Below are 41853 nucleotides of genomic sequence, written 5' to 3'. Positions count from 1 at the left end.
GGCCCCCGGGCAATGCCGCCCCCGCACCGTCCCAGGTTCGCGCGCGTAGCGTCGGGCCGGTTTGTCGTTGGTTAGGCTCCGGCCATGAGCGATCATGTGCGGCTGCTCTGCATGCGGGTTCGAGCGCGAGGGGTTCTCGCCGAAGTTCCCGTTCATCGACGGGGCCTGGAGGGACCACGAGCGCTGGGCCATCACCGTGGAGATGACCGCAGCAGCTCGTACGCCACATAGGCGGTGAGCCCGTACGCGAGGTGCGGGACGACGTCCGAGATCCAGGACGACGCCGGCCATTCGCGCGGGTCGGTGACGCCCAGCACCGTCATCGGCACGTTGGAGCCGGCCATGGCGAGCGCCGTGAGCGCGCCCACTCCGGCGGGCCAGGAGGGCCGGCGCCGCGACCAGAGCAGCCCGTAGCAGAGGGCGGCCCCCGCGCCGGTCGCGTAGCCGGTGAGCGCTCCGAGCGCCTCCTTGCGGTGGCCGGCGCGCTCGTCGTGCCCGAGGTCGACGTCGGCGAGGCCGGCCAGCCGTTCGACGGTCTGCTGCGGCGTGGTGCTGGCGGCCCGCGCCCTGATCGCCATGTCCAGGTAGGTGGCGAGGTTGAGCGCGCTGGTCCCGGCGGCGCCCGCGATCAGGCTCTTCACGATGGTGTGCATGAAACCGGTGCTACCCCTGGTTCAGCCCTTGATGGCCCCCACGATGACGCCCTTGGTGAAGTGGCGCTGCACCAGCGGGTAGATGATCAGGGCGGGGACCACGGCGATCACCACGATGGCCATCTTGATCGCCAGCGTCGGCGGGGCGTCGCCCGTCACCCCGGCGGTGGCGCTGGGCAGCGGGTTGGAGTCGACGACGTACTGCCGCAAGATCAGCGCGAGCGGCCACTTGCGGGTGTCGTCGATGTACAGCATCGCGTTAAACCAGGCGTTCCAGTAGCCGACCGCGTAGAACATCGCGATGACGGCGGTGACCGCCTTGGACATGGGCAGGACGATCCGCCACAGGATGCGGAACTCCCCCGCCCCGTCGATGCGCGCGCTGTCGAGGATCTCGCCGGGGATGTTCATGAAGAACGAGCGGAGCACGACCACGTTGAACGCCGAGACGGCCGTCGGCAGGATGAGCGACCAGTAGCTGTCCTTCAGCCCGAGCCCGCTCACCATCAGGTAGACGGGGATGATGCCGGGGAAGAACACGAACATCAGCAGCACGCTGAACAGCAGCGGCCGGTGCAGGAACGAGCCGGGCCGCGACAGCGAGTAGGCCCCCAGCACGCTCACCCCGGTGCTGATCAGCGTGCCCACGACGGTGACGCCGCTGCTGACGAGCACGGCCTTGCTGACCACGGTGTCGGAGAAGATCTGCCGGTACGCCTCGAACGTGATGCCGTCGGGCACCAGCACGAGCCCGCCCACCCGGTTGACGGTCGCCGACGAGCTCAGGCTGGTCAGCACGATCGTGTACAGCGGGCCGAGCACGGCGAGGACGATCAGCGTCACGAGCGTGCCCTTGCCGAGCCGGGCGACCGGCGAGGGCCGTTCCTCCCAGGGCGCCAGCCTGGCGGGCGTGCTCCTGCGGCGTCTGGACGTCAGCACTGTCATGATCGTGAATACACCCCTCGCTCGCCGAGCGCGTGCGCCACCCGGTTGGCCGCCAGGATGAGCAGTAGGCCCACCAGGCCCTTGAACAGCCCGGCCGCGGCGCCGTACCCGAGGTCGCCGGTGCGCAGGCCCGACCAGTAGACGAACGTGTCGAACACCTCGGACGCCTCGCTGCCGACGGCGCTGCGTTGCAGCATGAACTGTTCGAACCCGACGTTGAGCGCGTCGCCCAGCCGCAGGATGAGCAGCAGCACGATGACCGGCCGCAGTCCGGGCAGGGTGATGTGCCACATGCGCCGCCACCGGCGGGCGCCGTCGACGGCCGCGGCCTCGTACAGGTTCGGGTCGATGGTGCTGAGCGCGGCCAGGAAGATGATCGCGCCCCAGCCGGCGTCCTTCCAGATGGTCTGTGACGTGATGAGCAGGATGAACGTGTCGGAGTTGGTCATCCAGTCGACGGCCTCGCGCCCGTTGTCCCGCAGGATCTGCGCCAGCAGCCCGGCGCCGCCGAACATCTGCTGGAAGATGGCGACGACCAGCACCCAGGAGAAGAAGTACGGCATGTAGACCACGCCCTGCACGAACGCCCTCAGCCGGACCGAGACGATGCTGTTGAGCAGCAGCGCCAGCATGATCGGCACCGGGAAGTAGAAGACGAGCTGGAAGGCGGTGATCGACAGGGTGTTCAGCATCGCGCGCAGGAACTGCGGGTCCTGGAAGAGCAGCGCGAAGTTGGTGAACCCGATGACCGGGCTGCCGGCGATGCCGCCGGTGTAGGGGTTGTAGTCCTGGAACGCGATGACGTTGCCCAGCGCGGGGATCCACCAGAAGGCCAGGACGACCAGCAACATCGGCAGGTTCATCACCAGCAGCGGCCAGTCCCTGCGCGCCTTGGCCCGCCAGGAGAGCCTGTTCGGTGGTGCGGCGTGCCCGGGTGTACGGGTGCCGCGCCGGACGGGCCGCTTGGCCGTCATCGCTCCCATGGGAGGTCCTTCGCGCCCATGGACTTCAAAGCCTGCCGTTCTCGCGGGCGACCTTCATGTAGAACTCGCGCGCCTCGTCGCCACCCTGGTCCTGCCACTCCTTGACGATCTTGGGCCATTCGGAGAGCGGCCGCTTGCCGCGGAACACCTCGTTCATCTTGTCCTCGGTGGGCGTCGCCAGGGCCGCCATCTTGGAGGGGGTCTCCACGCGGATGCCCACGAACGGGTCGTTCTCCAGGATCGCGGCGGCCTTGGTCTGCCAGTCGTGCTGGGCCTGGACGAGGCCGTCGTACTGGCTCATGGAGTTGGCCGGCGGCCGGCCGGACAGGAACATGTACGTGGGCGCGATCTCCTTGCGCCCTAGCGCGGTCTGCTTGACCTTGCCGTCCTCGACGTCGTAGTGCTTGCCCTCGACGCCGTTGTTGACCAGCTCGTACTCCTGCGTGCCGAAGGGCCCGGAACACCAGTTGGCCAGCGCGAGCAGCTCGCGGGTGCGGGCGTCGCCGAGGCCCTTCCTGATGAAGCAGAACATGCCGGCCGGCTCGTTGCGCCACATGATGTTCCTGCCGCCCGGCTTGGCCGGGTAGGGGGCGACGGCCTGCATGTCGAAGGCGGAGTTGTCGGGCAGGAACCGGCCGAGGTTCTCGTGCCAGGCGCCCAGCCCGTCGCGGTAGATGACGATCTGCCCGCTGCCGAAGATGCCCTTGTTGTCGGCGTCCTTGTTGGCGACGACGTCGGGGTGCACCTGGCCGGCCTCGAAGAGCTTGACCATGAACTCGACCGACGCGGCGAACTCGGCGGTCTCGTACTTGTACTCCAGCGTGCCGTCGCTCTTCTTGCGCCACTCGCGCGGCGCTCCGAAGGCCCGCTGCAGCTCCTGTTCCATGCCGCCGCCGAAGGCCCAGCGCTTCTTCCTGGCGTCGGTGATGGCCTTGCCGAGGGTGACCAGGTCGTCGCCGCTCTTGGGCTGCTCCAGGCCCAGCTTCTCCAGGATGTCCTGGCGTACGAAGGTGGCGAACGGGAACGGCTCGTTCTGCCAGGGGATGCCCTGCAGGACGCCGCCGAAGACGCCGTACTGCCAGGCCGCGGTGTCGTAGTTGGCCAGCAGGGGGAACTCCTTGGCCTTGTCGCCGGCCAGGTAGGGCGACAGGTCGGCGAACAGTTTGTTGGCCGCCTCGGTGAACCGCGCGATCGTGATGATCTCCCAGCCCGGGATCTGGATCATCTCGGGTACGTCGCCGCTGGCCAGCAGGGTGCTGACCTTCTGCCCGTAGGTGTTGCCGTCGGAGATGTTGAAACGCACGGTCCCGCCGAGGCGTTCGTTGACGGCGTCGTAATAGGAGTTGTCGCCCAGGCCGGGCGGCACCGTGCCCCACAGCGGCGTCATGGCGGTCACCTCTTTGCCGCTGGTCAGCGGCTTCGTGGTGACGGCCTGGACCATGGTGGCGGGGCGGGTCAGGAAGCCGGGCGCGACGAACTCGCTGCCGGGCAGGTCGGGTTTGAGCCCCGGGATCTCGAACGGCACGCGGGTCGGCACCAGGCCCTTGAGCTTGTCGGCCGCCACGGCCGTGCCCTTGGAGGTCGCTTTCTTCTCGGCGCAGCCCGCTACCAGAACACTCGCTCCGACCAGGCCGAGGAACCCGCGGCGAGTCGTGGTGGTTGGCATGGCTCGCTCCCTTCTCCGAGTGAGGGATGGCCTTCTAATTAGTTGGTATTTCAGCCAAACAAATTAGTAGACTGTCGGCACAGGCCACAAGGATCGGGACGGTCACAGGTTGGTACTGATGGGAAACCTGCTACGCGGAGGGGCCTCCACGAGCACGTTCCTCGTTAGGGAAGGGAGCCTGCGATGCGGCATGCTGGGGTCATCTGGGAACGGGGCTCATATTGATCACTTCTACGACCGGCCCGCAGCCGGCCGACTTCGCCGACGTGCGCGCCACCAACCTCGCGGTCGTGCTGCGCTTCGTGCGCGAGCACGCGCCCTGCTCGCGGGCCGACATCGCCGCGTCCACCGGGCTGAACAAGGCGACGGTGTCGAGCCTGATCGCCGACCTCATCGACCGGAGGCTGGTGCGCGAGACGGGCCTGACGGAGAACCGCGTCGGGCGACCGGCCACGATGCTCGTGCTCGACGGCTCGCCGTATGCCGCCATCGGCGTCGAGATCAACGTCGACCACGTGTCGGCGGTGGCCACCGGCCTGGCGGGCGAGCGGCTGCTGACGTGGCGGCGCGCGTTCTCCGGGGGCGAGTCCGTCAACCAGGGCATGGCCAATGTCGGCGCGATCATCAGGCGCGTGCTCGGCCGCATGGCCAAGGAGGAGCGCCAGGTGCTGGGCCTGGCCGTGGCCGTGCCCGGCCTGGTCGACGTGCAGGGCACCGCGCGCATCGCCCCCAACCTGGGCTGGCGTGACGCCGACATCGGCGGCGACCTGGCCAAGGCGCTGCGCGACCCCGGCTTCCCCATCCAGGTCGACAACGACGCCAACCTCGCCGCGCTGGCCGAGCAGCGCTTCGGCGCGCACGCCGGAGCCTCCGACCTGATCTGTCTCACCGGCGAGATCGGCGTGGGGGCGGGCATCATCCTCGACGGGCGGCTGCGCAGGGGCCGCCTCGGCTACAGCGGCGAGATCGGCCACGTGCAACTCGATCCCGACGGGCCGGCGTGCCACTGCGGGCGGCGCGGCTGCCTGGAGGTCATGGCGGGCATCGGCGCCGTGCTGCGCAGGGAGGTGTCTCCCGCCGAGGTGCAGATGGAGATCGAGGAGGCGGTGCGGCTGGCCCGCGCCGGCGACGCCGGCACCCTGGCCACGCTCGACGCGGTGGGCAGGAGCCTGGGCAAGGGCGTGTCCATCCTGGCGAACCTCCTCAACCCCGAGGTGGTGGTCCTGGGAGGCTACTACGTTCCGCTGGCGCCCTGGCTGCTCCCGGCGGTGCACGACGAGATGGGCGAGCGGGTCATCGCCTTCGAGGCCGGCGGATGCCAGGTCGTGGCCTCGACGCTGGGGCACGACGCGGCGGCGCTCGGGGGTGCGGCGCGGGTGCTCGACTCGATCGATTCGGGAAGATTGCCGGGAGGATTGTCGCGAATCCCTTGACCTTGGTCACCGGGACGTGCACCCTTCAGTCAACCCACCGAAATGTCCGCGTAACTTCGCCAGGCCGGTCGTCGAAGCGCTTCGACACTCTCTGAGGGATGACCATGCAAGAACCCTTCCGCGACCCAGCGCTCCCGCTCTCCGCCCGGATCGACGACCTGATGCGCAGGCTCACCCTTGAGGAGAAGACGGGCCTGCTCCACCAGTACCAGGCCCCGGTCGAACGGCTGGGCGTCGGCGCTTTCCGCACCGGCACCGAGGCGCTGCACGGCCTGGCCTGGCTCGGCCCCGCCACCGTGTTCCCCCAGGCCGTCGGGCTGGCCTCGACGTGGGACCCCGGCCTCGTGCGCCGGGTGGGCGAGGCCGTCGGCGACGAGGTGCTGGCCTTCCACCACAAGGACCCGGCCGGCGCCGGGCTCAACGTGTGGGCCCCCGTGGTCAACCCGCTGCGCGACCCCCGGTGGGGGCGGAACGAGGAGGGCTACTCAGAGGACCCGTGGCTCACCGGCGTCACTGCCACGGCGTTCGCGCTCGGGCTGCGTGGGAGCGCTCCCGACACACTGAAGACCGCCCCCACGCTCAAACACTTCCTCGCCTACAACAACGAGACCGACCGCTGCACGACCTCCAGCAGCCTGCCGCCCCGGGTGCTGCACGAGTACGAGCTGCCCGCCTTCAGGCCCGCCATCGAGCAGGGCGCCGCGGTGGCCGTCATGCCGTCGTACAACCTGGTCAACGGCCGGCCCGCGCATCTCAGCCCGCTGATCGGGCAGGCGCTGCGGGCCTGGGCGCCCGGCGACCTGCTGGTGGTCAGCGACGCGTACGCGCCCGGCAACCTCACCACGCTGCAGGGCTACCACGACACGCTGCCCGAGGCGTACGCGCACGCGGTCAAGGCCGGGATCGACAGCTTCACCCAGGACGACGACCGCGCGGAGGCCACGCTCGGGCACCTGCGCGAGGCGCTGCGGCTCGGCCTGCTCACCGAGGCGGACGTCGACACCGCCGTACGTCACGCGCTGTCGATCCGGTTCCGGCTCGGCGAGTTCGACCCCGCCACGCCCTACGACGGCATCACCGACAACGTGGTCAACTGCCCCGAACACCAGGCGCTGGCCAGGGAGGCGGCACGGCGCTCGTTCGTACTGCTGAGGAACGACGGCCTGCTCCCGCTCGACGGGACCGGCACGGTCGCGGTGATCGGGCAGCTCGGCGACACGCTCATGGAGGACTGGTACAGCGGCACCCTCCCCTACGCCGTCACCGCGCGGGCCGGGCTGGCCGAACGCTGCCGGACGGTGTTCTGCGAGGCCGTGGACCGGGTGACGCTGACCGCCGAGGCCGGACCCGTCACCCCCGACCCCGCCGGCGGCCCGCTCAGCGTGGGCGGTGCGGCGCCGGAGCCGGCGGCGGGCGGGTTCGACCTGTTCGACTGGGGCGGCGGCGCCTACGCGCTGCGGGCCGTGGCGACCGGACGGTTCGTGTCGGTGGACGGCCGGACGCTGGTCAACGACCAGCCGGGGCCGAACGGGTGGGAGGTGCGCCAGACGTTCCGCATGGAGGAGCGCCCGCGCGGCACCCTCGCCCTGCGCCACATCTCGACCGGCTGCTACGTCGGCGCTGGCCCCGAGGGCGTGCTGCGCCTGGTCGACGACGCCGACCAGGCGGTCTGGCTGGCCATGGACGTCGTCAGGAGCGGCGCGGAGCAGGCCGCGAGGCTCGCCGCCGGCGCGGACGTCGCCGTCGTCGTGGTCGGCGACCACCCCCTGGTGAACGGCAGGGAGACCGAGGACCGCATGACCCTGGCGCTCGCCCCAGCCCAGGACGCCGTGGTGCGGGCCGTACGCGCGGCCAACCCACGTACCGTCATGGTCGTCACCAGCGGTTACCCGCTCACCTGGACCGACAGTGAGGTACCCGCCGTGATCTGGTCGGCCCACGGCGGCCAGGAGTACGGCCACGCCCTGGCCGAGGTGCTCCTCGGCGACGCCGATCCGGAGGGCCGCCTCACCCAGACGTGGTACCGCTCGGAGCAGGAGCTGCCCGACCTGTTCGACTACGACATCATCGCCTCCGACGCCACCTACCAGTACTTCCGGGGCGTGCCGCTGCACCCGTTCGGCCACGGCCTCAGCTACACCACGTTCGGCTACGCCGGCCTGCGCGTGCGCCTCGACGGCGACGTGCTGCGCGCCGAGGTCACGGTCACCAACACCGGCACGCGGCCCGGCGTCGAGGTCGTGCAGTTCTACACCCACCAGCGGCGCTCGCGCGTCAAGCAGCCGCTGCGCCGCCTGCGCGGCTTCGAGAAGGTACGCCTCGCGCCCGGCGAGAGCCGTACCGTCACCCTGGCGCTGCCCGTCTCCGAACTGGCCTTCTGGGACGTGACGAGGAGCAGGTTCGTCGTGGAGCGTGCGCCGCACCGGCTCATGGTCGGCCGCAGCGCCACCGACCTTCGCCTGAGCGCCGCCTTCGAGGTCGAGGGCGAGACCGTCCCGCCCCAGTCGGGGCCGCTGCGCGCGGCCTGCCACGACGAGTACGACGCGATCACGTTCGTGGACGAGACGAAGGAGGACGGCGACGCCGTAAGGTCCGACGCGGAGGGTGCCTGGATCCTGTTCCGGCAGGTCGATGTGACCGGCAGGGTGTCGTGCGTGGCGACGGCCGGCAGCGCGGAGGGCGGGATGATCACCATCCGCCGCGGCGACCCGCTCTACGGCCCCGCCCTGGCCACGCTTCCCGTGCCGCGGACAGGCCGCCACACCTACCACTCGGTCACGGCTCCCCTTGCGGACGCGGACGGTGTGCACGATCTTTATGTCGTGTTCGAGAACGACGGTGTGAGGCTGTCCCTGCTCGACTTCGGAGCCGGGGCTTGAGCGGGCGCGCGGTCACGATCTCCGAGGTCGCCAAGCACGCGGGCGTGGCCGTCAGCACGGTCTCCTACGTGCTCAGCGGCAAGCGGACGATCTCGGCCGACACCAGGCGGCGGGTGCTCGACAGCATCAACGCCCTCGGCTACCACCCGAACGCCGGGGCCCGCGCCCTGGCCAGCCGGCGCTCCAACGTGATCGCACTGGTGCTGCCGCTGCGGGCCGGCATGCACGTGCCCGTCCTCATGCGCTTCGCCAGCGCGGTCGTCACCGCCGCCCGCCGTTTCGACCACGACGTGCTGCTGCTGACGGCCGACGAGGGCACCGCCGGCATCCGGCGGGTGGCGGCCAGCGCGCTGGTGGACGCGCTCGTCCTCATGGACGTCGAGCTGGACGACCGCCGGGTGCCGCTGCTGCGCGAGCTGGCCGAGCCGAGTGTGCTCATCGGCTTCCCCGCCGAGCCGGCCGGCCTGACGTGCGTGGACCTCGACTTCGCCGCGGCCGGCGCGCGCTGCGTCGAGCACCTGGCCGAGCGCGGTCACGACGAGATCGCCCTGCTGGGAGCGCCGTCCGTGGTCTACGAGCGGGGCACCGGCTTCGCCAGGCGCACCCGTGAGGGATTCGTGGAGGCGGTGGACGCCCACGGGATCAAGGGGGTGGCGCTGGCGTGCGAGGAGACGTTCGACGAGGTGTACGAGACCGTACGCGACCTGCTCCTCGACCAGCCCGGCCTGTCGGGGCTGGTCGTGCACAACGAGGCCGCCGTCGGGCACGTGCTCGCGGCGCTGCGCCAGTTGGACCGGCGGGTGCCGCACGACGTGGCCGTGGTGGCGATCTGCCCCGACGACGTGGCCGAGCGCGCGAGCCCGCCGCTGACGTCGGTGCTGATCCCCGCTGAGGAGGTGGGCAGGGAGGCCGTCCGCCTGGTCATGGACAAACTGGAGGGCCGGGCGGTGCCCGAGTCCACCCTGCTCACCCCGCAGCTCGCCGTACGGTCCAGCACGTGAGCCCGCCTCCCGTCAGCGCCGGTGGGCGATGACGCCGACGGGGACGGCGGCGGCCTCCACGGCGCGGATGACCGGTTCGGCGGCGTCCGGCCCCGGTGTGCCGTAGAGCTCGATGAGCTGCAGCCCGGCCGCCATCTTCCCGGCCAGTTCGGCGGCCGCCGCCGTGTCCGGCACCCCGACCACGGTGGTGCTGCCGCCTCTGTCCTTGTCGAACACGACCCGGTCGGTTTCCGGGTCCGCGCCCTCGTGCACGATGATGAACGCCTCCGACAACGCGTCGCCGGCTTCGTAGCGCGCCTTGAAGGACGCGATGGCGGTCAGCGACTCGAAACCGTAGTAGATCGCGCCCACGGGCACCCTGCCGCCGATGGCCCTGACGGCGTCGGCGTGCGGGAGGGCGCCGAACCCGCCGCAGAGCTCGATCTGGTCCACCCCCTCGGCCACCAGGCCGGTCACCAGTTCCAGCATCTGGGCGGGCTCTCCCACCGCGCGTACGCGGGTGCGTCCGCTCGCGTTCTCGATGACCAGCACATCGGTCCCCGGGTCGGCACCGGTATCCTCGTACATGATCACTTTGTCGTCGGCCATGCCGCTCTCCTCATCTCTCACGACCTACTCTGCAACCTCGATCAAGGTTGAGGTCAATCGCCTGCGGTAAGGACCCCCGCCGAGATCACCGCCGTCCTCGGCGGCGAGCGGCTGGAGCACTGGGCGGCAGCGGCCGCGGTTGTTCGCGCCGGCCTACCGCCTGCTCGCCTCGGCGGCCGCGGACACCACATTCGCGTCCGGCGGCGTGGTGGCGATGCCGGCGCCGGGCCTGTTCGGGGCCATGGCGCCGCGGTAGGCGACCTCGACGATCCGGCGGCCGGTGAGGAGCGTCGCCTGGCCGGTCGGCCCTGCCGTTGAGGGGTCGGTGGTGTTCCTGTTCCTCGCGGTCACAGTGGCCTTGGGCGTGACATGGTCGACGGTCTGCTGCGCCACCACCTTGCACACGTCCTTGCCCGCGGATGTCACGGTGAGCCGCTCGACCGTCCTCGTCCCGGCGGGCTTCTTCGCGAGCACGGCCGTCAGTTCTTTCGCCACCGTCACGGCGCCGTTCATCACCGTGGCGGAGGAGATGGCCGAGCGCTTGCCGTACCGGCCGTTCTTCCGGTGATAGCCCGAGTAGTCGACGGTCACCACAGCGCCGTCCCGCGGGTCATCGAGGGTCAGGAGGGCGTACAGGTGAGGGTGGGGGGTGGGATGTGGGTGGCGCCGGAACTGCCGTTGAAGCCGAACGACGCGGTCCCGTTCGGTGACAGGTCGCCGTTGTAGCCGGCGTTCCCGACGCTCACGCCGGCGCCCGTCTGGGTCACGGTGCCGCTCCACAGCTGGGTGATCTTCTCGTCACCCGCCCATGTCCAGGTGACCGTCCAGCCGTTGATCGCGGCTGCGCCGGTGTTCCTGACCGTCACCTCCGCCTGGAATCCGCCCGGCCACTGGTTGCCCGCCTTGTACGTGGCCGTGCAGCCCCCGCCCACCGTGGGCGTGACGGTCGGCGTCACCGTAGGCGTGACGGTGGGCGTGACGGTGACGGGCGGGCCCGTGCGGTCGCCGTAGATGATGCCGCGGCCGTTGGTGCCGAGGTAGACGCGGCCGTGGACGCGCGGGTCGCCGGTGAGGGCCTCGCCCATGTTGCCCCACTGGTGTTCGTCGTCGTTGATCCTGACCCAGCTCGCCCCGGCGTCGTCCGAGCGGTACAGCCCGGTGACGCCGTCGATGGTGGCCACGGCGAAGACCGCCATGTACGTCCCGCCGGGGGCGGCCTTGCCGAAGCCGATGTTCACCGACGCGGTGATGCCGGGCACGGCGGAGAAGGACGTTCCGCCGTCCGTGGAGTGCCACAGGCCGCCGTCGCCGGCCAGCCACAGATCGCCCTCGCGGCCGGGCACAGCCTTGAACTTGCCGCTGGTCGGCAGGCCGGTCGCGGCGGTGGCGGCGAACGTGGCACCGCCGTCGGTGCTGCGGTGGAGGCGGCCGCCGCTCAGGCCGTAGAACGTCATCGGGTCGGCCCGGTCGGACTCGACGACGGCGTCCGTGGGCAGGCCTGAGGCGGGCTGCCAGGTGTTGCCGTAGCCGGCCGAGTAGACCGGCGCCACGCCCTTGGGGGCCCAGACGAAGCGGGAGCCGTCTGCGGCCGCCGCGACCGTGCCGCCCTCGTCGACGCCGCCCGGCTCGCTGCCCTGGAACCAGGTGGCGCCGCCGTCCGTGGAGAAGGCGACGTGGCTGTCGTCCGGCCGGTCGGCGTCGGTGAAGTTTCCGGCCCGTACCATGACCGACGGGTTCTGCTCGGCGTAGTCGAGGCTGGTGGTGGAGGTGAACGTCGGGGAGGTGAACATCGTCGGCGGCACGGCGTCGAGGTCGGTGTGGCGGAAACCGGCGATGTCACCGAGGCCGCTGACCAGGGTGGCGCCGCTCGGCGGGCTGATCAGGTCGAGCACGGCGGTCTCCTCCAAGCCCCTGGCCATGGGCTTGATCGTGAACTGCCCGCCGGTGTCCCACCGGGTGAGGTTCTCGGAGCCGTAGACGGTGGCGCCGGTGCCGTACATCATCCTGTCGGAGTCGAACGGGTCGATCTCCAGCGACTCGGTCATCCAGCCGAGCTTCGGCGCGGTCTCGGGCGGCTGCGGGTTGCCGCCGAACGTCAGCCACGGGTTCTCCGAGATGTCCATCGTGTAGCGGAAGCTGCGGTTCGGGTACGACGTCCAGTCCCACACGCGGGTCCACGTGGCGCCGGAGTCCGTGGAGCGGAAGAAGATCACGTCCGGCCACCAGGAGATCTGCGTGGCCACCATGATCGTGGACGGATTCTGCCGGTCGATGGTCAGGCCGCTGTAGCCGAAGTAGTCGTCCTCGCTGGAGGACGGGATGGGGCTGATCTGCGTCCACGCGCCGGTCGCGGTGGCGTAGCGCCACACGTCGCCCTTGGCCCCGTCGTACGGCCCGCCGGTGTCGCTGGTGGCGATGTACAGGTAGCCGTTCTCCGGGTCGAGCACGCCTTTGTGCGGCAGGTAGCCGGTGGGCTGGCCGGCCACGCGCTGCCAGGTGGCGCCGGCGTCCGTGGTGCGGTAGACGCTGTTGTCCTTGTCGGCGACGCCCACGTAGATGGTCCTGGTGGCGCTGCCCGCGGCGGACGAGCGCGGGTCGTAGGTGACCCAGAGCACGCCGGGCTCGTGGCTGAGGTAGCCGTTGGGGTCGTTCGGGTCCTGGGCGTAGTTGCCGGGGTTGGGGAAGCTCGTCACCTCCGACCAGGTCGCGCCGTGGTTCGTGCTGCGCCACAACCCGTTGCCGTTGGGGGCGCCGAAGTACAGCACGCTGTTGTCGTTGGGGTCGACGGCCAGCGCCTCGCCCATGCCGCGGCCGGGCATGTTGCCGCCGAGCTTGAACGGCAGCTCCGTGACCTGCCAGTTGTCGCCTTTGTCGGTCGAGCGCAGGATGGCGCCGTTGTTCGGGTCCCAGCTGTTGGTGTACATGCCGACGGCGGCGTACACGCGGTCGGTGTCGACGGGGTCGGTGGCCAGGCTGATCACGCCGTTGTAGCCCCACTTGTCCCAGCCCACCCAGTCGAGCAGGGGCTTCCACGAGCGGGTGGACGGATTCCAGCGGTAGGCCCCGCCGATGTCGGTGCGGGCGTAGATGAGGTCGCGCTCCGACGGGTTGAAGATGATGCCGGGGACGAACCCGCCACCGTCGATCCTCACGTTCTTGTACGTGTACGGATCGGAGGCGACGGCCGACACCGGTGACATCCGCACGACCGCCGCCACGAGCAGCAGGGTGGCGGTCGCGAGCAGGATGAGCAGTCGTCTTCGCATGCGCGGCTCTTCCTTTCCAGGGCACGCCGGCAGGGCGCCCCAAAGGCGTCAGATGACCCGCCATGCACGAGCAGAGTGCAGGACCCTGACCGTCGCCGCGCCTTCGCGCATGAGCTCATCAGAAGGCTCACACACGCTCGCGCTCACGGTCAATAGTTTGGATGGACGACGAATTAAATCGCGCCCACAGAGCCGCCGGACGTTCCGCGGCCCAGAGCGCGATCCCGATGTAGAGCACCTGCTCGGGGATCCGCTGCCACAGCGGCGAGGCCTCACCGCCCGCGAACGGCACGTCGGCCAGCGCGGCGTGGATGTTCGCCGGCAGCATCGCCACGAACAGCAGCGCCAGGCAGGTGCCCGCGGCGCCGCGGGTGCGGGCGAGGACGAGCCCGGCCGCCCCGGCCAGCTCCAGCACGCCGGTCAGGTACACCATCAGCGCGGGGAACGGCACGAACGGCGGCACCATGGCAACCATGTCGGCATGGTTGGGCATGACGGTCACCCCCGCCGGCACGAAATGGGCACTGGCGGTCATGACGAGCATGGCGGCCAGCCCGTGGGCGGCACTGACCCGCCACGTGGCGAACCGTCGCACCTTCAGCATCCCGAGCAGCCGGAACACCAGCGTGGCGACCAGCAACACGATCACAGTCATACGCACCCTCCTTTTGGATAGCACCACTATCTCATAGAATGGATAACAACGCTATCCAATTATTTGACGGCGCCGACCGTCACCCCCCGGGTCAGCGTGCGCTGGAAGATCAGGAAGAAGGCGATCGCCGGGACGACGCCGAGCAGGGCCGAGGCGCTGGACATGGTGGCGTCCATGTACCTCTCGCCCTGCAGAACCCCCAACGCGACCGGCACCGTCTGGGTGTCGTTCGATACCAGCAGGATCAGCGGCAGGAAGAACTCGTTCCAGGTCCAGATGAAGAAGAAGATCAGCAGCACGCTGAGCGTGGGCCGGCTGATCGGCACCACGATCCGCACCAGCGACCGCAGCCGGCCCGCGCCGTCGATCGCCGCCGCCTCCAGGATCTCCTTCGGGAACCGGCCCAGCACCGCGCTCAGCAGGTACGTGCCGAACGCCGCCTGGATCGCCGTCATGACGATGATCACCGACAGCCGGGTGTCGTACAGGCCTGCCGCCTTGGCCAGGTAGTAGAGCGGGTAGGCCAGCGACTCCTGCGGCAGCGTGTTGGCCACCAGGAACACCACGAGGATCGACAGCCGGCCCTTCACCCTGCCGATGCCCAGCGCGTACGCGTTGAGCACCGACAACACCACGGCCAGCACCGACACCGACGCGCTGATGACGAAGCTGTTCCAGAGCTTCGTGCCGAACTCCACCCGGTTCCAGAAGTCCACGATGCCCTGCCAGTAGAGCCCGTCGGGCAGGCTCAGCGGCCCCTGGGAGCTGTACTCCGCCGGCGACTTGACCGCGTTGATCGCCACGATCGCGAACGGGAAGAGCATCACCACCGCCAGCACGGCCAGCGCGAGCACCACCGCCCAGCGCCCCGGCCCTTTCATGGCTCACGCTCCTGCACGCGCAGGAACAGGAACGTCACCACGACGATGACGAGGGCCAGCACCGTGGCGATCGCGGAGCCGTACCCGACGTTGCTCTTCTGGAAGAAGTTCAGGTAGGAGAAGTACGACGGGACCATGGTGGCGTTGCCGGGGCCGCCGCGGGTCAGCACGAAGATCGGCCCGAACACCTTGAGCGCGGCGATCGTGCACGTCAGCAGCACCACGAAGATCTCCGGCCGGATCTGCGGGATCGTGACGTGCCAGAACGTACGCCACCACGAGGCCCCGTCGATCTCGGCCGCCTCGCGATAGGACGGGTCCGTCCGCTGCAACCCGGCCATGAAGATCACCACCGGATAGCCGAGCTGGAACCAGACCATGACCGCCATGACGGTGGCCAGGGCCAGGTCGGGATCGCCGAGCCAGTCGAGCTCCAGCCCGAGGATCTGGTTGACCGCGCCGTACGACGGGTGCAACATCCAGCCCCACACCACGCCGGCGATGGCGACCGGCAGCACCTGCGGCAGGTAGTACGCCGCCCGCATCGCCGAGGCCGTCCGCGGGCCGAACCGCCTGCCGACGTAGTCGAACAACGCGGCAGCCAGCACGAGGCCGAGCGCGGTCGGCACGACGGCCATCGCCACGATCAGCCCCACGTTGTGCTGGAACGACCCCCAGAACCGCTCGTCGCCGAGCAGCCTGGTGTAGTTGTCGAGGCCGATCCACCGCGGCGTGCCCACCCCCGACCAGCGGGTGAAGCTCACGCCCACGTTCATCAGGAACGGCACGACGATGACGGCGAGGAACAGCAGCAGGCTGGGGACCAGGTAGAGCCAGTACCCCCTCGTACGCTTCCTCATCTAGAAGCCGAGGTCGGCGAGGTTGTCCTCGTACGGCCCGGCGATCTCGTCCAGCACCTCGGCGGTGGTCTTGCTGCCGTTGATGAGGTTCTGGACGCCGGCCACGAGCACGTCGTAGTAGCCGGGCGCGGGCCAGTCCGGGTAGAAGGCCAGGCCGTCGGCGGCGGTCAGCTTGTTGAAGCTCTCGATGAGCTCCTTGCCCTTCTCGTCGGTGATCGCGGCCGGGTCGGCGGCCACGGGCACGCCGCCTGAGTTGCCGAGCAGGTTCTGGATCTCCTTACTCATCGTGATGTCGATGAAGTCGTAGGCCAGGTCCTTGTTCTCCGACCGCTCGGGCACCACCCAGAGGTTCCCGCTCGAACCGGGCGACATGGTGGCGCCGGGGAAGAGGAAGTGGCCCCACGCGAAGTCCTTGATCTCCGTGACGAGGCGGCCGTACCACCAGCTACCGCTGATCATGATGGGGAACTCGCCGTTGATGAACGCCACGCCCATGTCCTCGGCCTTGAGCCCGGAGGAGTTCTCGGCGAGGTACCCCTTCCTCACCCAGTCGGCGAACGTGTCGGCGCCGTAGGTGAACTCGGGGCCGTGGAAGTCGACCTTGCCCTTGTAGGACTGGAACGCCTCCAGCCACGGCTTCTGCGCCTTGGTGAGCGCGAGCTGGTAGAGGATCTGCTGGGCCGGGTATTCGGCGCCGGCGTTCGCGATGGGCGTCACCCCGGCCTTGACGAACGTGTCGAGCGCGGCCGTGAACTGCTCGAACGTCTCGGGCACCTCGACCTTGTGCTTCTCGAAGAGGTCCTTGTTGTAGTAGACCATCACGAACTCGCCGTAGTTGGGGATGCCGTACCACTGGCCGGAGCCCATCACGCCGCGGTCGTCGTACCTCGCGGTGGTCTGCAGACCGCCGGTCAGCAGCTTGTCCCAGCCACGCTTGGTGGTCTCCTCCGTCAGGTCGGCGAGCAGGCCCTGCTTGGACAGCAGGCCGGCGGTGGCGTTGCCCTTGTTGTACTCCATGAGGTCGGGCGCCTCGTCGGAGTTGAGCACCATGCTCGCCGTCTTCTGGATCTGCTCGAAGCTCTTCTCCTCGAACTCGACGGTCACGTTCGGGTGGGACGCCTCGAACTTCTTGATCGCTTCCGCCCACGCCCTGCCCATGGCGCTGCCGGCCGACTCGTAGTGCCACAGTCTCAGCACGCGCGGCTGCCCGCTGTCCGCGGGCGACGGGGCGTCGGAGCCCGAGCCGCACGCCGACAGAGCCAGCACCACGGCGGCCAGCGCCGAGGCGCCTCTCAACTTGACCATGATCTCTCCAGGGGTTCACACGATGACGGTTCGCGCGGGGGCTCCGGGCACCGGGACGATCTCGACCCCGGTGACGCGCTTCGGGCCGGTGACGGCGACGCGCAGCTCGTCGCCGTCCCTGGTGGCGACGGCGACCGTCACGCCGTCGGTGTCGTGGATCTCGGTGCTCCCGTCGCCGCCGCCGAAGGCGACGAGGGTGATCTCCGCCGGAACGCCGACGGTCTCCCGCGGCTCGGTGACGGGGATGAGGGCTCCGTGGCGTGCGTACAGGGGGATCTGGTCGAGCGGCTTGGCGGCCCGGACGTAGCGGGAGCCCTCCAGCACCTCGCCCGTCCAGTAGTCGACCCACGTGCCGCGCGGCAGGTAGACCTGCCTGACCCCTTCGGGCGCGGTCATGGGGGCGACCAGGATGTCATGGCCGAGCAGATATTCCAGGTCGGCCTGCCAGGCCACCGGGTCGCCGGGGTGGTCCACGCACAGCGCCCGCATCATCGGCGCACCCGTGCGCGCGGCCTCGACGGCGGCCGAGTAGAGGTAGGGCATGAGCCGGTAGCGCAGCCTCAGCGCCGCCACCGCCGCCTCCTCGACCTCGGGGAACTCCCAGGGTTCGCGGGTGGTGGTACCGTGCAGGCGCAGCAGCGGGGAGAGCGCGCCGAACTGGGTCCAGCGCACGTACAGGTCGTCGGTGGGACGGCCGGTGAAGCCGCCGGCGTCGTGGCTCCAGAACGGCACTCCCGACAGGCCGTGCGCGAGCCCGCCCCTGATCGTGCTGCCCATGGCGGCGTAGCTGGTGTAGGTGTCGCCGCTCCACTGGGCGCTGTGGCGCTGCCCCCCGAGGTACGACGAACGCGCCCACACCAGGTCGTGGCCGCGGACCTCGCGGGTGACGGCGGCGACCGCGTCGTTGAACAGCAGGGTGTAGACGTTGTGCAGGTCGGTGCCGGTCATCCCGTTGGCGGCGACCGCGTCGCTCGGCACGCCCTCGGCGAAGTCGGTCTTGAACGCCGCGACGCCCTGGCGCAGCAGCCCGCGCAGCAGGCCGGTGAACCAGTCGACCGCCGCCGGGTCGGTGAGGTCGACGATGCCGCAGGGCGGGAAGGAGCCATGCCAGCAGTCGGCAACGTAGACCTCACCATCACGATTCTTCAGGAAATATCCGGCTTCAGCGGCTTCCTCGAAGGCGGGACTCAGATGGGAGACGTACGGGTTCATCCACAGGCAGACCTTGAACCCCATCCCGTCCAGCTCGGACAGCATCCCCTCCGGATCGGGAAAGTTCACCGGATCCCACCGCAGATCCGACCAGTGCCCGTCGGCCTGCCAGTACGTGTCCAAATGCAGCACGTCGCACGGGATGCCGCGCTCCCTGATCGTGCGCGCCCTGGCCAGCACCCGCTCCTGGCTGTCCACGCAGAACCCGGAGGAGATCCACGTGCCGAACGCCCACTTCGGCGGCAGCGCCGGCCGGCAGGTCAGCCGGTCGTAACGGTCCAGTACGTCGGCCGGCGCCGGCCCGGCGATCACGTAGTAGTCCATCACGTCGTCGGGCACCAGGATCTGCACGACGCTGTGGGTCGACTGGCACACGTCGAACTCCACGGGCGCCCCGCTGTCGACGAGCACGCCGTACCCCTTGCTCGACAGATAGAGGGGCACGTTCTTGTACGCCCGCTGCGACTCCGCGCCGAAGGCGTCGAAGTTCCACATCACGGGCCGCTGGCCGCGTTTGTCCAGCCGGGTGAACGACTCGCCGAACCCGGTGAACGTCTCGTCGGGGGCGGCGGCGAAGCTCTCGTGGTAGGCCACGGGCGCGCCGCCCGCCGAGGAGCGGCCGAACGGCAGCGTACGCAGCCTGCCGCTGATGTCGATGTGCCCGCGGTCCTGCTCGGTCAGCGTGGCGCCGGAGGCGTCGGTGAATCGCAGGTGCCACGGCGCGAGGCTGATCTCGGCGCGCAGCGAGCCGGCGTCGATCACAATGGACTCGCCCGGCGCCACCTCGGCCCTGGCCTCCGGATAACCGCCGGGCGTCACCAGGGAGATGGCCCTTTCCGAGCGCGGCCTGGCGGTCGGGTCCTCCGACAACCGCACCCGGATGACGCCCTCCCCCGCCACGCCCACCTGGACGACCAGGGTCTCCTCCGCCGAGGTGACCGCCTTCAGCATCACCTCGGCGCCGTCGGCCGCGACCAGCTCGGCGGCGGTCAGCACCGACGGGCCGCCCTCGCCTCGCGCGCGGACCGGCAGCTCGGGCGGGTCCGCCACGAAGTACTCGTGCGCGACCAGCGGGGGGCGATAGGGCATGGAGGCTCCTTCGAACGGCTGCGCCAACTCGTGAATTAGTTTGCTGTCCATACCAACAAACGTCAACGCCCTGCCAGCTCGATCCACCTTCAAGGACCGGCCTCCCGCGGCAGCAGCGCCCACACGACCCGTTCGCCGGTCCGCGTGCGATCGGTGGCCCAGCAGCCACGGGTGAGGTCGTCCACGATCCACAGGCCCCGACCTCGCGACTCGTGCGGCCCGGCATGCGCGGCATGGGGGACGGAGGCCGACAGGCCAGGGTCTTCGACGGCCAGCCGCCAGTAACCCCGTTCCCCCTCATCGACCGCCCGCAGGCTCATCCGGACCCAGGGGCCGGCACCGTGGACGACCGCGTTGGTGACCAATTCTGTCGCGATGAGGTGAAGGCCGGTCAGGGACGGGTGATCACCGATCCACCACCGAAGCTCTCGGCGGGCCAGCCCGGGGAGTCGGGCAGGGTTCTCGATCTCCGCCATGACGGTGCCAGATTCTGATCTCGCCAGTCTCGGGATCCATGTCGAGACGGGTGACTCCCAAGTCCATCCTGAAACGGATCAGCACCCGTAGATGTCCTACGCCCTTTCGAAGGATGCCAGCATAGGGCCGGATCGGCCGTGAGCCGCCCTAATCGCGGGGCCGGTCAGGCGCGTAGGAACTCCAGCAGGTCGGCGTTGAAGCGCTCCTTCTGCCCCGGAACGAGGGCAATGCCGTGGGAGCCGCCCTCGTACACCTTGTAGGAGCAGTTCTTGATGAGTTGTGAGGACTTGTCGCCGGACGCCGCGATCGGCACGATCTGGTCGTCGTCTCCGTGCACGACCAGCGTCGGGATGTCGAACTGCCTGAGGTCCTCGGTGAAGTCGGTCGAGGAGAAGGCGTCCACGCAGAGCACCCCCGCCTGGATGTTCTCGGCCATGCCCATCAGCCAGAAGGCGTCCTTGTTGCCCTGCGTCACCTTGTTGCCCGGCCGGTTGGCGCCGAAGAAGGTCTCCGCGCTGTCACGCCAGAACTGCGAGCGCTCGGCGAGGATGCCGGCCTTGAGCTGGTCGAACACCTCCTGCGGAGTCCCTTCGGGGTTGGCGTCGGTCTTGAGCATCAGCGGCGGGATCGCCGACAGCAGCACCGCCTTGCGCAGGCGGGACGTGCCGTGCCGGCCGACGTAACGGGCCAGCTCGCCGCCACCCATCGAGTGGGCCACGAGCGTGACGCCGGTGAGGTCGAGTGCGGTGATGAGGTCGTTCAGGTCGTCGGCGAAGGTGTCGAAGTCGTAGCCGTCCCACGTCTGGCTGGAGCGGCCGTGCCCGCGCCGGTCGTGCGCGATCGCCCGGAAGCCGTTGTCGGCCACCAGTTTGAGCTGGTCGTGCCAGGCGTCGGCGTTGAGCGGCCAGCCGTGGCTGAAGACGACCGGCGGGCCGCTGCCCCAGTCGTAGAAGAAGATCTGCGTGCCGTCGCGTGTGGCTACGTAGGGCATGGTGCCTCCCCGTCGGTGATCGCGTCGATGCGTGCCGGTGCGCGTGCACCCGCATACGGGAGCACCCCACCCGCGAACGAGCCATACCGCAGTTCGGCGTCGGGTAACGCCAAGCCCGGACCAACGGGTCTTTGCCGGAGTCCAGCGTGGCCAAGGGCACCGCAGCCGGCGACCAGCAACGGTAGTAAGCCAGTTCACCGGTGGTGCGGTTGCGGCGGATCAGGAGTTGGTGGCTGCCGAGGCGGGGTTCGGCCAGGTCGATGACGGCCCAGTCGTAGAAGCGGTGCCCCTTGCCGCCGGCCCCTGCCGACAGTTTCAGCCAGGCCCACTTCGGCACCTTCACGGCCAGGGCATCCGCGCGGAACTTCCCCGCGCCCGTGGTGACTTCCGCCGAGCAAGCAACGGCGAGCACGTAGCCGACCTGGCGCTCTTCCAGCGCGGCCCGCAGCTTGGGGTTACCGCCGTAGACCCATCGCCCGCGACCCAGCCCACACGGTGCCCAGCGTCAAGGAGCCGGCCGATCACGCGGGCGGCCAGCTCCGGCTTGGTCGCGAAGACGGTGTCCTCGCCCAGTCCCGCCGCCCGGCAGCGGTCCGGGTCGCCCGTCCACGAGCGCGGGACCTACAGCTCGCGGTCGATCGCCGCGTGTCCGCGGCGCCTGCATAGACGAGGCAGACAGCGACCTGAGCGTCGTACTCGCGCACGTCATCGCGCACGGTGTCGGCATCCCACTTAGCCCTGCCGAGCAGGTGCTGCATTCCATGCGGACTGGCCTGCCCGGCCCCACTCGGCGATGCTCCAGCAGTTCTTGCGCGGCAGGTCCGACAGCAGCCCCAGCACCAGGTCCCGTACCCGACGCCGGGGTTCAACCCGCGCCAACCGGCCCGCTATGCGGGACATCAGGACCTCGAACGCCTCCTGCCAGCGGGCAGGGTCTATGCTGTGACTCGCGGCCACCGCATGATCTTCATTCTTCACACACCGATGATCAACGATGGCCGCGCCCGTCTTCACCGCCCCTCGGTCACGACGTGCGAAGACGGGGCCGCATCCCTTCCATGTCCCGCACGGGGCACGCAGCGTTCGCCCGCCGTCTCGTGTCAGGAGGACACATGCAACGCGGTGAAGTCTGGTGGGTCGACTTCGATGAGCGACGCCCGGTCGTGCTGCTCTCGGACGAGGAGTCATCCGGGTTTCAGGCGATGCAGGTCGTTGCGCCAGCGGGCGTCGACATCAGCGGCCTGGGCGTTGAAGTGGCCGTAGGAGCCCCGGAAGGACTGCCCTTCGAAGGCGTGCTGCGGTTCGCGTTCCCGCGTCCAGGCCTTACTCCGTGCACATGGCTGACCACCGTGGCCCGGGAAGACCTGATCGAGCGGGCGGGCGTGTTGTCCTCCGTGAAGCTCAGCGAGGTCGGAGAAGCCCTCCGTGCCGCTGGAGAGAGGAGGGAGTGGACCCCGATGACGGCTGCCAGGATCAGCGAGATCAAAGATGCCCGCCGTCTCGAAGGACCTGACTAGCGGACGCCTGTGCTGCCCAGCTCGATCTCGTCGACGACTGACCGCTGCCCCCTCTCCACCGCGCTCCAGCAACAAGATCGCGATCTACGGCTGGAGTACTAGATGGCGACGCCCGGCTGCATGAGGCGGCGGGCGGCCTCGGTGATGGAGCCCGACATCGAGGGGTAGACCGCGAACGTGTGCGCCAGCTGGTCGACGGTGAGCCGCTGCTGCACCGCCACCGACACCGCCAGGATCAGCTCGGACGCGCCCGGCGCCACCACCACCCCGCCCAGCACGATCGCCGTGTGCGGGCGGCAGAACAGCTTGACGAACCCGTCGTTGAAGCCCTGCATCTTGGCCCGCGCGTTGGTGGCGAGCGGCAGCTTGACCACGTTGGCCTCGACCTCGCCCGCCTCGATCGCCCGCTGCGCGACCCCGACCGCCGCGATCTCCGGGTCGGTGAAGATGTTGGAGGCCACGGTGGACAACCGCAGCGGCTGCACGGCCTCGCCGAGCGCGTGCCAGACCGCGATGCGGCCCTGCATCGCGGCGACGGAGGCCAGCATGAGCACGCCCGTGCAGTCGCCGGCCGCGTAGACGCCCGGCGCGGACGTGCGGGAGACCTTGTCGACCTTGACGAAGCCGCCCGCGTCGAGCTGGACCCCGGCCTCCTCCAGGCCGATGCCGGAGGTGTTGGGCACCATGCCGACGGTCATCAGCGCGTGCGAGCCCTCGGCCGTGCGGCCGTCCTCCAGCGTCACCACCACGCCGTCGTCGGTACGCTTGACGGAGGCGGCGCGCGAGCGGCCCATGACGTTCATGCCGCGCCGGCGGTAGACCTCTTCCAGCACCTCGGCGCCGTCGGCGTCCTCGTTGGGCATCATCCGGTCGCGGCTGGAGACCAGCGTGACCTCCGCCCCCAGCGAGCGGTAGGCGCCGGCGAACTCCGCGCCCGTCACGCCGGAGCCGATCACGATCAGGTGCTCGGGCAGCTCCTTCAGGTCGTAGAGCTGACGCCAGGTGAGGATGCGCTCGCCGTCGGGCTCGGCGCCCGGCAGCACGCGCGGGGTCGCGCCGGTGGCCACGAGCACGACGTCGGCCTGGATCGTACGGTCGCCCGCGCGCACCACCCGCGGGTCGACCAGCCGCCCGCGGGCCTTGACGATCTCGACGCCCTCGGCCTCCACCCGCGTGGCGATGTCGGCGGACTGCGCCTGCGCCAGCTCCTTGACGCGCCGGTTGACCTGCGGCAGGTCGACGCCCACCACGCCCGCGTCACCGTCGGGGCCGCCGGTGAACGACACCCCCAGCGAAGGGGCGTCGAGCAGCGCCTGCTTGCGGACCGAGGTCGCGATCAGCGTCTTGGACGGCACACAGTCGGTCAGCACGCAGGCGCCGCCGGGACCGTGCTCCTCGACCAGGGTGACCTGCGCGTCTAGCTGCGCGGCGACGAGTGCTGCCTCGTAACCGCCTGGTCCGCCACCGATGATCGCGATCCTTGTCACGTCCCCATTGTCCCGTACGCGGTGGGGCGGGCGGCAACCGGGCCACGCCACCTGAACCGGATGGATCGACTGCGGCGACCGGCGTGGCAGTATGGCGCGGTAGCTGGATGGCGAAGCAGCACCCGGCGAGAGGGGTGGATCGTGGCGTGGCTTTCGAATCCTTCGGGCAAGTCCAATGACCTCAGGCTCTATGCCGCCTACGGCACCAATATGGACCCGGAGCAGATGGCCATGCGTGCCCCCCACTCCCCCATCTGGGGAGTCGGCTGGCTGCCAGGCTGGCGCCTGACGTTCGGCGGGATGGACCTCGCCTGGGAGGGCGCCGTCGCCACGATCGTCGAAGACCCCGACGAGCACGTGTTCGTCGTGCTCTACGACGTGCCCGAGTGGGAGGAGACCTCCCTCGACCAGTGGGAGGGCGCGGTCCGCGGGCGCTACCACAAGGTGCGCCTGCGGGTGCAGACCCTCGACGGCGAGGTCGTGGCCTGGTTCTACGTGCTCGACGGCTACGAGGGGGGCCTGCCGTCGGCGCGCTATCTCGGCAGCCTGGCCGAGGCGGCCGAGCGGGCGGGCGCCCCCGACGACTACGTCAAGGAGCTGCGGGAGCGCCCCTGCACCTCGATCGGCGGTTAGCGCAGCGGCTGGTCCTTGGTCTCCGGCAGCACGAAGATGTAGACCAGCGTCGAGATGAGCGCCAGTCCCGACATGTACCACGGGAAGAGCCCCGGGTTGCCCGTCTCCTGCATCGTGGTGCCGATCAGCGGGGCGGTGCCGCCGAAGAGCGCCACGGTCAGCGAGTAGGGGAAGCCCGCGCCGGCCGCGCGCACCCGGGTGGGGAAGAGCTCCGAGTTCACCGCCGCCGAGATCGAGGTGAAGCAGCCCAGGAAGACCATGCCGATGAGCTGCACGGTCAGCAGGCTGCCGTACGAGTCGGTCAGCAGGCTCAGCAGCGGCACGGGCAGCAGCACGAACCCCAGCCCGAACGTGATCAGCATCGGCCTGCGCCCGATCCGGTCCGACAACATGCCGAGCAGCGGCTGCAGGATCATGAAGAAGACCAGCGAGATCGTACCGATCTGCAGCGAGTTCGCCTCGTCGAAGTCCACGGTGATCTGCGCGTACGTCGGCAGGAACGTCGTCCAGGTGTAATAGGCGACGGTGCCGGCGATCGTGATGCCCACGATGGTGGCGGCCGACCTCGGGTGCAGCCTGAGGAACTCGAACATCTTCTGCCGTTCGGCCTTGCCCTGGCGCACCTCCTCCACCACGGCCGAGGTCTCGTCGGCGCCCCTGCGGATCCACAGGCCCACGAGGCTGAGCACGGCGCCCACGAAGAACGGGATGCGCCAGCCCCACGCGTCCATGTCGGCCTCGATCAGCGTGGTGGCCAGCACCGCCGCGAGTCCTGAGGCGAGCAGCTGACCGATGGTGGTGCTGACGTACTGGAAGCTGGAGAACAGGCCGCGGCGGCGGGGCGGGGCCGACTCCACGAGGAACGTGGTCGCGGCGGCGAACTCCCCGCCCACCGACAGGCCCTGGATGAGACGGGCCACGACGAGGATGATCGGCGCCAGCACGCCGACGGCCGCGTAGGTGGGGGTCAGGCCCACGAGCAGGGAGCCGACGCCCATCAGCACGATCGTGCCCGTCATCGCGAGCTTGCGCCCGTACCTGTCGGCGAACGCGCCGACCAGCAGGCCGCCCAGCGGGCGCATGAAGAAGCCGACGGCGAACACCGCGAACGAGCTCAGCAGCGGGACGAGACTGTTGTCCGCGCTCTCGGGGAAGATCTGACGGGAGAAGTAGATCGCGAGGAAGCTGTAGGCGTACCAGTCGTACCACTCGACGACGTTGCCGATGCTGGCCGCCGTCAGCTGGCGGACGCGGCTTCTGGGGATGCCGAGTGGTGACTGCTGGCTGGGGGAAGTCGCCACGGATGGCTCCTTTGCTGAACAGTGCGGTGATGGCCTACTGTGCATGGGACGACCGAAACAGTCAATTACCTGGGAATTTATTTACATACCCGACATTGAGATGGTTGTAGGTGGATGTTCTCGACCGGCGTCTGGTCGCCGCGCTGCAGGTCAGCCCGCGTGCCTCGTGGGGCGAGCTCGGCAGGGCCGTCGGCGAGCACGAACGTACGGTCGCCCGTCGCCTCCAGCGGCTCATCTCCGAGGGCATCGTCCGGATCACCGCCATCTACGACGACCTGCGCACCGGGCACGGCCGTCCCGTCCACCTCCACGTACAGGTGCGGCCCGGCACCGCGGGCAAGGTGGCGCGGGCCCTGGCCGAACGGCCCGACACGCGCTCGGTCTACTCGCTGACCGGCGCCGCCGACCTCGGCAGCGAGCTGGTCTCCCCGTCGCGGGAAGACCTGCACCACATCGTCTCCGCCCAGATCAGCGACATCGACGGCGTCGTACAGACCCAGACCCAGGTCGTCCTCCACACCTTCACGACCGTCGCGGAGTGGCACGCCCCCTACCTCACCGAGCGGGAGGTCGCCCAGCTCCGGCCCCCGCCGCCACCCGAGTGCCTGCCCGACGAGGACGGCCTGTCGCCGCTGGAGGAGGAGATCGCCCAGTTGCTCACCCTCGACGGCAGAATCGCCTTCACCGCGGTCGCCGAGCGGCTCGACATCTCCGTGCCCACCGCCCGCCGGCGCGTCACCTCGCTGCTGGAGCGGCGGCTGCTGCGGCCGCGGGCCGAGGCCGAGCCCGCGCTGCTCGGCCTGGAGGTCGAGGCCATGCTCTGGCTGAAGGTACGCCCCCACGGGCTCGACCAGGTGGGCCGCCGGCTCGCCGCGCACGAGAGCGTACGGTACTGCGCCGCCACCACAGGCACCCATTCCCTCATCGTGCAGGTGGTGGCGGCCCACGAGGCCGACCTCTACCGTTTCCTGACCGGCGTCGTCGGCAGGCACGACGAGATCACCGACATCGACCTCACCCTCATCACCCGCGCGCACAAGCGCGGCCACCTGCACAAGTCCGGACTGCTCACGCTGGATCACCGTTGGGAGAAAACGCCATGACACCTGCCGAGAAGGAAGTCGCCGACCTCTGCGTGGAGCTGATCCGCGTCGACAGCAGCAACTACGGGGACGGCAGCGGGCCCGGCGAACGCGCCGCGGCCGAGGTCGTCATGGCCAGGCTGGCCGAGGTCGGGATCGAGTCCACCTACGTCGAGAGCGAGCCGGGCCGCGGCAACGTCGTCACCCGCGTCGAGGGCACCGACCCGTCCCTGCCCGCCCTGCTCGTCCACGGACACCTGGACGTGGTGCCGGCCAACGCCGCCGACTGGTCGGTGGACCCGTTCGCGGGCGAGGTGCGGGACGGTTACATCTGGGGCCGCGGCGCGGTCGACATGAAGGACATGGACGCGATGATGCTGGCGGTGCTGCGCCAGATGAAGCGCGAGGGCCGCAGGCCGCGCCGCGACATCGTCTTCGCCTGGCTGGCCGACGAGGAGGCCGGCGGCGTGTACGGCGCCAAATACCTCACCGCCAACCACGCCGAGCTCTTCGAAGGGGTCACCGAGTCGATCAGCGAGGTCGGCGGCTACTCCCTGGAGATCGACCCGTCGCTGCGGCTCTACCTCATCGAGACCGCCCAGAAGGGGCTGGCCTGGATGAAGCTGACCGCCGACGGCACCGCGGGCCACGGCTCCATGCTCAACGACGACAACGCCGTCACCGAGGTCGCCAGGGCGGTGGCCAGGATCGGCGAGCACGACTGGCCGCTCACCTACACGCCCACGGTCCGGCGTTTCCTCACCGAGGTCGCCGACGCCTACGGCATCCCGTTCGACGAGAACGACCCGCAGCCGGTCCTGGACCGGATCGGGCCGCTGGTGCGTTTCGTCGGCGCGACGCTCCGCCACACCACCAACCCGACCCAGCTCGACGCCGGATACAAGTCGAACGTCATCCCCGGCCAGGCCACGGCCGTGGTCGACGGGCGGTTCCTGCCGGGCTTCGAGGACGAGTTCTTCAAGACCGTCGACTCGCTGCTCGGGCCGAAGGTGCGGCGCGACTTCGTGCACCACGACATCGCGCTGGAGACGACGTTCGACGGCGCGCTGGTCGAGTCGATGATCGCGGCGCTGAAGGCCGAGGACCCGGCGGCGCGGGCGATCCCGTACTGCATGTCGGGCGGCACCGACAACAAGACCTTCTTCGCCGACCTGGGCGTGCGCGGCTTCGGGTTCGTGCCGCTGCGGCTGCCGGCGGACATGGACTTCGCGTCGATGTTCCACGGCGTGGACGAGCGGGTGCCGGTGGACGCGCTGCACTTCGGCGTGCGGGTTCTGGACCGGTTCCTCCTAAACTACTGAAACGTGAGTGACGACCCGTACACCCTGGCCGGCGAGGCCGCCGCGGCGCTGCGCGCCGCCACCGGCCTCGACACCTTCGACGTGGCGCTCGTCATGGGCTCGGGGTGGGTGCCCGCCGCCGACGCGATCGGCGAGACGGTGAGCGAGGTTCCGTTCACCGGCCTGCCGGGGTTCCGCGCTCCCGCCGTGGCGGGGCACGGAGGCAGGATCCGCGCCGTACGCACCTCCGCGGGGCGGCACGCGCTCGTGTTCCTCGGGCGTACGCACCTCTACGAAGGGCTGGGGGTCGACGCGGTGACGCACGGCGTGCGGACGGCCGCCGCTGCCGGGGTCCGCACTGTCGTGCTGACCAACGCGGCGGGCGGGCTGCGCCCCGAGACGCAGAACGTCGGCGACCCCGTCCTGATCAGCGACCACATCAACCTGACCGGGTCCAGCCCGATCACCGGCACCACGTTCCTCGACCTCACCGAGGTCTACTCCCGCCGCCTGCGCGAGCTGGTCCGCGAGATCGACCCGGCCCTGGCGGAGGGCGTCTACATCGCCTTCCGCGGGCCCACGTACGAAACGCCCGCGGAGATCCGCATGTGCCGCACGCTGGGCGGCGACCTGGTCGGCATGTCGACCGTGCTGGAGGCCGTCGCCGCCCGCGAGGCCGGGCTGGAGGTGCTCGGCATCTCCCTGGTCACCAACCCGGGCGCGGGCCTGTCCGGCGAGCCGCTCGACCATGAGGAGGTCCTGGAGGTCGGCAGGGCCACGGCGGCCCGCATGGGCGTGCTGCTGGCCAAGGTGGTGGACCGCCTGTGAGCGTGCTGCGGGAGGCACGCGAGTGGCTCTCCCAGGACCCCGACCCCGACACCCGGGCCGAGCTCACCCGCCTCATCGAGGAGGACGACCTGGCCGCGCTGGAGGACCGCTTCGGCGCTCGGCTGGAATTCGGCACGGCGGGTCTGCGCGGCGAGCTCGGCGCCGGCCCCAACCGGATGAACCGCGTCACCGTCATGCGCGCCGCCTCCGGCCTGGCCACGGTGCTCGGGCCCGGCAAGCACGTCGTCATCGGCTACGACGCGCGGCACAAGTCCGACGTGTTCGCCCGCGACACGGCCGCCGTGCTGACGGGCGCCGGGGTGCACGCCTCGCTCCTGCCCTCCACCCTGCCCACGCCCGTGCTGGCCTTCGCCGTACGCCACCTCGGCGCGGACGCGGGCGTGGCGGTCACCGCCAGTCACAATCCGCCGCGCGACAACGGCTACAAGGTCTACTGGGCCGACGGCTCCCAGATCGTGCCGCCGATCGACCGTGAGATCTCGGCTGCCATCGATGCCGTGGGCCGCGTCGACCAGCTGCTGATCGACGGCCCCGGCACCCTGACGGAGCTGGGCGAAGGCATCATCGACGACTATCTCGCCGCGGTGAAGTCGCTGCCGCTGGGCGAGGCCCGTGACCTGAAGGTGGCCTACACGCCGCTGCACGGGGTGGGCGCGGCCACGCTGACGGGCGCGTTCCTGGCCGCCGGGTTCGCCTCGCCGCTGGTGGTCGAGGAACAACGCGACCCCGATCCCGACTTCCCCACGGTGCCCTTCCCCAACCCGGAGGAACCGGGAGCGATGGACCTGGCCGTGGCCCTGGCCGCCAAGGTGGGCGCGGACCTGGTCCTGGCCAACGACCCCGACGCCGACCGGTGCGCGGTGGGCGTGCCGCTGCCCGGCGGCGGCTGCCGCATGCTGACCGGTGACGAGGTCGGGGGCCTGCTGGCCGAGCACGTCATCACGCACACCACCGGCGACCGCATGGTGGCCACCACCATCGTCTCCTCGACGCTGCTCGGCAGGATCGCGCGGGCGCGCGGCGTGCGCTACGGCGAGACGCTGACCGGCTTCAAATGGATCATCAAGGCGGGTCCCGGGCTGGTCTTCGGCTACGAGGAGGCCCTCGGCTACAGCGTCGGCTCCGACGCCGGCCTCCCGGTCAGGGACAAGGACGGCATCGGGGCGGCGCTGGCGGTGGCGGGCATCGCGGCGACCGCCAAGCGCGCCGGGCGTACGCTGCTGGACCTGCTCGACGACCAGGCCCGGCGCTACGGGCTGCATGCCACGGAGCAGCTCTCCTTCCGGGTGTCCGACCTGTCGCTGATCGACGGCGCCATGGCGCGGCTGCGCGCCGCGCCGCCGACGACGCTCGGAGGGCGCGCGGTGTCGCGGGCGGACGACCTGTCCAGGGGCGTCGGCGGCCTGCCGCCGACCGACGGGCTGCGCTACACGCTGGCGGGGGACGCCCGCGTGGTGGTGCGTCCCTCGGGCACGGAGCCCAAGCTCAAGTGTTACCTGGAGGTGGTCGTGCCGGTTGCGGGCGAGGTGACCGAGGCGCGCGCCGGAGCGGCCCGCGAGCTCGACCTGCTGAAGACGGAACTCGCCGCCCTGCTCGACCTCTGAGGATCGTTACTCTCCGTTATTCAAGCGGAACGTACGGTGATATTCCAGCGGGTCCGCAACACGCCGACGCGGGCCCGCCGTAAATTTTACTCAGGCCACCCGCAGGCCCTGGTGACACACCTCGGAGAATGGCATCGCATTTCCGTGCGCGTTCACTCTACATATCTCGTCGATAAATCCCGGCACGTCACGCGCACCTCATCACCGGCCGTATATGTGAAACGCCGGTTCTCCTGCCGCGCCCTACGGATAATGACACGAGGAAGGCCCTCTACCGCTCAGCCGTAAAATCCCCTCATACCTCCCCATAGCGCTTCATCCCACCCGAATCCACCAATTATTCTCAGTTCACACGCAAACCCGTCCCACACACCGCACAATCGAGTCATTTCACCGCCGCAGCGGGCCCCGGAAGCGGGGACATCCGGCCGTATCACCTGTACAATTGCAGCCATGACCTTGGGCCCGAGCTTGTGGACGCAAGGCCGAGAAGGGGCACGGCGGGCCCGCCTCGACGCGAGCAGGCCCTGCCCCCTCCTCTGATTCCGGATGATTGTCCGCTGACTCCAGGTGGGCGCCGGAAAACCGTTGGAAGAAGAGGTCTCCCGGGCAAACGGGAGACCTCTTCGTCTTTCTTCCGCGCGCACTAAGACAAATGTAGAAGGCTCGTTCACGCCCCGGTCACCTAGCGTGAGCGCGAGCCGTCATGCCATGCTTGCCGCAACTACGAGGAGCTCCCGCTCTCCTGTTTGCCCAGGAGACGAGAAACACGAGCGCCTCATAGTCCCGGCGCCGAAAAGCGGCCGCATTCCGTGCCGCGCTTCGACGCCTTCCACCTGGAGTCAAACCGAACACCGACGTTCCCGGACAAGAGGAGAACACCGATGGCGACATCGCCCGCACGTTCCGGCAGGAGCCGCCGCCCACAGGCCCCCCCACCCGTTCAGCCGTCCGGCGGGACCGCGTCCTGGGCGATCGCGTTCATGAGCGCGCTGGTCACCTACCCGATCTTCGTGGACATGCTGCTTCCCCAGGGCTACAGCCTGTGGGTGGCCGTGGCCGTCGCGTCCGCGGCCTGCCTGGGCGCGGGCCGGGCCACGCAGATGATGTCGTCCGGTCCGGCCCGCCAGGGCGCGGCCGGCGCCGTGCTCACCCCTTCGTTCATCGCACGGGTGGCGACGCTGGTCATCCGGGCCGCCGTCACACCGCGCCCCCAGGACAACGACCCGCCGGACACAACGCCATAGCCGTTCTGGGGCGCTCGGGTAAGGCCCGCCCGTGGTTGAACCACTGGTGAACCATCCACAGGTGGATGCACCAACGTCGGTGGTCTCATCCGTGAGACCACCGACCCGCTCAGGGCCAGAATATCCCCACCTTGATACCAATAGCTGCGTTAGTCTCATCGTTGAGACTAGTTGGAGGAACGGTGGAACCCTTCATCGGCAGGCGACGAGAGCTGGCCGCCCTCACGCGTGCGCTCGAAAAGACGAATCGCCGTCACTTCGATCGGCCCGGACGCGCACTCCTGATGAGAGGACGCCGCCGGGTCGGAAAATCCAGGCTGGCGGAGGAGTTCATCCGGCAGGCACAGGTGCCTCACCTGTACTACACGGCGACGGGGCAGACGCTCCGTGAAGAACTCCACATCTTCACGGACGAGGCGTCATCGTCGAACCTCCCCGCCGCTTCCGTCTTCGATGTCGAGCACCCCGAATCGTGGCACGACGCGCTTTCCCTCCTGGCACGCGCCCTGCCCGAACACTCCCCCAGCATCGTGGTCATCGATGAGCTCCCCTACCTTGTCAAGGCGGATCCCACGCTGGAGAGCGTGCTTCAGAAGCTCTTCGACAGGGAGTTGTCGAGACTGCCGGTCCTGCTTCTCCTCATCGGCTCGGATCTGTCGATGATGGAGGCCATCAACACCTATGGCCGCCCCTTCTACCAGCGGGCCGCCGACTTCATAGTGGGCCCCCTCACACCGTACGACGTCGGACAGGCTCTTGATCTGCCCCCTGAGGCCGCGTTCGACGCACACCTGGTGTCAGGCGGGTTGCCGATGATCTGTGAAGAGTGGCCCAAGGGCGCCCCACTCTGGGCATATCTGGAGCAGGCACTCCACGACCCGCTGTCGGCTCTGGTCGTCGGCGGCGAGCGGGCCCTCGCCGCCGAATTTCCACCGGAAGCGCATGCCCGCCAGACCCTGAACGCCATCGGGTCAGGCCAGCGCACACACTCCAACATCGCGGCCGCCACCCAGGGTATTTCGCGCGCGACGATGAACCGCGCACTTCAGCTTCTGCTCGAGAAGCGCATGATCGCTGTGGACCGGCCCTTGTCGACGCGCCCCTCACGAGAGTCGCGCTACCGCGTCATCGACTCTCACTTGCGCTTCTGGATTCCCTTCATCGCCAACCGCCTGACGGACATCGAACGCGGCCGGGGAGACAAGGTCCTGGAGCGGATCCGCAAGTCTTGGACATCATGGCGCGGAGTCGCCGTCGAGCCCCTGATCCAGGAGTCGCTTCGCCGTATGGACGGCCTGCCAGAGGCGACGGGAGCGATCGGAGGCTTCTGGACCAGGACCAACGATCCGGAGATCGACATCGTCGGCGCAGACCGGGAGCCGGTCGCCAAGCAGATCACGATGGTCGGGTCCGTCAAATGGCTGGAGAACCGCCCGTTCGGTCATCATGACCTGAGCGAGCTCATCGTCCACCGGTCCAAGATGCCCGGAGCCGACTCCTCCACGCCGCTCTACGCCGTCTCCCGGAGCGGCTGCGAGGTGGAGGGCGTCACGCACGTCACCGCTGAACACCTGGTCGACGCCTGGCGATGAGCACGGATGGTCTCAGCGATGAGACCAACGCCAATTCAGGTCCGCAAGAGACCGGGGTTGAGACCAACAGGTCGGGTCGGTCTCAACCATGAGACCTGCTCAGGCGATGCGGAACTGCAGGTCGGTGTCCCAGTTGTGCATGTCGGGCTCGACCCTCGGATCGGTCTGGAAGAGCTCGAGCCGGCAGCCCCAGTGCTCCGTCCCGTCCTTCTCCGTCATGTCCCAAGCGAGCCCCTGCTCGGCGCCCCACTTCAGCAGCGCCTCGATGACGCCGAAGAGCTGGTCGGGGTGGCCGTGGTGCGACTCGGTGGCGTAGCGGCCCGCGGGCAGGGAGGCGGCGAAGATGTCGCCCTCGCCCTCAACCCGCCCGGCCACCGGCACGCCCGCCTGCACCACCAGCCGGTCCTCCGGCAGGTTGATGGCCTCGTACCTGAGGAAGGGCGCACCCGCGGGAGCGTGGCCTCGGTCGGCGAGCCAGCCGACCATCTCACCGATCCGGTCGGCGACCAGGCCGAAGGTGGTCATGGTGATGGTCCCGCGCACCCCGACGTAGGGCCGCTCGGGGAATTCGACGATCTGTGGCATGTTCTGTTCCTCCTTCATCAGCGTGTACGGAGCGGCGCCGCGAAACTCATCGGCAGGCCGAAGAACGGGAACAGGCCGGGATCCAGGAAGGTGGCCTCGCCGGCGATGCGGCCGCCGGCGACGTCGAGAACCACCAGGGCGAACGGCTCGCCGTACAGGTACTGGCCGAAGGCCGGGGAGCCGTTGGCTCTGACCGGCAGCAGGCGGGAGCCCTCGCACGGGGCTTGGCCGCTCGCGGCGGCCGCGGTCAGGACCGTGTGGATGTGCTCGCGCCCGCGCAACCACCACGCGAACGGCGGCATCTCCGACGTCGCGTCCTCGTGCAGCAGCGACACCAGCGCGGCCACGTCGTACCGCTCGAACGCCGACACATAGCGGGTCAGCAGGCTCTCGTCCACCGTCTCGTCGGCCTGCCCGGCCGGCGGCAGCTTGGCACGGGCACGCTGGAGCGCGCTGTTGACCGACGTGACGGTGGTGGACAGCAGGGTGGCCGTCTCGGCGGCGGACCATTTGAGCACGTCGCGGAGGATGAGCACGGCGCGCTGCCGGGGCGGCAGGTGCTGCAGCGCCGCCACGAACGCCAGCCGGACCGTCTCCCTGGTGACCGCCCGTTCGGCCGGGTCGAGCACCTTGGCGTCCGGGACGGGCTGGATCCAGCGGCTGTGCGGGAGCGGCTGGCCCAGGGCGTCGCCGGGGGTGGCGGCGGGCCCCAGGTCCATGGCGCGGGCGCGGCGCTGCGGGCCTCTCAGCATGTCGAGGCAGACGTTGGTGGCCAGGTGGAACAGCCACGTGCGCAGCGTGCCCCGAGCCGGATCGTAGGTCTGCCAGGCTCTGACGAACGTCTCCTGCACCGCGTCCTCGGCCTCGAAGCCCGAGCCGAGCATGCGGTAGCAGTAGCCGGTCAGCGCCACCCGGTGGTGTTCGAGCTCGACGTCGGTCATCCGGCCGGCGTCACCTCGATCTGGAGCTCCGTCACCCATTCGTCCGGGTTCTCCGGGCAGTGCAGGGAGACCTCCCTGGCCAGCGCGCGCGAACGGTAGCCGTGCTCCTCGATCCAGTGGGCCAGGGTCTGGAACGTCTTCCCCACCTCCTCCATCGACCCGTGGTGGATGATCGTGGCCGCCGTCTCGATAGCCGGCAGGTCGAGGACCTGGAAGTCGTGGTGGCCGGGCGCCGCGGACACCGGCAGGCAGGCGTGGACCATGACGGAGCCGTCGTCCTGCTCCTCGTAGTAGGCGACCCCCGGCCCCACGACCTTGACCGCGGCCTCTTCCGCGCGGCGGCAGATCTCGGCGAAGAGAGGCTGGATGACCGGGCCGATGTCCTCTCCCTCGTAGCTGGCCGCCCTGGCGCTGAGCTCGGCGACCCTGATCGGGGCGACGCGCTTCAGCACGACCTCCGCGCTTTCCATGTAGCCCTCCGTCTCGATGGTCCGCAGGCGTGCCTCGACGCTGCGCAGCCTGGCCAGGTCGGTGTTGATCCGCGCTTCGAGCTGGGCGCGGCGCATGCGTACCATGCCGTGCAGCTCCTCCGTGCTGACCTTCTCGTCGAGGATGGCCCTGACCTGCTCCAGGGTGAAGCCGAGGTCCTTGATCGCGACGATGCGGTTGAGCCGGGACAACTGCGCGGCCTGGTAGGAGCGGTAGCCGCTGACCGGGTGGACGTGCGCGGGGCGCAGCAGACCGATCGCGTCGTAGTGCCGCAACATGCGTACGGACACCAGCCCCAGTCTGGCGAACTCTCCGATGCTGAACATGACGTCTCCGGTTTAGGGCCTCACACGGTGTCAGAGTCAACTATGGCGATTTTTCGAGAGTTGGGGTAGCGTCCGAAACGACCGAACGTTCGGTAGGAACCATGATCACAGACCTCACCGACCCCGGCACGGACGCGCACGAGCGGATCAGAACGGCGGCGGTGCTGCTGTTCGCCCGGCAGGGTTACGCCGCGACGAGCATCAGGGACCTCGGCCGGGCCGTCAACATGACCAACGCCGGGATCTACCACCACGTGGGAAGCAAGGAGGCGCTGCTCGCCGATCTCATGCGCGTCGCCCAGCAGGGCCTGAACAGCGCCACGGAACGCATGCTCGCCACGGCCGGCGGCCCCTCCGACCGGCTGGCCCTGCTGATCGGCTCGCTCACCGCCGTCCACGCCCGCGCTCCCCTGACCACCAGCGTCATGGACGGCGAACTGCGCTCGCTCACGCCGGGCTCGGCCGCCCGCGACGAGATCATCGTCCTGCGCGACGCGTACGAGGCCCACTGGAAGCGCACGCTGGCCGACGGCGTGGCGGAGGGCACGTTCCGAGTCGCCGACCAGAAGCTGACCCGTCTCGCCCTGATGTCCATGTGCACCGGCACCAGCGAGTGGTATCGCCCCGACGGGGACTCCACGCTGGAGCAGGTGTGCGCCGAGTTCGTCACGATCGGCCTGGCCGCCGTACGCGCCCCCGCCCACGTCACTACAAGTCCTGACTTCTCCCTGCTGCCCGACCTTCCGTGGGAGCCGCCGGATGTACAGCACGATCCCCGACCTGATGAGGCACGCCGCTAGAACGTACGGCACGCGCGAGTTCCTCCGTTTCCCCGACACCTCGTTGACCTTCGACGCCGCGGACGCGCGGTCGGACCGCCTGGCCGCCGCCCTGTCCGACCTGGGCGTGCGTCCGGGCGACCGGGTGGCCATCATGCTGGACAACGTGCCGGAATGGCCGCTGAGCTGGCTCGGGGTCCTGAAAGCCGGGGCGATCGCCGTCCCGGTGAACGTGCGCTACCAGGCGGCCGACCTCGCGCATGTGCTCGACGACTCGGGCGCGGTGCTGACGCTGACCACGGACGACCACGCCATGATCAACCCGGGCCCGTGCCACGACCCCGGGAGGCTGATCCGGCAGGCGGGCGACCAGCCGGCCAAGGTGACCGTCAAAGCCGACGATGTCGCGAATTTTCAGTACACGTCGGGGACCACGGGCTTCCCCAAAGCCTGCATGCTCACCCACGACTACTGGCTCAGAACCGCCCGGATCGTCGCCGAACAGGCCCGCCTCCGCGACGACGACGTCATGATCATCGCGCAGGCGTACTCGTACATGGACCCCCAGTGGCTCACCGTGCTCTGCCTCACCGGCGGCATCTCGCTCGTCGTGCTCCCCCGCTTCTCCGCCTCCGGCTTCTGGAAGTCGGCCCGGGAACACGGCGCGACGCTCACGTACGTACTCGGCACCATGCCCCTGCTGCTGCACAAACAGCCGCCGCACCCGCGCGAGCGCTGCCACCGCATGCGGCTCGTGCTCTGCTCGGGCATCCCGCCCGAACTGCACCGGACGTTCGAGGAGCGCTGGGGCGCACCGTGGCGCGAGTTGTACGGCTCCACGGAGAGCGGCCCCGACCTGGTGGCGCACATAGACGCGGACGACACGGTCGGCACCGGCGCCATGGGCGTCGCGCCGCCGGGCAAGGAGGTCAGGCTCGACGACAACGGCGAGATCCTGGTCAGGGGCGTGCCCATGATGCGGGGCTACTGGAACCACCCCGAGGCGACCGCCCAGGCTTTCAGGGACGGCTGGTACCACACCGGCGACCTGGGTTTCCGCGACGACCACGGCTACCTCCACCACGCCGGCCGGCTGAAGGACATGGTGCGCAGGGGCGGGGAGAACATCTCCTGCGCCGAGGTCGAACGTGTGCTCGCCCAGCACCCGGCCGTCCTCCAGGCGGCCCTCGTGCCCATCCCCGACGACCTGTGGGGCGAGCTGCCCAAGGCGTTCCTCCAGCTCCGGCCCGGTCACGACCCCGACGCCCGCACCGCCATGGACGTGATCGAACACGCCCGTGACCGGCTGGCCCGCTTCAAGCTCCCGGCGTACGTGGAGTTCGTCGAGTCGTTCACGCTCACCCCGTCGGCCCGCATCGAGAAACGCCACCTGCTCCACCCGGAACGCGACCAGCGTGCCGCCCCCGCCATCCCCGTCGGCAAGGAGAAATCATGATCGACGTGACCGAACGCGACGAGGTGGCGTTGATCACCCTCGCCCGCCCCGCCAAGCTGAACGCCCTCACCGCCGGCATGCGCAGGGACCTCGCGGCGGCCGTACGCGACCACGGCGACGGCAAGGGCGCCAGGGGCATCGTGGTCACCGGCACCGGCCGGGCCTTCTCCGCGGGAGAGGACATCCACCAGGCCGCCGGCCGTTCCCTGGTCGACGAGGTGGCCTCGTTCCACGACATGACCAGGGCCGTGCTGGAGACGCGCGTACCGGTCGTGGCGGCGGTCAACGGCCTGGCCGTCGGCGGGGCCGCCGAGTGGACGCTGTGCTTCGACACCCGCATCGGCACCCCGTCGGCCGAGTATTTCCTGCCCGAGAACCACATCGGCCTGTCGGTCTCGAACGCCACCAGCTACCTGCTCCCCCGCCTCATGGGCGCTCGGGCGCTGCGGCTGGTGCTCGACTCGGCCCGCATGAGCGCGCAGGACGCCCTGGCCGCGGGCCTGCTGGACGAGATCGCCGACCCGGAGTCGCTGCTGGAGACGGCGATCGCCCGTGTGCGCCACTGGACCGCGCCGGGCACGGCCACCACTGTGCACCTCGGGCTGCTGAGGCCGTCGAGACACGAGGTCGAGCGGGCCTTCGAGGCTGAGACGGAGGCGGCCAGGCTCGTGGAGGAGTCGGGCATCGCCCAGGCGGGCATGGCGGCGTTCATCAACCGCACCCGCGGCCGAGACGCCCCCGGATAGGACAGAACAGCTAGACGACGATCGCCGCGACCACCAGGGTGACCGCGACCACCAGCACGGCGATGGAGTCGTAGGACCAGGAGATCCGGGCCGGCGCCGCCTGCTCGTCGCGGCGCCTGGCCGCCTCGGCGCGCTCGCGGATCTGGTCGCCCACCCAGTCGGCGTGGGTCTTGCCCGCGAACGCCTCGACCGCCGCCTGCTCGGACCTGGAGAGCGTCGGCTCGGTCTTGAACCGCCCGCGCTCCTGCCTGGGCGCCCCGCGCCGCTGCGCCTTGGCCCGCTCTCTGGCGCTGCTCATGGGTGTCCACAACCGCAGCACCCGCTCGTCGCCGTGGTGCACGTTGATGGAGTGGGAGACCGTGACGTCGTCGATCGAGGCCCACGGCAGGACCGTCGTGCGGAACGGGTTGCGCCCCACCAGCCCTTCTTCGGTGAACACGGTGGCGGGCCGCAGCGCGACCGAGTAGACCAGCGCCGTCAGCACCGCGAGCACGGCCAGCGCCACCAGCGACGCCTTGCCGGTGTAGTGGGCGATGAGGTCCCACACGTTGAACGCGACGAAGGCCAGCCACACCCACGCCAGCGCGAACGCGGTCTTGGAACGGTAGGACTCTTTCACGACTGCCACTTGATCTGTGCGAACCCGGGTTTGATGACGCCGTTGATCAGTGCCAGGCGCTCGTCGAACGGGATGAACGCCGACTTCATCGCGTTGACCGTGAACCACTGCAGGTCGTCCCAGCCGTAGCCGAACGTCTCGACCAGCTTGTGGAACTCCTGCGACACGCTCGTCGAGCTCATCAGCCGGTTGTCGGTGTTGACCGTGACCCGGAAGTGCAGCCGCCGCAGCAGCCCGATGGGGTGCTCGGCGATCGACGCGGCGGCGCCGGTCTGCAGGTTGGAGGTCGGGCACATCTCCAGCGGGATGCGCTTGTCGCGTACGTAGGCAGCCAGCCGCCCGAGCTTGGCGCTCTGGTCGCCGGCCACGGTGATGTCGTCGATGATGCGTACGCCGTGGCCGAGCCGGTCGGCGCCGCACCACTGGATGGCCTGCCAGATCGAGGGCAGCCCGAACGCCTCGCCCGCGTGGATGGTGAAGTGGGCGTTCTCCCGCTGCAGGTATTCGAACGCGTCGAGGTGCCGCGTGGGCGGGTAGCCGGCCTCGGCGCCCGCGATGTCGAAGCCCACGACGCCCACGTCGCGGTAGCGCACGGCCAGCTCGGCGATCTCCATGGAGCGCGCCTGGTGCCGCATGGCCGTCAGCAGCGTGCCGACGCGGATGTCACGCCCTTCGGAGCCCTGCCTGAACCCGTCGAGCACCGCCTCCACCACCTGGTCGAGGCTCAGCCCTCTGGAGGTGTGCTGCTCGGGCGCGAAACGCACTTCGGCGTAGACCACCCCGTCGGCGTCCAGATCCTGGGCGCACTCGGAGGCGACCCGCGTGAGCGACTCGCGCGTCTGCATGACCCCGACCGTGTGGTCGAACGTCTCGAGGTAGCGCTCCAGCGAGCCAGAGTCGGATGCCTCCTCGAACCACTGACGCAGGTTGTCGGGATCGGTGGTGGGCAGCCGGCCGTAGTCGGTCTCCCGGGCCAGCTCGACGATCGTCTCGGCGCGGAGCCCGCCGTCGAGGTGATCGTGCAGCAACACCTTGGGAGCCCGCCGGATCTGGTCAAGCGTGGGGCTCATCACGCCATGATACGAGCACTGCCCGGTTCTCGGGTTACGGCTCAGTCGCGGCCGGCCGTTTCCGGGCTGAACGCGGGCAGGCACACCGCGATGTACTCGGCGCCTTGCGGGCCTGCGCTGTAGCGGACCTTCTCCCCGGGAGAGGTCACCACCGACTGCCCCGCCCCGACCTGGGTCGTGCCCTCCGCGTGCTCCACGATCACCGTGCCGCGCAGGACCACGGTGTACTCGGTGAACGACGGCGTCTGGGCGGGCTCTTCCCAGCCGGCCGGCGCGACCATGCGGGCGATGGAGATCGCCTCGTCGCCGCTGCTGACACGGCCCACGTGCTCGTCAATGATCTTGCCGCCGGGCACCGGGATGCGTGCGGGCCCCTCGATCTTCCTCACCACCGCCCCAGGCTAGCCGGTGCCCGGGGGCGCGGGTCAGTGGGCCACGTCGACCACCAGCCGGCTGGGCGCTTCCTGCTCCTGGATCTGGAACGCGGCCCGCCGGTCCAGCACCAGGCCGATGCCGACGCGGGCCTCGAAGTCGCCGGTCCTGACGACGTCGGTGAGGTTGCGCAGACCGGCGTGGTAGATCGGGCCGTCCTCCCACGTGGGCGTGCCGTCCTCGTCGTGGGCGTTGGCGGGGAAGAGCGTGACGAGAAGGTACGCGCCGCCGCGGATCTCGATCGGCCGGCCGGAGCCGTCCTCCACGAACTCGTCCACCCATCGCACGTTGTAGCCGGGGATCTCGCCGTCGAGATCGATGACGACGCGGTCGTACGTCCTGTGCCTGGCGTACCGTACGCCCGTCACGACGGCGGGTTCGATGCCGTCGCGCCGGACGTCCACCTCGGAGGTGCTCGTGGGGGCGTTGGGGCCGGGTGTGTCGCGGGCCGTGGCGGACGACCTGGTGGGGCCGGGTGATCCGGGCAGGGCGGTCTGCTGGGCCGGACCGCAGGCGGTGAGAGCGGTGAGACAGGCCAGCGAGGCGAGGGCGCGCGAGCGCGGCGACCGGCGGCCGGGCGGGGATGGCGAGCGCATGCCCGGTAGATGCCCCGCCCCGTGTCGCCGCAAGCGGTGTTTCCGCAGATCGCGCGGCTGTTTCCGGCCGGCAACCGGGCGAAACGCGCAAAGGCGCTCGCATCGCACCACTCGGGCCGTCCGGTTCACCTTCCGTACCGAAACATATGCAAATGCATTTACCGAGGTGGTAACCTCCGCGACATGGACGAGCGATTCGTGGTCGACACCTGGCATTACGTCCTGGCCAAGCACGCCAAGGCCATGTGCGCCCTGGAACGCGAGCTGGGCGACCGGCACGGTCTGGGGCCCAGCGAGTTCGAGGTGCTCGACCGCAT

The 41853-nt window shown here is 69.8% G+C and carries 38 protein-coding genes and 1 pseudogene (1 of these 39 running past the window's edge); 15 read left to right on the top strand and 24 right to left on the bottom strand.

Annotation, left to right across the window (positions count from 1 at the left end):
• Nucleotides 1–191 precede the first annotated feature (191 nt).
• From GUY59_RS06540 to GUY59_RS06525, 4 genes are read right to left on the bottom strand one after another with little or no spacing between them, the layout of a single operon-like run.
• Nucleotides 192–653, bottom strand: coding sequence for a hypothetical protein (locus tag GUY59_RS06540; RefSeq protein WP_138199501.1), 462 nt, complete (start codon nucleotides 651–653; stop codon nucleotides 192–194).
• 21 nt (nucleotides 654–674) lie between these two features.
• Nucleotides 675–1598 (bottom strand): carbohydrate ABC transporter permease, encoded by a 924-nt coding sequence (locus tag GUY59_RS06535; protein WP_138199502.1) that lies wholly within the window; start codon nucleotides 1596–1598, stop codon nucleotides 675–677.
• Nucleotides 1595–2581 carry an ABC transporter permease gene (locus GUY59_RS06530; RefSeq protein WP_132329964.1) on the bottom strand — a complete coding sequence of 329 codons (987 nt, stop codon included), beginning with the start codon at nucleotides 2579–2581 and terminating at the stop codon, nucleotides 1595–1597. Before GUY59_RS06530 ends, GUY59_RS06535 begins: the two co-directional genes overlap by 4 nt.
• Nucleotides 2582–2606: 25 nt before the next feature.
• Entirely contained in the window at nucleotides 2607–4247 is a 1641-nt protein-coding gene (locus GUY59_RS06525; protein WP_138199503.1) for an extracellular solute-binding protein, read from the bottom strand.
• A 221-nt stretch (nucleotides 4248–4468) separates the two neighbouring features.
• Here GUY59_RS06525 and GUY59_RS06520 point away from each other — a divergent pair, with 221 nt between their 5' ends.
• The 3 genes from GUY59_RS06520 to GUY59_RS06510 all read left to right on the top strand — a co-directional run bounded on the left by GUY59_RS06520 (nucleotide 4469) and on the right by GUY59_RS06510 (nucleotide 9560).
• Nucleotides 4469–5680 (top strand): ROK family transcriptional regulator, encoded by a 1212-nt coding sequence (locus GUY59_RS06520; RefSeq protein WP_138199504.1) that lies wholly within the window; start codon nucleotides 4469–4471, stop codon nucleotides 5678–5680.
• Nucleotides 5681–5784: 104 nt separating this feature from the next.
• A complete protein-coding gene (locus GUY59_RS06515) occupies nucleotides 5785–8559 on the top strand; it encodes a glycoside hydrolase family 3 protein (protein WP_138199557.1) in 2775 nt (924 codons plus the stop codon).
• The gene (locus GUY59_RS06510) at nucleotides 8556–9560 is read left to right on the top strand and encodes a LacI family DNA-binding transcriptional regulator (protein ID WP_138199505.1); all 1005 of its coding nucleotides are present in this window, start codon (nucleotides 8556–8558) and stop codon (nucleotides 9558–9560) included. The genes GUY59_RS06515 and GUY59_RS06510 overlap by 4 nt, the downstream gene beginning before the upstream one ends.
• 12 nt (nucleotides 9561–9572) lie before the next feature.
• Here the strand turns inward: GUY59_RS06510 and GUY59_RS06505 are convergent, their stop codons facing one another.
• From GUY59_RS06505 to GUY59_RS06455, 11 genes and pseudogenes are all read right to left on the bottom strand, one after another.
• Nucleotides 9573–10148, bottom strand: a complete 576-nt coding sequence (locus tag GUY59_RS06505) for a DUF6506 family protein (protein ID WP_138199506.1) — start codon at nucleotides 10146–10148, stop codon at nucleotides 9573–9575.
• Between the two features lie 153 nt (nucleotides 10149–10301).
• Complete coding sequence (locus GUY59_RS06500; protein WP_161714429.1) at nucleotides 10302–10742, bottom strand: hypothetical protein; 441 nt, start codon at nucleotides 10740–10742, stop codon at nucleotides 10302–10304.
• 26 nt (nucleotides 10743–10768) lie between these two features.
• On the bottom strand, nucleotides 10769–13414 hold the full coding sequence (locus GUY59_RS06495; RefSeq protein ID WP_138199508.1) for a cellulose binding domain-containing protein: 2646 nt from the start codon (nucleotides 13412–13414) through the stop codon (nucleotides 10769–10771).
• Between the two features lie 127 nt (nucleotides 13415–13541).
• Nucleotides 13542–14069 (bottom strand): DoxX family protein, encoded by a 528-nt coding sequence (locus GUY59_RS06490; RefSeq protein ID WP_236666896.1) that lies wholly within the window; start codon nucleotides 14067–14069, stop codon nucleotides 13542–13544.
• Nucleotides 14070–14128: 59 nt separating this feature from the next.
• Nucleotides 14129–14950 carry a carbohydrate ABC transporter permease gene (locus tag GUY59_RS06485; protein WP_138199509.1) on the bottom strand — a complete coding sequence of 274 codons (822 nt, stop codon included), beginning with the start codon at nucleotides 14948–14950 and terminating at the stop codon, nucleotides 14129–14131.
• Nucleotides 14947–15810, bottom strand: coding sequence for a carbohydrate ABC transporter permease (locus GUY59_RS06480; protein ID WP_138199510.1), 864 nt, complete (start codon nucleotides 15808–15810; stop codon nucleotides 14947–14949). Before GUY59_RS06480 ends, GUY59_RS06485 begins: the two co-directional genes overlap by 4 nt.
• Nucleotides 15811–17115 (bottom strand): ABC transporter substrate-binding protein, encoded by a 1305-nt coding sequence (locus GUY59_RS06475; RefSeq protein WP_138199511.1) that lies wholly within the window; start codon nucleotides 17113–17115, stop codon nucleotides 15811–15813.
• A gap of 15 nt (nucleotides 17116–17130) precedes the next feature.
• Entirely contained in the window at nucleotides 17131–19416 is a 2286-nt protein-coding gene (locus tag GUY59_RS06470; RefSeq protein ID WP_138199512.1) for a TIM-barrel domain-containing protein, read from the bottom strand.
• 89 nt (nucleotides 19417–19505) lie between these two features.
• Nucleotides 19506–19892: an ATP-binding protein gene (locus GUY59_RS06465; RefSeq protein WP_138199513.1), complete on the bottom strand. Its 387-nt coding sequence runs from the start codon at nucleotides 19890–19892 to the stop codon at nucleotides 19506–19508.
• A gap of 164 nt (nucleotides 19893–20056) precedes the next feature.
• Complete coding sequence (locus GUY59_RS06460; RefSeq protein WP_138199514.1) at nucleotides 20057–20884, bottom strand: alpha/beta fold hydrolase; 828 nt, start codon at nucleotides 20882–20884, stop codon at nucleotides 20057–20059.
• A gap of 142 nt (nucleotides 20885–21026) precedes the next feature.
• A pseudogene (locus GUY59_RS06455) lies at nucleotides 21027–21841 on the bottom strand (IS701 family transposase); the annotation flags it as partial.
• Between the two features lie 101 nt (nucleotides 21842–21942).
• Here GUY59_RS06455 and GUY59_RS06450 point away from each other — a divergent pair.
• Nucleotides 21943–22401 carry a type II toxin-antitoxin system PemK/MazF family toxin gene (locus GUY59_RS06450; RefSeq protein ID WP_330849139.1) on the top strand — a complete coding sequence of 153 codons (459 nt, stop codon included), beginning with the start codon at nucleotides 21943–21945 and terminating at the stop codon, nucleotides 22399–22401.
• Nucleotides 22402–22499: 98 nt separating this feature from the next.
• On the opposite strand, the gene GUY59_RS06445 is transcribed toward GUY59_RS06450, so the two are convergent.
• On the bottom strand, nucleotides 22500–23888 hold the full coding sequence (locus GUY59_RS06445; RefSeq protein WP_132329997.1) for an NAD(P)H-quinone dehydrogenase: 1389 nt from the start codon (nucleotides 23886–23888) through the stop codon (nucleotides 22500–22502).
• A gap of 141 nt (nucleotides 23889–24029) precedes the next feature.
• Between GUY59_RS06445 and GUY59_RS06440 the strand changes: the two genes are divergently transcribed.
• Complete coding sequence (locus tag GUY59_RS06440; RefSeq protein WP_281283588.1) at nucleotides 24030–24521, top strand: gamma-glutamylcyclotransferase; 492 nt, start codon at nucleotides 24030–24032, stop codon at nucleotides 24519–24521.
• Here the strand turns inward: GUY59_RS06440 and GUY59_RS06435 are convergent.
• Nucleotides 24518–25822 carry an MFS transporter gene (locus GUY59_RS06435; protein ID WP_252374838.1) on the bottom strand — a complete coding sequence of 435 codons (1305 nt, stop codon included), beginning with the start codon at nucleotides 25820–25822 and terminating at the stop codon, nucleotides 24518–24520. The genes GUY59_RS06440 and GUY59_RS06435 overlap by 4 nt on opposite strands.
• 110 nt (nucleotides 25823–25932) lie before the next feature.
• Here GUY59_RS06435 and GUY59_RS50550 point away from each other — a divergent pair, with 110 nt between their 5' ends.
• The 6 genes from GUY59_RS50550 (at nucleotide 25933) to GUY59_RS06405 (ending at nucleotide 33497) form a co-directional block, all read left to right on the top strand.
• Nucleotides 25933–26925, top strand: coding sequence for an Lrp/AsnC family transcriptional regulator (locus tag GUY59_RS50550; protein ID WP_138199517.1), 993 nt, complete (start codon nucleotides 25933–25935; stop codon nucleotides 26923–26925).
• On the top strand, nucleotides 26922–28226 hold the full coding sequence (locus tag GUY59_RS06425) for a M20/M25/M40 family metallo-hydrolase (RefSeq protein ID WP_138199518.1): 1305 nt from the start codon (nucleotides 26922–26924) through the stop codon (nucleotides 28224–28226). Before GUY59_RS50550 ends, GUY59_RS06425 begins: the two co-directional genes overlap by 4 nt.
• A gap of 3 nt (nucleotides 28227–28229) precedes the next feature.
• Nucleotides 28230–29033: a purine-nucleoside phosphorylase gene (locus GUY59_RS06420; protein WP_138199519.1), complete on the top strand. Its 804-nt coding sequence runs from the start codon at nucleotides 28230–28232 to the stop codon at nucleotides 29031–29033.
• Nucleotides 29030–30658: a phospho-sugar mutase gene (locus GUY59_RS06415; RefSeq protein ID WP_138199520.1), complete on the top strand. Its 1629-nt coding sequence runs from the start codon at nucleotides 29030–29032 to the stop codon at nucleotides 30656–30658. Before GUY59_RS06420 ends, GUY59_RS06415 begins: the two co-directional genes overlap by 4 nt.
• Before the next feature lie 884 nt (nucleotides 30659–31542).
• Nucleotides 31543–31905 carry a hypothetical protein gene (locus GUY59_RS06410; protein ID WP_138199521.1) on the top strand — a complete coding sequence of 121 codons (363 nt, stop codon included), beginning with the start codon at nucleotides 31543–31545 and terminating at the stop codon, nucleotides 31903–31905.
• 182 nt (nucleotides 31906–32087) lie between these two features.
• Nucleotides 32088–33497 carry an ATP-binding protein gene (locus GUY59_RS06405; protein ID WP_138199522.1) on the top strand — a complete coding sequence of 470 codons (1410 nt, stop codon included), beginning with the start codon at nucleotides 32088–32090 and terminating at the stop codon, nucleotides 33495–33497.
• A 99-nt stretch (nucleotides 33498–33596) separates the two neighbouring features.
• Here the strand turns inward: GUY59_RS06405 and GUY59_RS06400 are convergent, their stop codons facing one another.
• The 3 genes from GUY59_RS06400 to GUY59_RS06390 are packed head-to-tail and all read right to left on the bottom strand — an operon-like array spanning nucleotide 33597 to nucleotide 35838.
• Nucleotides 33597–34082 (bottom strand): GyrI-like domain-containing protein, encoded by a 486-nt coding sequence (locus GUY59_RS06400; protein ID WP_138199523.1) that lies wholly within the window; start codon nucleotides 34080–34082, stop codon nucleotides 33597–33599.
• A gap of 17 nt (nucleotides 34083–34099) precedes the next feature.
• Nucleotides 34100–35023 carry a sigma-70 family RNA polymerase sigma factor gene (locus tag GUY59_RS06395; protein ID WP_138199524.1) on the bottom strand — a complete coding sequence of 308 codons (924 nt, stop codon included), beginning with the start codon at nucleotides 35021–35023 and terminating at the stop codon, nucleotides 34100–34102.
• The gene (locus GUY59_RS06390) at nucleotides 35020–35838 is read right to left on the bottom strand and encodes a MerR family transcriptional regulator (protein WP_138199525.1); all 819 of its coding nucleotides are present in this window, start codon (nucleotides 35836–35838) and stop codon (nucleotides 35020–35022) included. The genes GUY59_RS06395 and GUY59_RS06390 overlap by 4 nt, the downstream gene beginning before the upstream one ends.
• Nucleotides 35839–35939: 101 nt before the next feature.
• On the opposite strand from GUY59_RS06390, the gene GUY59_RS06385 reads away from it, so the two are divergent.
• The 3 genes from GUY59_RS06385 to GUY59_RS06375 are packed head-to-tail and all read left to right on the top strand — an operon-like array spanning nucleotide 35940 to nucleotide 38819.
• Entirely contained in the window at nucleotides 35940–36638 is a 699-nt protein-coding gene (locus GUY59_RS06385) for a TetR/AcrR family transcriptional regulator (protein WP_138199526.1), read from the top strand.
• The gene (locus GUY59_RS06380) at nucleotides 36598–38073 is read left to right on the top strand and encodes a class I adenylate-forming enzyme family protein (RefSeq protein ID WP_236666895.1); all 1476 of its coding nucleotides are present in this window, start codon (nucleotides 36598–36600) and stop codon (nucleotides 38071–38073) included. The genes GUY59_RS06385 and GUY59_RS06380 overlap by 41 nt, the downstream gene beginning before the upstream one ends.
• Complete coding sequence (locus tag GUY59_RS06375) at nucleotides 38070–38819, top strand: enoyl-CoA hydratase/isomerase family protein (protein WP_138199527.1); 750 nt, start codon at nucleotides 38070–38072, stop codon at nucleotides 38817–38819. Before GUY59_RS06380 ends, GUY59_RS06375 begins: the two co-directional genes overlap by 4 nt.
• 10 nt (nucleotides 38820–38829) lie before the next feature.
• Here GUY59_RS06375 and GUY59_RS06370 read toward each other — a convergent pair whose 3' ends face one another.
• Genes GUY59_RS06370 through GUY59_RS06355 form a run of 4 tightly spaced genes read right to left on the bottom strand, consistent with a single transcriptional unit; the run spans nucleotide 38830 to nucleotide 41536 of the window.
• Entirely contained in the window at nucleotides 38830–39438 is a 609-nt protein-coding gene (locus GUY59_RS06370) for a PH domain-containing protein (protein WP_138199528.1), read from the bottom strand.
• Nucleotides 39435–40508, bottom strand: a complete 1074-nt coding sequence (locus tag GUY59_RS06365) for an adenosine deaminase (RefSeq protein ID WP_132330024.1) — start codon at nucleotides 40506–40508, stop codon at nucleotides 39435–39437. Before GUY59_RS06365 ends, GUY59_RS06370 begins: the two co-directional genes overlap by 4 nt.
• 41 nt (nucleotides 40509–40549) lie before the next feature.
• Nucleotides 40550–40900: a cupin domain-containing protein gene (locus GUY59_RS06360; RefSeq protein WP_138199529.1), complete on the bottom strand. Its 351-nt coding sequence runs from the start codon at nucleotides 40898–40900 to the stop codon at nucleotides 40550–40552.
• 33 nt (nucleotides 40901–40933) lie between these two features.
• The gene (locus GUY59_RS06355; RefSeq protein ID WP_138199530.1) at nucleotides 40934–41536 is read right to left on the bottom strand and encodes an AMIN-like domain-containing (lipo)protein; all 603 of its coding nucleotides are present in this window, start codon (nucleotides 41534–41536) and stop codon (nucleotides 40934–40936) included.
• 183 nt (nucleotides 41537–41719) lie between these two features.
• Between GUY59_RS06355 and GUY59_RS06350 the strand changes: the two genes are divergently transcribed.
• Nucleotides 41720–41853, top strand: the start of a protein-coding gene (locus GUY59_RS06350) for a MarR family winged helix-turn-helix transcriptional regulator (protein WP_138199531.1). 268 nt of this gene lie beyond the right edge of the window; the window shows 134 of its 402 coding nt (coding positions 1–134); it begins with the start codon at nucleotides 41720–41722; the stop codon falls past the right edge of the window.

The organism is Nonomuraea sp. K271 (genome assembly GCF_009908215.1).
Lineage (GTDB): Bacteria > Actinomycetota > Actinomycetes > Streptosporangiales > Streptosporangiaceae > Nonomuraea > Nonomuraea longispora.
Note: the sequence above shows the minus strand (reverse complement) of the source record. Positions and strands in the feature narration are given on the sequence as shown.

Bases quoted from the DNA above. Each gene is read 5' to 3' on its own strand.
- GUY59_RS06540 (WP_138199501.1), bottom strand. From the start codon at position 653: ATGCACACCATCGTGAAGAGCCTGATCGCGGGCGCCGCCGGGACCAGC.
- GUY59_RS06535 (WP_138199502.1), bottom strand. From the start codon at position 1,598: ATGACAGTGCTGACGTCCAGACGCCGCAGGAGCACGCCCGCCAGGCTG.
- GUY59_RS06530 (WP_132329964.1), bottom strand. From the start codon at position 2,581: ATGGGAGCGATGACGGCCAAGCGGCCCGTCCGGCGCGGCACCCGTACA.
- GUY59_RS06525 (WP_138199503.1), bottom strand. From the start codon at position 4,247: ATGCCAACCACCACGACTCGCCGCGGGTTCCTCGGCCTGGTCGGAGCG.
- GUY59_RS06515 (WP_138199557.1), top strand. From the start codon at position 5,785: ATGCAAGAACCCTTCCGCGACCCAGCGCTCCCGCTCTCCGCCCGGATC.
- GUY59_RS06505 (WP_138199506.1), bottom strand. From the start codon at position 10,148: ATGGCCGACGACAAAGTGATCATGTACGAGGATACCGGTGCCGACCCG.
- GUY59_RS06495 (WP_138199508.1), bottom strand. From the start codon at position 13,414: ATGCGAAGACGACTGCTCATCCTGCTCGCGACCGCCACCCTGCTGCTC.
- GUY59_RS06490 (WP_236666896.1), bottom strand. From the start codon at position 14,069: ATGACTGTGATCGTGTTGCTGGTCGCCACGCTGGTGTTCCGGCTGCTC.
- GUY59_RS06485 (WP_138199509.1), bottom strand. From the start codon at position 14,950: ATGAAAGGGCCGGGGCGCTGGGCGGTGGTGCTCGCGCTGGCCGTGCTG.
- GUY59_RS06480 (WP_138199510.1), bottom strand. From the start codon at position 15,810: ATGAGGAAGCGTACGAGGGGGTACTGGCTCTACCTGGTCCCCAGCCTG.
- GUY59_RS06475 (WP_138199511.1), bottom strand. From the start codon at position 17,115: ATGGTCAAGTTGAGAGGCGCCTCGGCGCTGGCCGCCGTGGTGCTGGCT.
- GUY59_RS06470 (WP_138199512.1), bottom strand. From the start codon at position 19,416: ATGCCCTATCGCCCCCCGCTGGTCGCGCACGAGTACTTCGTGGCGGAC.
- GUY59_RS06465 (WP_138199513.1), bottom strand. From the start codon at position 19,892: ATGGCGGAGATCGAGAACCCTGCCCGACTCCCCGGGCTGGCCCGCCGA.
- GUY59_RS06460 (WP_138199514.1), bottom strand. From the start codon at position 20,884: ATGCCCTACGTAGCCACACGCGACGGCACGCAGATCTTCTTCTACGAC.
- GUY59_RS06450 (WP_330849139.1), top strand. From the start codon at position 21,943: ATGTCCCGCACGGGGCACGCAGCGTTCGCCCGCCGTCTCGTGTCAGGA.
- GUY59_RS06425 (WP_138199518.1), top strand. From the start codon at position 26,922: ATGACACCTGCCGAGAAGGAAGTCGCCGACCTCTGCGTGGAGCTGATC.
- GUY59_RS06410 (WP_138199521.1), top strand. From the start codon at position 31,543: ATGGCGACATCGCCCGCACGTTCCGGCAGGAGCCGCCGCCCACAGGCC.
- GUY59_RS06400 (WP_138199523.1), bottom strand. From the start codon at position 34,082: ATGCCACAGATCGTCGAATTCCCCGAGCGGCCCTACGTCGGGGTGCGC.
- GUY59_RS06395 (WP_138199524.1), bottom strand. From the start codon at position 35,023: ATGACCGACGTCGAGCTCGAACACCACCGGGTGGCGCTGACCGGCTAC.
- GUY59_RS06390 (WP_138199525.1), bottom strand. From the start codon at position 35,838: ATGTTCAGCATCGGAGAGTTCGCCAGACTGGGGCTGGTGTCCGTACGC.
- GUY59_RS06385 (WP_138199526.1), top strand. From the start codon at position 35,940: ATGATCACAGACCTCACCGACCCCGGCACGGACGCGCACGAGCGGATC.
- GUY59_RS06380 (WP_236666895.1), top strand. From the start codon at position 36,598: ATGTACAGCACGATCCCCGACCTGATGAGGCACGCCGCTAGAACGTAC.
- GUY59_RS06375 (WP_138199527.1), top strand. From the start codon at position 38,070: ATGATCGACGTGACCGAACGCGACGAGGTGGCGTTGATCACCCTCGCC.
- GUY59_RS06365 (WP_132330024.1), bottom strand. From the start codon at position 40,508: ATGAGCCCCACGCTTGACCAGATCCGGCGGGCTCCCAAGGTGTTGCTG.
- GUY59_RS06355 (WP_138199530.1), bottom strand. From the start codon at position 41,536: ATGCGCTCGCCATCCCCGCCCGGCCGCCGGTCGCCGCGCTCGCGCGCC.